Annotated in this window: 43 protein-coding genes and 1 tRNA gene (1 of these 44 running past the window's edge); 23 read left to right on the forward strand and 21 right to left on the reverse strand. The window is 46.0% G+C overall.

What is annotated here, in order from left to right:
* Window positions 1-508: 508 nt before the first annotated feature.
* Window positions 509-582: transfer RNA gene (locus tag DXN04_RS33125), tRNA-Asp, on the reverse strand.
* A 168-nt stretch (window positions 583-750) separates the two neighbouring features.
* Between DXN04_RS33125 and DXN04_RS33130 the strand changes: the two genes are divergently transcribed.
* Window positions 751-1,335, forward strand: a complete 585-nt coding sequence (locus DXN04_RS33130) for an RNA polymerase sigma factor (protein WP_158569287.1) — start codon at window positions 751-753, stop codon at window positions 1,333-1,335.
* Between the two features lie 57 nt (window positions 1,336-1,392).
* Here DXN04_RS33130 and DXN04_RS33135 read toward each other — a convergent pair whose 3' ends face one another.
* Window positions 1,393-1,635: a hypothetical protein gene (locus DXN04_RS33135; RefSeq protein ID WP_116857724.1), complete on the reverse strand. Its 243-nt coding sequence runs from the start codon at window positions 1,633-1,635 to the stop codon at window positions 1,393-1,395.
* Here DXN04_RS33135 and DXN04_RS33140 point away from each other — a divergent pair.
* From DXN04_RS33140 to DXN04_RS33170, 7 genes are all read left to right on the forward strand, one after another.
* Window positions 1,629-2,771: a FecR domain-containing protein gene (locus tag DXN04_RS33140; protein WP_116857725.1), complete on the forward strand. Its 1,143-nt coding sequence runs from the start codon at window positions 1,629-1,631 to the stop codon at window positions 2,769-2,771. The two genes, DXN04_RS33135 and DXN04_RS33140, sit on opposite strands and share 7 nt — an antisense overlap.
* A gap of 307 nt (window positions 2,772-3,078) precedes the next feature.
* Window positions 3,079-6,432, forward strand: coding sequence for a TonB-dependent receptor (locus DXN04_RS33145; RefSeq protein ID WP_116857726.1), 3,354 nt, complete (start codon window positions 3,079-3,081; stop codon window positions 6,430-6,432).
* Window positions 6,433-6,455: 23 nt separating this feature from the next.
* Window positions 6,456-8,009, forward strand: coding sequence for a RagB/SusD family nutrient uptake outer membrane protein (locus tag DXN04_RS33150; protein WP_116857727.1), 1,554 nt, complete (start codon window positions 6,456-6,458; stop codon window positions 8,007-8,009).
* A gap of 18 nt (window positions 8,010-8,027) precedes the next feature.
* A complete protein-coding gene (locus DXN04_RS33155) occupies window positions 8,028-8,849 on the forward strand; it encodes a PKD domain-containing protein (RefSeq protein WP_116857728.1) in 822 nt (273 codons plus the stop codon).
* A 111-nt stretch (window positions 8,850-8,960) separates the two neighbouring features.
* Window positions 8,961-9,812 (forward strand): glycoside hydrolase family 16 protein, encoded by an 852-nt coding sequence (locus DXN04_RS33160; protein WP_116857729.1) that lies wholly within the window; start codon window positions 8,961-8,963, stop codon window positions 9,810-9,812.
* The gene (locus DXN04_RS33165; protein WP_116857730.1) at window positions 9,809-11,242 is read left to right on the forward strand and encodes a glycoside hydrolase family 30 protein; all 1,434 of its coding nucleotides are present in this window, start codon (window positions 9,809-9,811) and stop codon (window positions 11,240-11,242) included. Before DXN04_RS33160 ends, DXN04_RS33165 begins: the two co-directional genes overlap by 4 nt.
* 34 nt (window positions 11,243-11,276) lie before the next feature.
* Window positions 11,277-12,725 (forward strand): glycoside hydrolase family 30 protein, encoded by a 1,449-nt coding sequence (locus DXN04_RS33170; protein ID WP_116857772.1) that lies wholly within the window; start codon window positions 11,277-11,279, stop codon window positions 12,723-12,725.
* Between the two features lie 76 nt (window positions 12,726-12,801).
* Here the strand turns inward: DXN04_RS33170 and DXN04_RS33175 are convergent, their stop codons facing one another.
* The 4 genes from DXN04_RS33175 to DXN04_RS33190 form a co-directional block, all read right to left on the reverse strand.
* A complete protein-coding gene (locus tag DXN04_RS33175; RefSeq protein WP_116857731.1) occupies window positions 12,802-14,397 on the reverse strand; it encodes a SusD/RagB family nutrient-binding outer membrane lipoprotein in 1,596 nt (531 codons plus the stop codon).
* A 22-nt stretch (window positions 14,398-14,419) separates the two neighbouring features.
* Window positions 14,420-17,713, reverse strand: a complete 3,294-nt coding sequence (locus DXN04_RS33180) for a SusC/RagA family TonB-linked outer membrane protein (RefSeq protein WP_116857732.1) — start codon at window positions 17,711-17,713, stop codon at window positions 14,420-14,422.
* 315 nt (window positions 17,714-18,028) lie between these two features.
* The gene (locus tag DXN04_RS33185; protein ID WP_116857733.1) at window positions 18,029-19,204 is read right to left on the reverse strand and encodes a FecR family protein; all 1,176 of its coding nucleotides are present in this window, start codon (window positions 19,202-19,204) and stop codon (window positions 18,029-18,031) included.
* 110 nt (window positions 19,205-19,314) lie between these two features.
* Window positions 19,315-19,866 (reverse strand): RNA polymerase sigma factor, encoded by a 552-nt coding sequence (locus tag DXN04_RS33190; protein ID WP_158569289.1) that lies wholly within the window; start codon window positions 19,864-19,866, stop codon window positions 19,315-19,317.
* A gap of 380 nt (window positions 19,867-20,246) precedes the next feature.
* Here DXN04_RS33190 and DXN04_RS33195 point away from each other — a divergent pair, with 380 nt between their 5' ends.
* The 5 genes from DXN04_RS33195 (at window position 20,247) to DXN04_RS33215 (ending at window position 31,665) form a co-directional block, all read left to right on the forward strand.
* Window positions 20,247-21,224, forward strand: a complete 978-nt coding sequence (locus DXN04_RS33195) for a glycoside hydrolase family 43 protein (protein ID WP_116857735.1) — start codon at window positions 20,247-20,249, stop codon at window positions 21,222-21,224.
* Between the two features lie 971 nt (window positions 21,225-22,195).
* Window positions 22,196-25,309, forward strand: coding sequence for a SusC/RagA family TonB-linked outer membrane protein (locus DXN04_RS33200; RefSeq protein WP_116857736.1), 3,114 nt, complete (start codon window positions 22,196-22,198; stop codon window positions 25,307-25,309).
* A gap of 8 nt (window positions 25,310-25,317) precedes the next feature.
* Window positions 25,318-26,943 carry a SusD/RagB family nutrient-binding outer membrane lipoprotein gene (locus DXN04_RS33205; protein ID WP_199415196.1) on the forward strand — a complete coding sequence of 542 codons (1,626 nt, stop codon included), beginning with the start codon at window positions 25,318-25,320 and terminating at the stop codon, window positions 26,941-26,943.
* 106 nt (window positions 26,944-27,049) lie between these two features.
* The gene (locus tag DXN04_RS33210) at window positions 27,050-30,331 is read left to right on the forward strand and encodes a VCBS repeat-containing protein (RefSeq protein ID WP_199415197.1); all 3,282 of its coding nucleotides are present in this window, start codon (window positions 27,050-27,052) and stop codon (window positions 30,329-30,331) included.
* Between the two features lie 2 nt (window positions 30,332-30,333).
* Window positions 30,334-31,665 carry a vanadium-dependent haloperoxidase gene (locus tag DXN04_RS33215; RefSeq protein ID WP_116857737.1) on the forward strand — a complete coding sequence of 444 codons (1,332 nt, stop codon included), beginning with the start codon at window positions 30,334-30,336 and terminating at the stop codon, window positions 31,663-31,665.
* 32 nt (window positions 31,666-31,697) lie between these two features.
* Here the strand turns inward: DXN04_RS33215 and DXN04_RS33220 are convergent, their stop codons facing one another.
* The 6 genes from DXN04_RS33220 to allB are packed head-to-tail and all read right to left on the reverse strand — an operon-like array spanning window position 31,698 to window position 37,115.
* Window positions 31,698-33,044: a DUF6986 family protein gene (locus tag DXN04_RS33220; protein ID WP_116857738.1), complete on the reverse strand. Its 1,347-nt coding sequence runs from the start codon at window positions 33,042-33,044 to the stop codon at window positions 31,698-31,700.
* Window positions 33,045-33,055: 11 nt separating this feature from the next.
* Window positions 33,056-33,394: a hydroxyisourate hydrolase gene (gene uraH / locus DXN04_RS33225; protein ID WP_116857739.1), complete on the reverse strand. Its 339-nt coding sequence runs from the start codon at window positions 33,392-33,394 to the stop codon at window positions 33,056-33,058.
* The gene (gene uraD / locus DXN04_RS33230) at window positions 33,391-33,861 is read right to left on the reverse strand and encodes a 2-oxo-4-hydroxy-4-carboxy-5-ureidoimidazoline decarboxylase (RefSeq protein ID WP_116857740.1); all 471 of its coding nucleotides are present in this window, start codon (window positions 33,859-33,861) and stop codon (window positions 33,391-33,393) included. The genes uraH and uraD overlap by 4 nt, the downstream gene beginning before the upstream one ends.
* Window positions 33,858-34,592, reverse strand: coding sequence for a (S)-ureidoglycine aminohydrolase (gene allE, locus DXN04_RS33235; protein WP_116857741.1), 735 nt, complete (start codon window positions 34,590-34,592; stop codon window positions 33,858-33,860). The genes uraD and allE overlap by 4 nt, the downstream gene beginning before the upstream one ends.
* A 4-nt stretch (window positions 34,593-34,596) precedes the next feature.
* Window positions 34,597-35,802: a M20 family metallo-hydrolase gene (locus DXN04_RS33240; RefSeq protein WP_116857742.1), complete on the reverse strand. Its 1,206-nt coding sequence runs from the start codon at window positions 35,800-35,802 to the stop codon at window positions 34,597-34,599.
* Entirely contained in the window at window positions 35,799-37,115 is a 1,317-nt protein-coding gene (allB, locus tag DXN04_RS33245) for an allantoinase AllB (RefSeq protein WP_116857743.1), read from the reverse strand. The genes DXN04_RS33240 and allB overlap by 4 nt, the downstream gene beginning before the upstream one ends.
* Before the next feature lie 53 nt (window positions 37,116-37,168).
* On the opposite strand from allB, the gene pucL reads away from it, so the two are divergent.
* Window positions 37,169-38,005: a factor-independent urate hydroxylase gene (gene pucL / locus DXN04_RS33250; RefSeq protein WP_116857744.1), complete on the forward strand. Its 837-nt coding sequence runs from the start codon at window positions 37,169-37,171 to the stop codon at window positions 38,003-38,005.
* 82 nt (window positions 38,006-38,087) lie between these two features.
* Here the strand turns inward: pucL and DXN04_RS33255 are convergent, their stop codons facing one another.
* The 3 genes from DXN04_RS33255 to DXN04_RS33265 are packed head-to-tail and all read right to left on the reverse strand — an operon-like array spanning window position 38,088 to window position 42,776.
* The gene (locus tag DXN04_RS33255) at window positions 38,088-39,116 is read right to left on the reverse strand and encodes an XdhC family protein (protein ID WP_116857745.1); all 1,029 of its coding nucleotides are present in this window, start codon (window positions 39,114-39,116) and stop codon (window positions 38,088-38,090) included.
* Window positions 39,079-41,373: a xanthine dehydrogenase molybdopterin binding subunit gene (locus DXN04_RS33260; RefSeq protein WP_116857746.1), complete on the reverse strand. Its 2,295-nt coding sequence runs from the start codon at window positions 41,371-41,373 to the stop codon at window positions 39,079-39,081. The genes DXN04_RS33255 and DXN04_RS33260 overlap by 38 nt, the downstream gene beginning before the upstream one ends.
* Window positions 41,370-42,776 (reverse strand): FAD binding domain-containing protein, encoded by a 1,407-nt coding sequence (locus DXN04_RS33265; RefSeq protein WP_233525743.1) that lies wholly within the window; start codon window positions 42,774-42,776, stop codon window positions 41,370-41,372. Before DXN04_RS33265 ends, DXN04_RS33260 begins: the two co-directional genes overlap by 4 nt.
* A 319-nt stretch (window positions 42,777-43,095) precedes the next feature.
* Here DXN04_RS33265 and DXN04_RS33270 point away from each other — a divergent pair, with 319 nt between their 5' ends.
* The 3 genes from DXN04_RS33270 (at window position 43,096) to DXN04_RS33280 (ending at window position 44,841) form a co-directional block, all read left to right on the forward strand.
* Window positions 43,096-43,908 carry a ThuA domain-containing protein gene (locus DXN04_RS33270; RefSeq protein ID WP_116857748.1) on the forward strand — a complete coding sequence of 271 codons (813 nt, stop codon included), beginning with the start codon at window positions 43,096-43,098 and terminating at the stop codon, window positions 43,906-43,908.
* A 145-nt stretch (window positions 43,909-44,053) separates the two neighbouring features.
* Entirely contained in the window at window positions 44,054-44,578 is a 525-nt protein-coding gene (locus DXN04_RS33275) for a class I SAM-dependent methyltransferase (protein WP_158569291.1), read from the forward strand.
* A gap of 8 nt (window positions 44,579-44,586) precedes the next feature.
* Window positions 44,587-44,841: a hypothetical protein gene (locus DXN04_RS33280; protein WP_147320140.1), complete on the forward strand. Its 255-nt coding sequence runs from the start codon at window positions 44,587-44,589 to the stop codon at window positions 44,839-44,841.
* An 83-nt stretch (window positions 44,842-44,924) separates the two neighbouring features.
* On the opposite strand, the gene DXN04_RS35015 is transcribed toward DXN04_RS33280, so the two are convergent.
* The gene (locus DXN04_RS35015; RefSeq protein WP_158569292.1) at window positions 44,925-45,614 is read right to left on the reverse strand and encodes a hypothetical protein; all 690 of its coding nucleotides are present in this window, start codon (window positions 45,612-45,614) and stop codon (window positions 44,925-44,927) included.
* A 272-nt stretch (window positions 45,615-45,886) separates the two neighbouring features.
* Here DXN04_RS35015 and DXN04_RS33285 point away from each other — a divergent pair, with 272 nt between their 5' ends.
* Window positions 45,887-46,543, forward strand: a complete 657-nt coding sequence (locus tag DXN04_RS33285; RefSeq protein ID WP_116857751.1) for a class I SAM-dependent methyltransferase — start codon at window positions 45,887-45,889, stop codon at window positions 46,541-46,543.
* 82 nt (window positions 46,544-46,625) lie between these two features.
* Window positions 46,626-47,048: an OsmC family protein gene (locus DXN04_RS33290; RefSeq protein ID WP_116857752.1), complete on the forward strand. Its 423-nt coding sequence runs from the start codon at window positions 46,626-46,628 to the stop codon at window positions 47,046-47,048.
* A gap of 46 nt (window positions 47,049-47,094) precedes the next feature.
* Here DXN04_RS33290 and DXN04_RS33295 read toward each other — a convergent pair whose 3' ends face one another.
* The gene (locus DXN04_RS33295) at window positions 47,095-47,871 is read right to left on the reverse strand and encodes a hypothetical protein (protein ID WP_116857753.1); all 777 of its coding nucleotides are present in this window, start codon (window positions 47,869-47,871) and stop codon (window positions 47,095-47,097) included.
* A gap of 110 nt (window positions 47,872-47,981) precedes the next feature.
* Between DXN04_RS33295 and DXN04_RS33300 the strand changes: the two genes are divergently transcribed.
* Window positions 47,982-48,941, forward strand: a complete 960-nt coding sequence (locus DXN04_RS33300) for a bifunctional helix-turn-helix transcriptional regulator/GNAT family N-acetyltransferase (RefSeq protein WP_233525744.1) — start codon at window positions 47,982-47,984, stop codon at window positions 48,939-48,941.
* A gap of 38 nt (window positions 48,942-48,979) precedes the next feature.
* Here the strand turns inward: DXN04_RS33300 and DXN04_RS33305 are convergent, their stop codons facing one another.
* The 3 genes from DXN04_RS33305 to DXN04_RS33315 form a co-directional block, all read right to left on the reverse strand.
* Complete coding sequence (locus DXN04_RS33305) at window positions 48,980-49,552, reverse strand: DUF2272 domain-containing protein (protein ID WP_116857755.1); 573 nt, start codon at window positions 49,550-49,552, stop codon at window positions 48,980-48,982.
* Between the two features lie 279 nt (window positions 49,553-49,831).
* Complete coding sequence (locus DXN04_RS33310) at window positions 49,832-50,830, reverse strand: aldo/keto reductase (protein WP_116857756.1); 999 nt, start codon at window positions 50,828-50,830, stop codon at window positions 49,832-49,834.
* Between the two features lie 136 nt (window positions 50,831-50,966).
* Window positions 50,967-51,863, reverse strand: a complete 897-nt coding sequence (locus DXN04_RS33315) for a helix-turn-helix domain-containing protein (RefSeq protein ID WP_116857757.1) — start codon at window positions 51,861-51,863, stop codon at window positions 50,967-50,969.
* A 165-nt stretch (window positions 51,864-52,028) separates the two neighbouring features.
* Here DXN04_RS33315 and DXN04_RS33320 point away from each other — a divergent pair, with 165 nt between their 5' ends.
* Together DXN04_RS33320 and DXN04_RS33325 are read left to right on the forward strand one after the other, a co-directional pair.
* On the forward strand, window positions 52,029-54,014 hold the full coding sequence (locus tag DXN04_RS33320; protein ID WP_116857758.1) for a beta-L-arabinofuranosidase domain-containing protein: 1,986 nt from the start codon (window positions 52,029-52,031) through the stop codon (window positions 54,012-54,014).
* Between the two features lie 87 nt (window positions 54,015-54,101).
* Window positions 54,102-54,512, forward strand: a complete 411-nt coding sequence (locus DXN04_RS33325; protein ID WP_116857759.1) for an SRPBCC family protein — start codon at window positions 54,102-54,104, stop codon at window positions 54,510-54,512.
* A gap of 23 nt (window positions 54,513-54,535) precedes the next feature.
* On the opposite strand, the gene DXN04_RS33330 is transcribed toward DXN04_RS33325, so the two are convergent.
* Window positions 54,536-55,123 carry a phosphatase PAP2 family protein gene (locus DXN04_RS33330; RefSeq protein ID WP_116857760.1) on the reverse strand — a complete coding sequence of 196 codons (588 nt, stop codon included), beginning with the start codon at window positions 55,121-55,123 and terminating at the stop codon, window positions 54,536-54,538.
* 383 nt (window positions 55,124-55,506) lie between these two features.
* Between DXN04_RS33330 and DXN04_RS33335 the strand changes: the two genes are divergently transcribed.
* Window positions 55,507-57,671, forward strand: the 5' portion of a protein-coding gene (locus DXN04_RS33335; protein ID WP_116857761.1) for a DUF5686 and carboxypeptidase-like regulatory domain-containing protein. It continues 322 nt past the right edge of the window; the window shows 2,165 of its 2,487 coding nt (coding positions 1-2,165); the start codon lies at window positions 55,507-55,509; its stop codon lies beyond the right edge, outside the window.

The raw sequence follows: 57,671 nt of genomic DNA on the forward strand, positions 1-57,671 counted from the left end.
GATGTAGAATTCTTTCTGTTCAGGTTATCTAAAATCTATGCTTAACGAACAAATCCCCCAAGAATTCAACTTGATCCGCTTTTTGTCCAAAAGAGACGACGGATAAAATCAATGAAGCAATGATCAAGAATAATTTTTTCATAGTATAGGAGTGGATTTATTTCGCAAGTGTATTATAAATATGGGAAGATTTAGTTAATACAATGTTAAGCAACAGCTGGAATGCATTTGGGCCATTTTCCCATTTAGAAATATAATTCGCTTTTTGTAATGCAGTATTGGTAAAACCTACCCAAAAGCTTTCAGGTCCTTACGCTTTTGTTTGCGGAGATTCAAAAATTCAACTTCACCCCCAAAATTTTCGGATTAAGTTGAATTCTTGGGGGAAGGCTAAAACTTTTCCAAGTTATTATTGGCAAAATCCAATCTCAAATCCCCAAACGCAAAAAGCCTCCAGAATTTACATCTGAAGGCTTTTAAAATTTTACTAAAATATTAATTTATTTTGCGGACCAGACGGGACTCGAACCCGCGACCTCCGCCGTGACAGGGCGGCATTCTAACCAACTGAACTACTGATCCTTACACCCCGTTTCTCTGTGTCGGGGGTGCAAATATATGCACTTTTATTTCAAATGTGCAAATAATTTATATAAAAATCTTTCCCCTCCCGTAATCTCCATCTTTTCTTTAGCTTTACAGCCTCCGGGGGCAAGGAGCCAAAACGCTTTGATTTTAACTATGGATCGTATGCCATCAGAAGAAGAAGTGCTGATCAAAATGAAGCAGGGTGATGAAACCGCTTTCTCAACGATCTACCGTCATTATCACGCTTCTCTTTACATATACCTCTTACGGTTTTGCAAAATTCCTTCGCTGGCAGAAGACCTCGTCCACGACGTATTTCTGAAAATCTGGGAAATCAGAGACCGTATAAATCCTCAATTATCTTTTTCAGGATACCTGTACCGTATTGCCCGTAATCATGTAATTAAAACAATTGATAAACTGGCTACGGACCAGGCGATGCGTGAGCAACTATTCTCTCAACTCAATGAGCCGGTCTCCGCTACACCCGAACAAATGGTGCGCGCCAAGGAATACGACAGGCTTTTCCAGGAAGCATTGGCCAAAATGCCGCCACAACGGTTACGGGTATTCCAACTTTGCCGCCAGGAAGGAAGGAGCTATGATGAAACCGCAGCATTACTAGGCATTTCACGGAATGCCGTTAAGAAGCATATGGTGCTCGGAATGCGGTTTATTTATGAATATGTGCATCGATATGGGGATATTATGGTGGCTTTGTATGTAGCACAGCAAATAATGCCGTGATTTGGTTTTTCCGTGAACGAAGATACCCACTAAACCATCCCTCAGAAATCCCCCCTCTTAAAATCCTCCTCCAGGAATCCCCTCAAAAAATCCTTTCCTCAAAAAATCCTCCCTCTCAAGAATCCCCTCAAAAATCCCCCTCTCAAAAACCTCCTCCAGGAATTCCCTCTCAAAATCCCCCTCCAAAAATCCCCCCTCACCCCCCCAAAAAAAAATCTTTAAAAAAAATCTCCCCCCAAGGTACCCTAAACAATTATTTCCGGATAATATATACAGACACCTATAACAACTATATGTCATCAACCACGGAACATTACGAAAAACTGCTCACCAAATACCTTGACGGTCAATGTAATGCAGCTGAAACAGCTGAGCTGTACTCCTGGCTCCAAGCCTCCGGCTCCCACCGTGCGCTGTTAAAAACCATGCAGCAGGAATTTCAAAACGCCTTCAACACCCAGCAGGAAATTCCCGTTGAAATCTCCGACCGCATAGAAACCAAACTCCTGCAGTCCATCACCGAAACAAAACCTAAAACTAAAATCCACACCCTCTGGTATTACGCCGCCGCCTCCGTCGCCGCCGCCATCATACTCCTGCTTATTTTAAAACAACCAACTCCCGAGTTAGCCAATAAACCTATTACCGTCGCAGCATCCATCACCCCAGGCACCAACAAAGCCGTCCTTACCCTGTCCAACGGATCCACCGTTTTCCTGGACAGCGCCGGCAACCAGGTCATCTCTCAGGGTGCCACCACCGTATTACAAAAGAACGGCCAGCTGCAATACGATTCCAAAGCAAGCAGCGAAGCCACCGTATATAATACACTCACCGTTCCCAGGGGCGGTCAGTTCAACATTATCCTGCCCGATGGCAGCCATGTATGGCTCAATGCAGCCAGCAGCCTCCGTTATCCCACCTCCTTCAATGGAAAGGATAGAAGAGTCGACATCACCGGCCAGGGGTACTTCGAAGTCGCCCCCAACGCTAAACAACCTTTCATCGTTCAGGTCAATAACATGGAAATCCAGGTACTCGGTACCGCCTTTGACGTAATGGCCTACTCCGACGAAAAAAGCGTAAACACCACCCTCATCCAGGGGGCCGTAAAGGTCAATGACAAACGCCTCTTACCCGGCCAGCAGGCCCTTATGGACCCAGCCACCGGCGACATCACCATCCGCAATGCAGACGTAGAACAAGTCATTGCCTGGAAAACCGGCTTCTTTGAATTCGACAATGCCCGCCTGTCAGACATCCTGAGACAGCTCTCCAGGTGGTATGATATAGATATTAATTACAAGCAAACAACAAACGAAAGACTGCTCGGCGGCCGTATCAGCCGAAGCCTTCCGCTGTCTGATATCCTCCATATGCTGGAAGCAAATGGACCTGTATTCGAACTGGTTGGACGAAAATTAACTGTGAAATAAGGCTGGTATTCCACGTATAAGACCAGTCATTTTAAAACCTAAAACAACGTTATGAATGTAGCTGAGACAAATTAAAACAAGCGTGCCCGTTCATAAAAAAACCGGAAGCGCTTGCAACACTCCCGGTAAATAATGTCTGGGCCCAAAAAGAAAACAACATCCCGTTACGAATTATTGATTTCAAATTCCCAAACACTACAAAAGTATGGAATTAAACTTATGTGGTAGGGCTTCCTATTCCCGGAAGCGCTCATCAACCAAAAAAATTTTCGGAATTCACGTTTTCCGAAAACAAATATTACTCGTTATGAAACTGACTACCTTTTTGTTGCTCGTAGCTTGCCTGCAGATCAGCGCAAAAGGATTATCCCAGCAAATATCCCTGTCGGAAACAAAAGCACCCCTCAAAAAGGTGTTGAAATCAGTTGCTCGCCAGGCAGGTATCTCCATCATTTATGATGAAGATTTGCTGGCTACGGCACATCCTGTCACTATAGAGGTTAAAAACGTACCGGTACGTCAGGTGCTGGATATGGCCCTCGAAAATCAGCCTTTCTCCTATGTGGTAGACGGCTCCCGCATTATTGTAAAAAGTCTGCCCGAAACAAAACCTGCTGCCGATACTACCATCACTGTCACTGGCCGTGTCACGGACGAAAAAGGAGACCCTGTACCCGGCACCAGTATCCGCATCAAAGACAGTAAAAGTGGTACCGTTACCGATGGAACAGGTTTCTATTCTCTCAAAGTGCCTGCAGGTGCTACCCTCATCGTGAGTGCCGTAGGCTTTGAGCCCTTTACCTGGGCAGTGACCAAACAATCTATGAACTTTTCGCTGAAAATATCACAGACTGCCCTGACCGAAACTGTTGTAGTAGGTTATGGCGTGCAAAAGAAAAGCGTAGTTACCGGGGCTATCTCCAGCGTGAGAGCTTCTGACCTGGAAAGCCAGCCAGTGACCCGCCTTGAAGGTGCTCTCCAGGGCCGCACTTCCGGCGTTACTATCGCCGCAGGTTCTGGTCAGCCAGGTTCCAGTGCTACCGTTCGTGTGAGAGGCCTGACCACCTTCAACAACAATGACCCGCTTTGGGTAGTAGATGGAGTAGTGGTGGACAATGGAGGTATCGGTTACCTGAACCAATATGACATCGAATCTATCGAAGTACTGAAAGATGCCGCTTCCCAGGCTATCTATGGTGCCCGTGCTGCTGCCGGTGTAATCCTCGTAACCACTAAGAAAGGTAAAGCCGGTACCCTGCAGGTGAACTACAATGGTTACTATGGTACCTCTGCACCTGCGCGCAAACTGAAACTGCTCGATGCCACCCAATATGCTACCCTGCGCAATGAAGCATCTGTAGCTGCCGGCAATGGTATCGTGTATGCTGATCCTAAATCTTTAGGCAAAGGTACCGACTGGCAATCACTCATTTTCAACAACAGCGCTGCCCGCCAGAACCATGAAGTGAGTGTGAGCGGTGGTAATGACAAGTCTACTTTCTACTCCTCTTTCGGTTACCTGAAACAGGATGGTATCGTAGCTACCGACATCTCAAAATACGAACGCATCAACCTGCGTCTGAACTCAACTCATAAACTTTCCAAATTCGTTACCTTCGGCGAGAACGTAGGTTATGCTTACGACAAAGCCCTGGGTGTCGGTAATACCAACAGCGAATTCGGTGGTCCGCTCAGCTCCGCTATCAATCTGGATCCAACCACACCTGCTGTGATCACTGATCCTGCTGTAGCTGCTGCCGCACCTTATACCAATGCTGGTATCCGCCGCGATAAAAACGGTAATCCTTATGGGATCTCCAGCGCTGTAGGCCAGGAAATCACAAACCCATTGGCTTATATCTCTACACGCCTGGGTAACTATAGCTGGTCTCACAACATCGTTGGTAATACATACCTGGAAATCGCTCCGATCAAAGGTCTGAAAATCCGCTCCACACTCGGTTCTAAAATCGCGTTCTGGGGATCTGAGACCTTCACTCCAATCTCTTACCTGAACTCATCTACCATCTCTTCCCGTACTTCTTTTTCACGTAATCAGAATTCAGGATTTGCATGGAACATCGAGAACACCGCTTCTTATACAAAAGAGATCCGGAAAAACTCCTTCACCATTCTCTTAGGCCAGGGTGCGTATATGGATAACCGTACAAGAGCAACGACTGTTACTTTCTACGACGTGCCTGCAAACACTTTTGAAGATGCAAGCATGAACTTTAAAGTCGCTTCTGACAACCGTACTTCTGACGGTAGTGAAGGTGCTGACCACAGAATATCTTCCCTCTTTGCCCGTGTGAATTACGCTTATGACGAAAAGTACCTGATCGAAGGTATCGTACGTCGTGATGGATCTTCCCGCTTCGGTGCGAACAACAAATATGGTACTTTCCCATCCTTCTCACTGGGTTGGAATATCTCTAAAGAAGATTTCTGGCCTCAGCAAAACCTCGTCAACTTCCTCAAACTGAGAGGTGGTTACGGTGTGGTTGGTAATGATAACATTGGTGACTTCGCTTACCTCTCTACCATCGGTAGCGGCAGAAACTATGCCTTCGGTAATTCCGGTAGTTACCTGATCGGTTACAGCCCGAATGCTCCTTCTAACCCTGATCTGAAATGGGAACAAACCAGCCAGACCAACGTAGGTTTTGAAGCCACTGTTTACAATGACTTCAGAGTGGCATTCGACTGGTACAAGAAAGTTACTAAAGACATCCTTCAGAACCCACGCATTCCTTCCTACGTAGGTGCAATTTCTAACCCTGCCGCAAACGTAGCTGATATGCAGAATACCGGTGTCGAACTGGAACTGGGTTATCACAAAAAACTGGGTGAAGTAGAGCTGAATGTAAATGCGAACGTCTCTTATACTACCAACAAAGTGACCAACCTGGGTAAAGGTATCAATTACCTCTCCGGTGGCCAGACATTCCAGTCTTCCAGCTATCCTATCACCCGCACTGCTCTTGGTCAGCCGCTCAATAGCTTCTATGGCTTTAAGACTAACGGCATCTTCCAGACACAGGCAGATGTGGACAATTATGTAAGCAAAGCGGGTGGCAAAATTCAGCCGGATGCAAAACCTGGTGATTTCCGCTGGGTTGATACAAATGGTGATGGTGCTATTACTGAAACTGACCGTCAGTTCCTCGGTAATCCTACACCTACCTGGACATATGGTGGTACGATCAATGCAGCTTACAAAGGAATAGATGTAGTAGTATTCATACAGGGTTCTGCCGGTAACAAGATCTTCCAGGGCCTTCGCCGTCTGGATATCCTCAATGCCAACTGGCAGACAAAAGCCCTGGGTCGCTGGACCGGCGAGGGTTCTACCAATGATTATCCAAGGCTGATATCTACAGATCCTAACAGGAACTTTACCAATCCTTCCGATTTCTATCTGGAAAATGGTAGCTATTGCAGGATCAAATCCTTACAGCTGGGTTACTCTATCCCTACTTCCATTACTAAAAGAGCGGGTATTGAGAAATTCAGAATTTACGTAATGAGCGAGAACCTGCTCACATTCACCAAGTACACCGGTTACGATCCTGAAATCGGAGGTGGCGTATTCAGCATCGACAGAGGTATTTATCCTCAGGCAAGATCCTTTATGCTGGGTATTAATGCTACATTCTGATCACCTGATAAAAGCAAATTACAATGAAGAAGAAATACATTCCACATATATTGACATTCGCTATAGGCCTGCAACTGATGAGTGGCTGTAGCAGCAGTTTCCTTGAAGTTAAACCAAAAGGTACCGATCTCGAAGCTAACTATTACAAAAATCAGACAGAGGCTTTCAACGGCCTGGTGGCCTGTTACGATGTAGTAGGCTGGCAGGGTGGTAACTATGTCACCAAAGTAGGTGCGATGAATGCCGGCTCTGACGACCACTACGCTGGTGGCGGTGGTGCCAATGACGTAACCGCTTTCCAGGTGTTCTCCACATATACTCTGACACCTGACCAGGGGCCACAGGATGAACTCTGGAAGAAAGGCTTTTCCGGTATCTTCCGTGCAAACACCCTCCTGGAAAAATTGCCGGGTGTACCAATGGATGAAGCTACCAAAGCACGTTATACTGCGGAAGCAAAATTCCTTCGTGCATTCTTCTATTTCGACCTCGTACGTTTGTTTAAGAATGTACCACTCTTCACCAAACCTGTTTCCACCAGTGAAATGTACAATGTGACACAGGCTACTCCTGAAGAAGTATATAAACAAATTGAGAAAGACCTGCAGGATGCAATTGCTGAAACAAATCTGCCTGACCAGGTACCCGTAGCGACTGAAGGTGGCCGTGCTACCAAAGGTACTGCACATGCCCTCTTAGGTAAAGTATATCTCTACGAGAAAAATTATGCTGCCGCTGCAACAGAACTGGCAGAAGTAAATGGTGCAAACCCCGGTGGTACAAATACCAAGTATGGTTACAAGCTGCTGGCTAACTTCGGTGATCTCTGGAAATCAGACAACGGCAGTAAATTCAACAGTGAGTCTATCTTCGAAGTGGCGTTTACCTCTTCCTCCGCAGGTTCATGGGATTGCGTGGCCTGTACAGAAGGTAATGTGCTGAACATTATGGTGGGTCCCAGAGGCTACAAAGCCCTGAAAGCCGGCGCACCTGATTATGTAGCCGGCTGGAGTTTCCTGGTAGTGACCAAAGAACTGTTTGATGCGATTCACTACGATCCCCGTTATAACTATACCGTTGCAAACCTGGATAGCTTGCAGGCAAATGGTATTGCAAGCTATGAACCAGGTTACAAAAACACCGGTTATTTCCTGCAAAAGCTCATCGGCTTCAACTATAATAAAACTACAGGTGGTGGTAATATCGAGTTGAACTTCCCACAGGATCTGTACGAAATCCGCCTGGCCGATACTTACCTCATGGAAGCAGAAGCACTCGTAAAGGCCGGACAGGGTGGCGGTGCCGGTAGTCGTGCTTATCAATTGCTGAATGCAGTACGTGCACGTGTAGGTCTTACCGCTATTGAAGCGACTGACGACAACATCTTCAATGAAAGAAGACTGGAACTGGCAGGTGAAGGCCATCGCTGGTTTGACCTGGTTCGTACAGGCAGAGCTGCTTCAGTATTGGGTAGCCGTGGCTTCATTGCCGGCAAAAACGAGATTTTACCAATTCCATTGTTAGAGTTGGAAAATACCAAACTGGAACAGAGTAAAGAATGGGGAGGAACTAAATAACACATCAAACTGATTTACATGAAACGCTATATAGGTACTTTGGCAGTGGCAGCTATGTTGTCCTGCACTATACCGGCCTGCACGCCGGAGTCATCCACGAAGGAGCTGGGTCCTTTGCCTACTGCTTCTTTCACCGCTACACCACTCACCACAAATCCGAATAGGGTAGTGGTGTCCTCTACTACCAAAGGTGGTTTTATCTGGAACTGGACGATCAGCGACGGGACCACTGCTAAAGGGGAATTCGACACACTGCATTTCTCCAAAGCCGGAGAGTATACTGTACAACTGACAGTATTTACAAATGGTGGATATGCGACCACTGCGCAAAAAATCACGATTGCCAATGATGCACCTACCAAGGATTTGCTGAATACAACAGACTGGACAATCCTGAATACAGGTGGTACACAGACGACTATTACCAATACAAACGGGACGATCAATTTCTCCAATACAGGCAATACCAATGGTGCCATCTACCAGATGGTCATGGTAAAAGCCCATACTCCTTATACAGTTGCAGCAAATATTAAAGGTGCTGGTGCAACTAACAGCTGGCTGGAAGTATATTGTGATACCATTGCGCCGGTGCAGGGCAAAGATTATGGCGGCACCAAGTACATTGCAATGAATACCTGGTCTGGCTGCGGTAGTATTCCTTTTGATGGAAATATTGCAGAAATAGGCTGTGATGGCGGTGGTAAAGGGAAAAATGGGTATATGGAGTTTTCCAAAGCTGACACCGTTTGGGTGGTAATAAAAGGTGGTAGCTCCGGTGGTACATTGGGTACCGGTGGTATGACACTCTCTAATATTCAATTCCTGGAAGAACAATAATTCTTTACCTGCCGGTTTTAAAGCTACCAGCGGTAATTTTAAAACCGGCCCCCGGAACCTGATCGCAGCCATCGGGCTGCGATCAGGTTCCGGAAATTACAATCCACGCTTATGCTCGCAAGATATCTCCCTCTTCTCTTACTCATCTTCAGCTCCTGTTCCGGCAAAGGCAACACCGACACTACCTCCACCGGCCCTGTTACACCCACCACTCCCGTCGATAGCGGTTGGACTTTCGAAACCACCCCTGTCTGGGCAGAAGAATTTAACTACACAGGTGCGCCCGATGCTTCAAAGTGGGGCTACGACCTGGGTGGCAGTGGATGGGGAAATAACGAACTGGAATATTACACCAACAGCACCGACAATGCCAGCGTGGCAAACGGTGTTCTGAGCATCACTGCCAGAAAGGAAACCAAAGAGAACAGAAACTACACCTCCGCCAGAATGGTCACCACCAACAAAGGTGACTGGCTGTATGGCCGCTTTGAAATCAAAGCAAAACTTCCTGCCGGCAAAGGCACCTGGCCTGCCATCTGGATGTTACCTACTGACTGGGCTTATGGCGACTGGCCTAAATCAGGTGAAATCGACATCATGGAACATGTCGGTTACGACCCTGGCAATGTCCACATCAGTGCTCACACCGAAGCTTATTATTTCAAGATAAATACCCAGAAAACAAGTACAAAAAAGGTCGACAACGTCAGCTCCGAATTCCATCTCTACCGGCTTGACTGGACACCCTATGCCCTCAGGGGGTATATCGATGACATGCTGGTATTCCAGTTTGTAAACGAAGGAAAAGGATACACTGTCTGGCCATTTGACAAACGCTTCCACATCCTCCTGAACCTCGCTATTGGTGGTGACTGGGGCGGTGCTCAGGGGGTAGATGACAGCATCTTCCCTACCACCATGGAAGTAGATTATGTAAGGGTATATAAAATGAAAAATAAATGAGACTAAACCATATATTCTTCACCCTGCTCTTCTGCTTTGCCAGTTGTAAGGGAGATAGCAATGATACTACCAACGTCATCGTCCCGCCTCCCGCAGGAGACCTGCCTACCGACGTAACTTTCTGGCTCACTAAAGCTGATAAAAGTGTGCTGCTGGCAAAACAAAAAGTCAGCCTGCTCTTCAAAGATACTGTCAATGTATTCCCGACCATCAAAGTCGATGAGCAGAGCCAATACCAGTCTATAGATGGTTTTGGTTATTCCCTCACCGATGGTAGCGCTACATTGATCAATAAATTGCCAGCTGCTACCCAGGATGCACTGCTCAAAGAATTGTTTGGTGCCGACAGTACGTCCATTGGCGTTAGCTATCTCCGCGTAAGCATCGGGGCCTCTGATCTAAGTGCTACGACCTATACTTACGATGATATGCCGGCGGGCCAGACTGATGTAAACCTTGACCATTTCAGTATCGGCCAGCAACAATCTGACCTGATCCAGGTATTGAAAAAAATCGTTGCCATCGCTCCTGGTATTAAAATACTGGGCTCTCCCTGGTCAGCACCTGTATGGATGAAAGACAATGGCGGCTTTGTAGGAGGTAGCCTCAAACCAGAATATTACGCTACCTACGCACAGTACTTTGTAAAGTATATCCAGGCCATGAAAGCAGAAGGCATCACGATCAGTGCCATCACTCCGCAAAACGAGCCCTTGCATGGCGGCAACAATCCCAGTATGGTCATGCAGGCTACAGAACAGGCTGCATTTATTAAGACGGCCTTAGGGCCTGCATTTAAATCAGCTGGTATAATGACGAAAATCATCTGCTACGATCATAATGCTGACAGGCCCGACTATCCGTCTACAGTGCTGCAGGATACGGATGCCAAACAATATGTAGACGGCTCCGCATTTCACCTGTATGGTGGTGATATCAGTGCATTAACCCAGGTGCATAACGCATTTCCCGATAAAAATGTCTACTTTACGGAGCAATGGGTAGGTGCCCCCGGTGATTTTGCTTCAAATCTGCAATGGCATATTACAAATCTTATCATCGGTGCTACCCGCAACTGGAGCCGGAACGTGCTGGAGTGGAACCTGGCCTCCGATCCTGATTATAAACCACATACTGATGGCGGTTGTAATACCTGTATGGGTGCACTCACTATCAGTGCCGACGTTACGAGGAATGTATCTTATTATATTATAGCACATGCCGCAAAGTTCGTAAAGCCCGGCTCAATAAGGATTGCTACCAATGTCACCAGCCAGCTGGACAACGTGGCGTTCAAAACGCCTGAGGGGAAAAGAGTATTAATTGTGATCAACAATGCCAGCACTCCCCAATCGTTCAACATCCAGTTCAATGGCAAGGTCGTTACGCCCACGTTGACGAATGGTGCCGTAGGTACATATATCTGGTAAGATGAACACGTTTAAACTGGTAATAATTAATACAATGAAAAGAGCAATTTTGGCAGGGCTGTTGCTGGTATCTTATGCCGGCTATGCAAAAGGTCCTACCCCGGGAGATTCCCTTTCCCGCAAGACCGTAACCGTTTACACAACAGCCGCAAGTACAAAGTTAAGACTGTCAGCAACGGACAAGCTATCATTTTCACCCGCAAAGCAACCGCTTGAAACAGAAGTCTGCATTTTTGTAGACCCTGCAAAATCCTTCCAGACCATGACTGGTATTGGTGGGGCGCTGACAGATGCTTCAGCGGAAGTATTCGCAAAACTCCCGAAGGATAAGCAGGCGGAGCTTTTGAAGGCCTACTTTGATCCCGTAAATGGTATCGGTTATACATTGGCCCGTACTAATATTCATAGCTGCGATTTTTCCAGCGATAGCTATACTTACATTGAAGAAGGGGATAGTACCTTGAAAACATTCAATGTAAAGCATGATATGACTTACCGCATTCCGTTTATCAAGGCAGCGATTGCAGCAGCAGGTGGTAAGCTCACACTCTTTGCTAGTCCATGGAGCCCCCCGGCATTCATGAAGGATAATGGTAGTATGCTGCATGGCGGTAAACTCCTGCCACGTTACTACCAGGCATGGGCAAATTACTTTGTAAAATTCATCAGAACCTACGAGTCACTGGGCATTCCGGTATGGGGCTTCTCCGTACAAAATGAACCAATGGCAAAACAGATCTGGGAATCCTGCAACTTTACTGCTGAGGAAGAAAGAGACTTCATTAAGCATTATTTAGGCCCTACCTTACAGCGTGCAGGCCTGAGTACAAAAAAACTCATTGCCTGGGATCATAACCGTGACCAGATTTATCAACGCGCCAGCACAATTCTCGAAGATGCTGCTGCGGCAAAATATGTATGGGGTATCGGCTACCATTGGTACGAAACATGGACAGGCAGTACCATGGAGTTCGATAACGTTCGTAAAGTGAAAGAAGCATTTCCTGATAAAAACCTGATCTTTACAGAAGGATGTGTGGAAGCGTTTAAACTGGATAAGGTGAATGACTGGGCACTGGGTGAGCGTTATGGTAATTCATTATTGAATGATTTCAATAGTGGTACGGTAGCCTGGACTGACTGGAATGTCCTGCTGGATGACAAAGGCGGTCCAAACCATGTAGGTAATTTCTGTTTTGCACCTGTGCATGCGGATAGTAAGACCGGAGAATTGATCTATACTAATTCTTACTATTACTTAGGGCATTTCTCTAAATTCATTCGTCCCGGTGCAAAGCGTATAGTTGCTTCCTCCAACAGAACAGATCTTCAGACAACTGCTTTTGTAAATAAAGATGGCAAGATAGCGGTGATTGTGTTGAATACAAGTGATAAGGAATTAACTTATAAACTGTGGATAAAGGGGAACGGTACAGATGTAAAAAGCTTACCGCACTCAATTGAAACATTAGTTATTAACTGATAAACAGGGATTAAAAAAACAAAAAGCCCCGCCTCAAACGAGACGGGGCTTTTTCTACAGAATACATCACATGACCTTATTTCTTATCCCACCACAAATGCGTAGCCGCATCATCAGTACCGCCTAACAACGTAATCCCTTTATTCAACTCCGTCGCATTTGTATTATACTCCTGCTGTGGATAAGGTAACCGCCTTACACCTTCTGCATCACTCACCGTACCCGCACTCTCATTATGCGCTACAGGGAATAATTTAGGATACCCTGTTCTTCTATGCTCTGTCCATGCTTCCTGACCTTCAGGGAACATCGCAATCCATTTCTGGGTTGCAATACGCTCTTTCTTTACCTCAGTCAGGGCTGCATCATCCCACTTAATAGTAATAGCAGTTTGTGCCGCAATATTATTATCGCTATGCTTAGGATCTACATAATCGGCAGGCTTGCTGGTGGCATCACTCAGGTAGCTGCCAATCGCCACGTTCCACTGCTCCATAGAAGTAGTGATACCCTGGTTATACAGCTCCTCTGCACTTCCTCCTGCATTCGCCCAGCCATTCAATGCAGCTTCCGCTCTCAGGAAGTAGACTTCCGCAGCCGTCATAATCTGCACCGGAGTAGTCAGGGAGAATGCTGAACCCAACGCAGAATAGCCGATGTATTCATTCTTGGTAGCAGAAGAAGTGACTGCGCCTAAACGAATACCTACATATTGGGAACTAAAGTTTTTATCTGTTGACTTACCCAGGTAAGCAGCAATCCTCGGGTCATTGTAACCCATCAGGTAGCAGGCAATATCAGCACCGATACGGGTATCCCCCCAGTTCCTGTCGATAAACACCAGTGGGTTGGTAAAGCTACCACCTACCTGTACCACCATATTGCTGGCATTGGTCGTAATAACACCTCCATTGGAAGGATTCAGTGCTTTCTCAGCCTGTGCCTGTGCAGTAGCAGCATCTGCTTTTACGATGTGCATAGCTAAGCGCAGACGAAGAGAGTTTGCAAACTGCAGCCATTTGCTGAAGTCCCCATTATACACCAGGTCGAATTTGGCAAAGGTGAAAGGCAGTTGCTCTCCTTTGTTGATATAGTTCTGCAGATTCGCAGTCGCGGTATCCAGCTCCAGGAAGAAGCGTTTGTAAATATCTTCCTGGCTGTCATAAGGCAGATCAGTTTTTGAACTACCCGCCTTGCTGTATGGAATAGGACCATAGATATCCGTCACACGGCTCATACCAGCCACCTGTACAATCTGCGCCACCGCCCACACTGCAGGGAATGCAGTATCGATACGGTTAGTACGCAGCTTGGAAATAGGAGACATGATGTTCAGATAACCTACTTTGAATGCTTCGCCATTCCAGCCGGACATCATAAAGTAGTTTGTATTGTTCCTGCCACCATTGAACGGGTTTGGAGACATAAAGTAACCTGAAAACAGATCCGCATTCAGGTTCTGCTGTACCTGGTAAGAGTTAGGGTCACCACCACCGGAAAAGTTAATGATGGAACGCTCTGCCTGCAACAGGTAAATACCCACATCATTAAAATCAGGTTTCAGCTGACCAGTAGATACACCGGTATTATCCGTATTGTAATCCTCAAAGTTCTTCGTACAGGCAGTAGCACCCAGGAGTAGTACTGCAATGATAATATAGTAACGTTTCATTTTCGTTCGATCAGTTTTACTGTTAGAAAGTAGCATTCAGACTCAGACCATAGCTGCGCAATGCAGGCTGCATGAAAATATCCACACCAGACAAACCATTTGCAGTAGACATCGTCAACTCAGGATCAAACGGTGCTTTCTTGTAGAAGTAAATCAGGTTACGTCCTGTCAGGGAGAACTTCAGCGCTTTGATAAACACATCTTTCAATGGAACTGTATACCCCAGCGCTAACTCACGCAGGCGAACAGTAGTTGCATTGTACATATATTCTCCGGATACTGCTTCACGACCACCTACAGTAGCATACCAGGTCTGTGCATCAACAGTAGTAACAGCATTACCATTTGGATCCACCCCATTTATTTTTACACCACCTGCATCTCTTGCATCGCCGGTTGCTTTAGACACACCGTACAGGTCCATCATAGACTGGGTAACAGACATTACCTTGCCACCAAACTTACCATCAATCAGCATAGAGAGGGTGAAGTTCTTATAACCCAGGTTGTTGTTCCAGCCCAGTTGGAATTTAGTGTTGGAGTTACCGATGTATACCATATCACCAGTCTGCTTGATAGGCGTTCCTGCGCCGTCAACCATGATTCTGCCTTGTGCATCGTGCTTCAGTACAGTACCATAGATGTCACCAAATGAACCACCTACTTTAAATTTAGACGCATAGTTAGAACCTGAAGCACCAGTCAGGGTGAAGTAATCCACACCATCAGCCAGTTCTATGATCTTATTCTTGTTGGTAGCGAAGTTTAAACCGGTATTCCAGGTAAATTTACCTTCACGGAATACATCGTAACGTACCACTGCTTCCACACCCTGGTTCTGGATGTTACCGGCATTGATATAATAAGAATCATAATAAGAAGCCTGGCTTGCAGCAATCTGCAGGGTCTGGTTCTTGGTATTTGTTTTATAGTAAGTCGCATCCACGCTCAGTCTGTTATTGAAGAAGCGCCACTCTGTACCAAACTCCAGGGAATTGGTTTTCTCTGGTTTCAAATCAGTGAAAGGAGCGGTGGTATTACCCACGATGATACCGCCAGCACCAATAGTATTCAGTGCAGGGTAGGATTGATAGGCTAAAGGTGCATTACCTACCTGGGCATAAGAACCACGCACTTTTGCGAAGCTCACCCAATCAGGTAATTTGGTTACAGAACTCAGGATGACATTAAGACCGACTGAAGGATAGAAATAGGAATAGTTAGGCGTAAAGGCCAGGTTAGATGACCAGTCATTACGAGCAGTCAGATCCAGGTAGAACCAGTCTTTGTAAGAGATGTTCGCACTTCCGAATACAGACTGGAACTGGCTGTGGTTTTCAGGCAGGGTGCCGGAGTTAGCACCGTTCATAGCCACAAAGTTCTGCAGGGTGAAAATGTTTGGAATGTGCAGACCTTCTCTACCTGAGTTGAATTTCTCACCGGTAGTCTTTACATCGCGGATGGCACCACCTACCACACCTGTCACACGCCATTCTTTTCCGAAAGGCACATTGAAGTTCAACAGGAGGTCACCGTACTGCTGGTTAGTAGTCAGGTTCTGGTATACATAACCACCACTGGTGGCAGCTACGTAAGAAGCATTGTCTGCATATACTTTCTGATCATATACGTCATTGATCCTGTCAATACTTCCTCTCGCCTGTACGTTCAGGTATTTGTTGATCTCGTATTTCAGACTGGCGTTCAGCAATATACGATTCCTGTTCAGCTGGTTAGGATCGCGATACAGGATCCACCATGGGTTCTGCTGCACGTCTTCATTGAATGCCCAGTTCTGCACCATCAATCCGTTTCTGCCTGGGTCAGCAACTTCGAAATTATTCTTGTACTGAGACAGGTTGCTGCCCCGTGGGTAGAGGTATAAACCTGTCAGGGGATTGAAATAGAAACCAGAGAGTGGTGTATTGTCAATCTTCTGGGTGATGTAGTTTACATCTGCTTCAGCAGTCAGCTTATCGTTGAGGAATTTACCTGTTTCTTTAAAACTGATGTTGTTACGGCCCAGCTTATTGGTAGGCTGAATGCCTCTTGCGCTGGTATTAGCGTAAGAGAAATAAGTCTGTGTTTTATCAGTACCCCCTGCCAGGCTGATAGCGTTGGTCACGTTATTCCCGGTCTGGAAGAAGTCGTCCAGGTTATTATGTGCCTTGGTAGTCAGCTTACTGCCCCAGCTCTGTGTACTACCTTCTTTGCTCTGGCCATAAGAGTTCTGGAACTCAGGTTTGTAAGCTGCCTGGCTCAGGGTAAGACCAGAAGAGTAGTTGATGGTAGTACGACCCGCTTTACCGCTCTTGGTAGTGATCAATATCACACCGTTTGCACCCTGGCTACCATACAAAGCAGCTGCAGAAGCACCTTTCAGGATGGAGATGCTCTCGATATCCTCAGGGTTCATGTTGGAGATAGGGTCACCACCATCATAAGCGGTGCTACCACCATAGGCACTGTTTGGCTGGTTGGTGAGGGTGTTATTCATGGGCACACCATCTATTACATACAGTGCCTGGTTATTACCCAGACCTGATTTAGCACCACGCAGGATCACTTTGGCAGAACCACCCACACCTGAAGAGCTGCTGGAGATCGTCAGACCAGCTACCTTACCGTTCAGTGTATTCATCAGGTTTGGATCCTTTGCTTTGGTCAGTTCCACCCCACTTACCTGCTGGGCAGCATAGGTGATGGATTTCTCAGAACGCTTGATCCCCAATGCGGTCACTACTACAGTACCCAGCTGCTTGTTGCTTTCAGCCAGTTTAATGTTCAGTGACGTGTTGCCACCTACGGTAATTTCCTGTTTGTCGAAGCCGATATAGCTGATGACCAATACATCTGTAGGCTGAACATCCAGGGTGAAGTGACCGGTAGCATCAGTCATAGCACCCCTGGTCGTACCTTTTACCTGGATGCTTACATTCTGTAACGGATGGCCAGCAGAGTCAGTAACAGTACCAGTGACAGGAGTTGCAGCAACGGGAGTGGGAGCGACTTCCCGGGGAGCCTTTTTAGGACTGATCACAATGATCTTGTCCATAATAGAATAACTCAATGCTTTGTCATTCAGACACTTGTCCAGCACATCAGTGAGTTTTTGTCCCTGTGCATTGATATTAACAGCGCCCTTGCTTTCCAGCAATTTGGCATCGTATACAAATTCATAGCCCGTCTGCTTGCTGATCGTGTTGAACACTTCATACAGTGAAAGGTGTTTTCCGGAGATGCTGACGGTTTGGGAATAGGTTTTAGCAGAGAGCTGGATTGTAAATACCAGCGTTAAAATGGCAGTTAATTTCATAACTAACAACAATTTTCTGTGCAAAAGACTCACTCCTCCGCGGAAGGGAGTTTTGCATGAAGCGCATAGTTCCATACTTTTGTTTCCTGGCTTTTTTAGTAAATCAAATTTTTCTTGAGTCAAAGAGAAATTGGTAGCCATGTTGCCGGGTTCCGATGGCAGTCGGGCCCGGTTTTTTTTATATCAGACGTGGCAGCGTCATTTACAAATACTGGTACCTTTCTGGATTGTAGACATAAACAATAGTCTCTACGTGGTCATAACGGAATTGTTTTAAATAATTACAAAATACATCTCCCCTTTAGCCGGGATTGATTAGTGCGACGTGGCAGGTGAAACGGTCACATTGTGGCCATTTACCTCAAAATGAACCCTTTGGGTGGCTTCGAGTGCTTTGAGCAGTTTACCGGCATCTTCCCTGCGGGAGATTACTCCTGTCAGGTCAATATCGGATACATCGCCATTATAAGCTACCTCCATATCATACCACCTGGATAGCTGACGCATGATGGTTTTGATATTGGTGCTCCTGAAGCGGAACTTGCCATCTTTCCAGGCAAGGGTCTGTTCCAGGTCAGCGGGAGCAATGGCGAAGGTATTGTCTGTCAGACTCGCTTCCAGTCCGGGCTTCAGTACGTTTTTCTGGCTGCCGTGCTCTACTTGTACAGCGCCTTCTATAAGGGCGGTTTTTACAGCTTTTTCATCGGCATACGCCATGATGTTGAAACTGGTCCCTAATACTTTTACGGTCATATCCTTTTCAGCAGCTTTCACCTGTACTGAAAAGGGTTGGTTGGATTGTTGGACGATTTCAAAATAGGCTTCGCCTGTAATGCTTACCTGCCTTTCCTTTCCGGTGAATGCGGTTGGGAAACGGATACTGCTGGCGGCATTGAGCCATACCTTGCTTCCATCGGCAAGGGTCAGCTGGTATTGGCCACCGTGAGGAGTAGTGACGGTATTGTACATCACCTCATTCCCTCCGTTTGCCTGGTAACTTAACTTACCATTCTTATTGCTGATCTGCGTGTTTCCCTGTTGAGCCAGGGTGCCATTTGCGGCGCTGTCGAGAGGGATCTGAGTACCATCAGCGAGGGTAAGCATAGCTTTGGTGGAACCTGGAGCCAATACCTGTGTTTTGACAAGGGTAGGGGCCTGCTCCGGATCTTTCCTGTACAAAAGACTGGTAGTCAAAATAATACCGGCAGTTACAGCGGCTGCGGCATACAGGTAGAAACGGCGTTTGTTTTTGACAACTGTCAGTATCTCAGGCTGATCCGCCTGGAAAATGGCATCAAGTATAGCACTATGGTCTTCATTTTCCCAGCCGGCGGAAGGAACGTCACTCCGGAGGGATTGAAGAATGTCGGCACTCAGCAGCTCATCATGTTCCCCACTATCAATAGCGTCGAACAGACGATTTTTATCATCTGGTGTGATGGTATTCTGCTTATACTTATCAAGCAAGAATTTTAATTCTTGTGCTGTCATAATGGTAAAGACGTGTTTGGAGAATAAAAGGAGTATGCTAAGAGAAAAAAAATTTAACTTTTTTTTGAGAGGGGGTTCAGGATCCCGGGAGAGGGCTTCCCAGGCGCATTTTAGATGCTTTTCCTCACAAAATTCCGCACTGTCTGCACAGCAATCTGCATCTGTTTTTTCACGGTATGGATGGATATATTGAACTTATTGGATATTTCTTCATTGCTAAATCCTTCCTTCCTGGCTATATATACCTTCTTCCGCTCCGGGGGCAAGGCAGCAATCGCCTTTTCCACAATGACGGCATATTCCCTGTCCTTGACCCGGTAATCCGTATCATTCACTATCGCTACCTGCTGGTGATATAATTGCTCATACGCCTTCATTCTCACGGCCTGCTTCTTAAAGCCGTCAAAGACATGATTGCGGGTCAGAATAAATAAATAGTCAGAAAAATCTTTGATTTCAGGCAATACCTCCCTCTTTAGCCAGATCTTTAGAAAAACCTCCTGCACGACTTCCCGTGCCGCCAGATCGTCTTTTAGATAAAGCATGGCCACATCAAACACCTGTTTACTGTATATATTGAAGACAAGTGTAAAAGCAGACTGGCTTCCTTCTCCTATCTGCTGCAATAGTTCCCGTTCCTCCTGTATGAATGAATCTTGCAAAATTCAATCGTTTGAATGCTGTAAATCCTCGCTAAAATTAGGAAGATACCCTGTATATGCCCAAATATTTATTTTGGATGTATTGGCAAGTCGCAGCTGTCAGGACAGATATTAAAACCTGGATGTAATTGCATAATAACCGGAACCGGCAAATAAATAAAACAGTTAGAAGATCTGAAACTAGTTATGCGGGCTGTTGCGGAACAATAGAATGATGATGAAAATGCAAATTAGTACAAATGCTGCAAAGCGATCTGTTTAAGTACCCGCCGCTTATTAACATGGTGTCTTAAAGCCTTGCTGTGCAACCCCATGGGTAGGGTACAGGAAAAGATAAAACATCTATATTGTGTTTTATTTCAAACAGGAATCAACTCACTATGAGAAAGGCAATCACGTTATTACTCGGGGCCATCGCCCTCGGAAACCCGCTATCTGCTCAAAAAAAGCAAAGCTCCGGCAACCCAATTGTTCAGGGTTGGTATGCCGACCCGGAAGCTGTGGTATTCGGCAAAGAATACTGGGTCTTCCCAACCTATTCTGACAAATACGAGAAACAGGTGTTCTTTGATGCATTTTCGTCCACAGACCTGGTCAACTGGAAGAAACATCCTAAAGTCCTGGATTCCTCCAATGTAAAATGGGCTAACCGTGCCATGTGGGCACCAGCTATCGTAAAAAAAGACGGAAAGTATTACTTCTTTTTCGGTGCCAACGATATCCAGAACGATAACCAGAAAGGGGGAATCGGTGTGGCTGTCGCCAGCAAGCCCGGTGGTCCTTACAAAGACTATCTCGGCAAGCCGCTCATCGATAAGTTTTACAATGGCGCTCAGCCCATCGATCAGTTTGTATTTCACGATAAAGATGGCCAGTACTACATTATATACGGTGGATGGCAGCACTGCAATATTGCCCGCTTAAAATCTGATTTCACAGGCATCGAACCATTTGCCGATGGTCAGACCTTCAAAGAAATTACCCCCAAAGGGTATGTAGAAGGTCCCTTCATGTTTATCCGCAATGGCAAGTACTATTTTATGTGGTCTGAAGGTGGTTGGGGCAGCCCGGACTATAGCGTTGCCTATGCGATTGCTGATAGTCCCATGGGTCCATGGCAGCGCATCGGCAAGATCTTACAGTCAGATCCCGCTATTGCTACCAGCGCAGGACACCATTCTGTCATCAATGTACCCGGTACAGACAGATGGTATATCGTCTACCACCGTCGTCCGCTTACAGAAACAGCTGCTAATAACCGCGTTACCTGCATTGACGAAATGCATTTCGATGATAAAGGGTACATTTTACCCGTAAAGATTACAAAAGAAGGTGTAAAGGAGGATAAGATAAAATAACATAGTCCGAAAGGAAAAGTAATACTCAGTAAACATTGCCATTACTTTTATTGTTAGTATATCAAAGTAAACGTTTACAAAGAGTTACACTATAAAAAAGGGGGTACTTTTTGTATCCCCTTTTCGTTACACGGCCTTCCATTTTTTGGAATATTTATAGGATGGAAACAATAAATAATGCTTGTTTTCACCGGGTTTTGCTAAAACGGTTTACATTCAGCCAGAACTTGGTAAAATAGTATTTGTTTAAGCGCGTAAATGGTGATAATTATGTACAACTTCTTGGTGATTGTAGAAAATGTTAAAATTTCTGTACTTTGGAAGTGAAATTACACAGTGAGTAAATGAAAATCTACAACGCGAAATGAGAAACTCCCGTCGTGTGAACTTGGTGGATAGAATGGTGAAAAACGGTCATTATATATTTGGTGAAAAAATAGAATCAGTGTTGTCATTTTAATACTTGTCATTTTAAAATGTACGGCAACAGTAACAGTGAAACTTTAAAATTTTCCAGAAAAACGTAACAACAACCAAAAAATGCCCTCTACAACTATTGACTGAAAAGACTATTGAACGAGGGCCAGTTTAAGAAGTATTCAAGGGGAGAACATGTAGCTGCTGAAGATCTAACATTGTACCAATGAACAAGCATTCTTAATCAAAAAATTTCTTTTGTGGTATTTAACTACCAGCCTTGCTGTGCACGTATGTGAAGCAAAAAATGCTGTCATGCACACTAGCCTGTAGTCACAACATTACATACTGTAATCTGCAATTCCTATCCATGTGGTAGATGAAATTCTCTTGCCTTAAAAGAAGGCGGGCCGACCACGTATTTTCTAAAAACGAAAATTTTATACAGAAACCAAAATGAAATGTAGAACCAATGCGGAGCCGCTAGCCCGTTGTCAATCTGAGAAAGGAGTGCACACCACTCATTTATTACCTAACCAAAAACTAATTCGATAATGAGACAACTTCGTTTGCTGATCATCGCAATGTTGCTTTCAACGGCAGCATTTGCACAAACTAGGCAGATCACCGGGAGTGTTAAGGATAGCAAATCCGGAGCTGGTCTTCCCACTGTAACCGTACTGGTTAAAGGAAAGAGTGTAGCGACAGTTTCCGGTGCAGATGGATCTTTCACACTAAAAGGAGCACCGGAAAGCGCTTTTCAATTACAATTCTCACTTGTAGGTTATACTACCAGGACAATCGAAGTAGCTGCAGGACAAAATTCTGTGTCTACTACGCTCGAAGAATCTGCCACACAGTTGGGTGAACTGGTTGTAACAGCTCTGGGTATCGCAAAAGATAACTCAAAGTTAGGTTACTCAGTTGCCAAGGTAGGCGGTGAGCTCATGACCAAAGCACGTGAAACAAACGTTGCACTCTCCCTGGGTGGCCGCGTTTCCGGTGTGAATGTACACGGTTCCGGTGGTGGTCCTGGTTCTTCTGCACGTATCCTGCTGCGTGGTATGCCAAGTATGAACTCCGGTGGATCTCCACTGTTCGTAATCAACGGTGTTCCTATGGACAACACTCAGCGTGGTAGCGCAGGTGAGTGGGGTGGTGCTGATGCCGGTGATGGTATCGGAAACCTGAACCCTGATGATATCGAAGATATGACCGTCCTGAAAGGCCAGGCTGCATCTGCATTATATGGTGCACGTGCTGCAAACGGCGTAATCCTCATTACCACCAAATCTGGTAAGAAAGGTACTTTCTCTGTTGATTATAACATGAACTACGCTGTAGATAAGGCGATCGACTTCACCGACTGGCAGTATACCTACGGTCAGGGTACCGGTGGGGTTAAACCTGCAAACGCTTCCGGCGCACAGGGTACTACCCGCTTAAGCTGGGGTGGTAAACTGGATGGTTCTTCTTTCACTCAGTTCGATGGTAAATCTTATGCATACTCTGCATACAAAGACAATATCAAGAACTTCTACCGCCCAGGTCCAACCTTCACCAACACTGTGTCTATGTCTTCCGGTGGTGATAAAGGAACTTTCCGCCTGTCACTGTCTAACCTGGACAACCAGTCAATCGTTCGTAACTCTGGTCTGAATAGAAAATCTATCAACCTGAACGTTGATCAGAATATCACACCAAAATTGAACGTGAAGGTAATGGCGAACTACATCGATGAGCTGCAGAAAAACAAACCGCAGCTGTCTGATGGTCCGCTGAACGTGAACAACGGTCTGTTCATCGCTAACAACATCAATGAAAAAATCCTCGATCCGGGTTATGATGCAAATGGTGCTGAAATCCTCTGGACAGATGATAACTACGTAACTAACCCATGGTTCGTTATCAACCGTTACATCAACAACATCGGTCGTAAACGCCTGATCTCCGCTGTAACTGTTAAATACAACCTGACTGACTGGTTATACGCCAGTGGCCGTGTTGGTTACGATTATGAGAATGACCGCATTCTGAAGATCGAGCCTACCGGTACTGACTATACCAAGAACCAGAACTACAGTAACCAGACTGGTAGCTACAACCTGCAGACTCCATTCTCCGGTCAGCTCAATGGCGATGTGTTCGTAGGCGTTAGCAACAAGAACATTACCAAAGACCTGGTGGTGAGCGCTGTAGTAGGTGCTAACATGCTGAAAAATAACACTGAAAACATCACCATCAGCGGTGGTCCTTTCATTGTAAACTACCTGTATACACCTACTAACGTTTATACCTTTAACAGATCTTACGCTTATACTAAAAAGGAATCTCACTCAGGTTACTATTCAGTTGACTTAAACTGGAAATCATACCTGAACTTAAGTACCACCGGTCGTTACGATGCGTTCTCTACACTGGCAGGTACCGGTATTCCTAACAGCCAGGTAGGTATCTTCACACCATCAGTATCCGGTAGCTTCGTGTTCTCCGAACTGACCAAGATGCCTAAGATGAGCTACGGTAAGATCCGCGCAAGCTACGCACAGACTTCCGGCGAGCCGGTTAAACCTTACCAGACAATGGTTTACTACGGCCTGGAAAGCACCATCAATGGTATTCCAACCGGTCGTTTCAGCAATACACTGCCTTCCGGTCTGCTGAAACCATTCACCGTAACAGAGTTTGAAGTTGGTGCGGAACTGAAATGGTTTGACAACAGATTAGGCCTGGACGTTGCTTACTTCCACCGCAAGACCAAGAACGAAATCATGAGTGCTAACTTCAGCTTGTCTACCGGTTACAACGCTGGTTATGTACCAACTGGTAGCACTATGAACAAAGGTCTGGAAGTACTGATCAATGGTACTCCAATCACTAACAAAGATTTCAACTGGAACGTATCATTCAACTTAACTTCAGTTAAGAACGAAATTCTCCATACTGACAATAACAACAACACCATCACTCTGGGTACTGACCGTCCTAACCACGGTTCTATCTATACCGCTTACCAGGTTGGTAAAGCAGGTCCTCAGATCCTGGGTTATGACTACAAAATGGATGGTAAAGGTAACATCGTAGTAGATGATGCTGGCCTTCCTTTACAGGGTGATCTGAAATCATGGGGTACTGTACTGCCTACACTGTATGGTGGTCTGAACAACGATTTCAGCTATAAGAACATTACCTTCTCATTCCTGATTGACTATAACTATGGTAACAAAGTACTCTCTGCTACCAAAGCATATAGCATCTACCGTGGTCTGAACAAAGAAACCCTGAATGGCCGTGAAACTGGTATCACTACCGGTGTATACGAAAGCGGTGCAACCAATACCAAATCTGTAACATCTCAGGCTTACTACCAGGCTATCTTTAACAGAAACATCACTGGTCCGCTGAGCGTACTGAATGGTGACTATATCAAATTACGTCAGCTCACCCTGGGTTATACCCTGAGCGAGAAACTGTTCGGCAGTGTTCCGCTGATCCGTTCAATCAACGTTTCTCTGGTAGGTCGTAACCTCTGGACTATCATGAGAAGATCCGGTATCATCGATCCTGAATCCGGTTTCTCTACACTGGTTACCTATGCAGGTATTGAAGGTACAAGCGTTCCTTCTGCAAGGACTTATGGTGTGAACGTTAATGTCAAATTCAAATAAGATAAGTCATGAAAAGATACTTCATTTATATAGGTCTGGCTGGTTTGTTGATGCAATCAGCTTCATGTACCAAGAACTTCAACGATATCAATACAGACCCGACGCAAACAAGTGCTGATCTGTATAATCCAAACTACCTGCTCACAAGTGCGCAGCATGCTTTCAGCTCCCAGGGGTACAACATGTTCCTGTTCGAGGGTTTCTGGACGCAGATTATGGCATCTACCTCCTCGCTGACTTCCAACTACCTGTCTAACGGTGACAAGTATGTAGCTACCAGTGGTACCTCCGACTACCAGGGTCGTATCTGGAATACCGATTACGGTTCTACAGACCTCTACTACACCGGTGCCGGTAACCTGGTGTCTGAAGCGATTACCCTGACCAAGGATGATCCGAGCAAAGCAAACCTGACCGCAACCTGTATGATCATGAAAGCCATGATTCTCCAGCAGGTAACGGATGTATATGGTGATGTGCCTTATTCTCAGGCATTCCAGGGTAAGACAGGCGTTACACAGCCTGCTTACGACAAACAGGAAGAGATCTATAACTCTATCTTTAATGATCTGACTACTGCTATCGGTATGTTCGATGCCAGCAAAACACTGGTAACCGGCGACCTGTACTATGGCGGTGATATCACTAAATGGAAAAAGTTCGCTTACTCCCTGATGCTGCGTGCAGCAATGCGCCTCACCAAAGTAGCACCTGCTACCGCCCAGACATGGGCTGAGAAAGCAGTGGCAGGTGGCGTATTCACCAGCACCGCTGATGATGCGTATATCAACGTTCAAAGTACCAATGGTCACGATAACGCACAGGCCAGAGTATATGGTACTGACCTGTATCAGACAAGATGGAGCAAAACCCTCATCGACTATCTGAGAGATAACAATGACCCAAGATTAGGTGTGGTATCCGAAGTACCGCAGGCTGGCCTGGCTGCTAATAAAGTAACCACTGCCGGTAACACAACTCCTTCTGCTCAGTTAGGTTTACCAAATGGTTATGACCTGAACGGTGGTCCTACCGATGTAACCAAAGCACCAAACTATGCTGGTTCTACCGGTACCGGTGATGATGAAACACCACTCGGTAAATACTCCCGCCCCGTGGCTTCCGTATATACCAACCTTAACTCTCCAATCTTTGTGCTCACTTATGCACAAACTGAATTACTGCTGGCTGAAGCTGCTGTAAGAGGTTGGAACGTAGGTGGTACTGCTGCTACTCACTATGCTGCTGGTACCGTGGCTGGTCTGACTTCCCTGGCTACCCTGGGTTCCGCGCTGACCATCTCTTCTACCACAGCTACTGCCTGGGTAGCTTTACATCCGCTGGATATAACATCTACCACCGCTTCCCTGAAGCAGATCAACGAGCAGTACTGGGCTACTACCGGTATTCAGTTCAACTATATCGAAACATGGTTCAACTGGCGCCGTTCCGGCTATCCTGTACTCACTCCTGTTGTGTACGATGCTAACTTCACCGGTGGTCAGATTCCAAGAAGACAACTGTACCCTGTTACAGAAGCTACACTGAATAGTACAAACTATAAATCAGGTGTAAGCGGTCTTTCTGCAGGTGATACCTGGGTATCCCGTGTATGGTGGGATCCGGCTTCTTAATAATGTTTGGTTCATGACTAGTTAGATATAAGAAGAGTTAATGCGGCATAATACCGCATTAACTCTTCAACTTTAAGAATGGGAACACTTGAAAAACTATTTATCCATGCGTTATTCCACCTCCTTGCTGGCCCTCATGATGGCATCCTGCATCTCCACTGCCATCCATGCACAGCAAAAGCTCTTCCAGCAGCTTCCTTCCAAATCTACCGGCATTAAGTTCTCCAATCCCCTCAATGAAACAGAGGGCCTGAACGTATTGCAATACGAATACTTTTACAATGGTGCCGGTGTAGCCGTAGGTGACCTGAACAATGATGGATTACAGGATCTGTACTTCACTGCAAACATGCAACCCGGTGCACTCTACCAGAACCTGGGCAACATGCAGTTCAAAGACATTACCAAAGATGCCGGCAAAGGCATCGGCGGCAAAGCTGATAGCTGGAAAACAGGGGTCACCATGGCCGATGTAAATGGCGACGGACTACTTGATATCTACATCTGCTACTCCGGTAAGCGCGATGATGCTGCCCGCCGCAACCAGCTCTTTATCAACCAGGGCAACATGAAATTCGTGGAGAAGGCAAAGGAATATGGCCTGGACGATCCTGATTATAGCACCAACGCAGTCTTCTTTGATATAGACAACGATGGGGACCTGGATATGTTCCTCCTCAACCACAGCACCAACAAAATCGATAACATGGAGTTTGCCAGGTACAAGGCACTGACCGACTCTCTCGCCGGCAATAAACTCTATCGCAATGACAACAATCACTTCACTGATATCACACTCAAAGCCGGCATCATTCAGAACCCACTTACCTTCGGACTGGGGATAGCTGTAGCTGATATTAATAAAGATGGTTGGGAAGATATTTATGTAACGAACGACTACAACGAACCAGATTATCTATACATCAACAACCATGACGGTACGTTCAGCGAACGTACAAAAGAAACTTTTAAGCACCTGTCGCACTTCTCCATGGGAGTAGACATTGCTGATTATAACAACGACGGTTTACCGGATGTGCTGACACTCGATATGCTCCCTGAAGATAACAAACGCCAGAAACTGCTACAGATGGAAGAGAGCTACGAGATGCACGACCTGATGAAGTCACAGGACCTTTATGAGCAGTATATGCGCAATATGCTGCAACTGAACAATGGCGATGGTACCTTCAGCGAAATCGGTCAGCTGGCCGGTGTCTCTAACACTGACTGGAGCTGGTGCCCGCTGCTGGCGGACTTTGATAACGATGGTTATAAAGACCTCTTTGTCACCAATGGCTACCTGCGTGATTATACCAACAAAGACTTCCTGCGCTACTGGGGTGATTACAAAGTGAAGAAAGCGATGGAGCGCGAACCCATCAGGTTCATGGACCTGATCACCGCCATGCCGGTTACACCTCTGAAAAATTATATCTTCCGCAATAACCATGACCTCACTTTTTCCAACAAACAACAGGAGTGGGGCATTGATCAACCCGGGGTTTCCAGTGGTGCTGTATATGCTGACCTGGACAACGATGGGGACCTGGACCTCGTGATCAACCGGATCAATGATCCGGCTGGTATTTATCAGAACATGAGCAGGGAGCAGGATAAGACCGCTTACCTCTCTTTCAAACTGCACGGCGAAGGAAAGAATACACAGGCCATCGGTGCCAAGGTATATGTATATGCCAATGGTATCCAACAATACCAGGAAGTAAATCCAGGCAAAGGTTACCTGGGTGCCGTTTCTACCCAATTATTATTTGGTCTGGGCAAGGCAGCAAAAGCAGATTCTGTACTGATCGTATGGCCCGGTAATAAAGAGCAACGTATGAAAGATGTAGCTGCCAACCAGCTACTGAAAGTGGACTTTGCACCAAACGCTGCTTTACCACCTGCTACAATGCTGAAACCTGTCTTTACAAAAACGGATGGCCTCATCGACTACAAGCATGAAGAAATGCAGGCAAACGACTTCAAACGCCAGTTGCTCATGTTGTTCATGTATTCCAAAACAGGACCGGTCATTGCAAAGGCCGATGTAGATAAAGATGGTAAAGAAGACCTCTATGTAAGTGGCAATGGAGAACTGCCCGGTCGCATCTACAACCAGCTTGGGAATGGCAGCTTCGAAATGAATAAAGGCATGAAGCTGGAAGACCCGGCTGAAAACTGTGTGTCCGATGCGACCTTCTTTGATGCTAACGGAGATGGTTACGCTGACCTGTATCTCGCCATGGGTGGTTACTTCAATTGCGATCCGAATACACCTATGTTGCAGGACGAACTGTTTATTAACAATGGGAAAGGGATACTTGTGAAAATGAGTGAAAACCTGCCTGATGTAAGCGCAAACAGTAAGTCCTGTGTACGCCCCTGCGACTTTGATAATGACGGGGACATCGATCTCTTTGTAGGTGGTCGCGTAATACCCGGCCAATACCCGCTGTCACCGCTATCTTACCTGCTGGTAAATAACGGCAAAGGTAAGTTCACAGTAGCTGATGTACCGTTTGCCAAAACCGGTATGATCACAGATGCACAATGGATAGACCTGGACAAAGATGGCCGTAAAGACCTGGTAGTATGTGGTGAAATGATGCCATTGTCAGTATACATCAATAAAGGAGATGGCTTCAAAGATAAAACGAACGATTACTTCGATCAGCCGCAAAACGGTTTCTGGTTTAGCCTGGCTGTGAAAGATGTGGATGGTGATGGCAATGATGACCTCATAGCCGGCAACCTGGGACTAAACACCCAAATCAAGGCTTCTCCGAAAGAGCCTGCTGAATTGTATTATGCTGACTTCGATAAGAATGGAAATATTGATCCCTTCCTGAACTACTATATACAAGGTGTAAGTTATCCTTACGTGAGCAGAGATGAGTTAAATGACCAGATCTACCCCATGCGTAAGAAATTTACTTCTTATAAGCACTATTCAGATGCCACTATGAAAGACATTGTTGCACCGGATGATCTGGCGAAAGCAGGTAAGCTGACCGTGACTGAAACCCGCAGCCTGTGCCTGCTGAATAAGAACGGCAAACTGGTCGTATCACCTTTACCAATGGAAGCACAGTTCTCAGTAGTTACCAAAATCCTGACAGGTGATTTCAATGAGGATGGTAAGCCAGACCTCTTATTGCTTGGTAACCATTGCGACAACCGGCTGAAGCTGGGTAGTTTTGATGCCAGCTATGGTTGCCTGCTCAAAGGCGATGGCAAAGGCGGATTTACTTATGTGGATCAGTCAGAAGCGGGTATTTGCATCAAAGGCGATGTAAAGTCCGCCAGCGAAATCGCCATCAATGGAAAGAACTTTGTGGCAGTTGGTGTAAACAATGAAGGTATCTCACTTTATAAAGAAAAATAAGTATGAAGAAACTCATCTTTGGATTGTTACTCGTTAGTCAGCTGGGGCATGCGCAACAGCAGTACGACAAGGCACCTTTTACCGATTATATACAACCGGCAGTATTTTCTCTTTCCATGGTGATGATGCACGATGTAGTAAATCCGCCGGCAGCTACACGTTTCTATAGTTATGCAACGCTGGCAGCTTACCAGATCATTGTAAAGCATAATCCTTCCATACCAGGTGCAGCTTCATTTATAAAATCCTATCCTGCCATTGCCATACAGGATAGTGGCAGAACCTACGATTATAAGGTGGCATCTGTATATGCTATCTTAGAAGCAGGTAAGCAGTTATTACCTTCCGGCTATATGCTCACAGAGGATGAGAAGAAACTGATCGATCTCTTTAAGAAAGACCAGGTACCTGATAGTATCATTAAGAACTCTGTGATGGTGGCAGAAGGTGTGGTAAAGCAAATCGTAGCATGGTCCAAAGGAGATGGCTATGGTAAGCTCAGTACCCTTCGCAGGTATACACCGCTGAAAGGAGAGGGGTACTGGTATCCTACACCACCTGCTTATATGGACGCTGTGGAGCCTAACTGGCGTACCATCCGTCCGATGGTGATTGATAGCTGTTCACAGTTTAAACCAAAACCGATGACAGCTTTCAGTAAAGATACCAGCAGTGATTTTTATAGGCTGAATATGGAAGTGTACAAGTATGGGGTAAATCCTACAAAAGAGGAAATGACCATTGCCGGTTTCTGGGATTGTAATCCATTTGCAGTAAGTACTTATGGACACATGGCAATCGGGTTTAAGAAAATCACCCCTGGTGGTCACTGGATGAATATCACCGGTATTGCCTGCCGCAAAGCAAAATTAGATTTTGACCAGACTTTGCAGGCACATATGCTGGCTGCCAACGTGATGATGGATGCTTTTATTACCTGCTGGGATGCAAAATATAGTACTAACAGGATTCGTCCAGAAGCCTTTATCAATAAGTATATTGATGTAAAATGGAAGCCGAATTTACAGACCCCTCCATTCCCTGAATATACAAGCGGACATAGCGTGGTATCTTCTGCAGTGGCCACAATGCTCACCTATCTGTTCGGAGATAATTTCGAATACACAGATAATTCAGAGGAATTCTGGGAGCTGACACCCCGGCATTTTACTTCGTTCTGGAATGCAGCAAAAGAGGCCGCAGTGTCACGTATTTATGGTGGCATTCACTATCGTGATTCTGTGGATAATGGAGTGGATCAGGGAACGCGTGTGGGTACCTTTGTTGTGGAGAAAATTAAAAAAGCAGGGATAGGGCCCCTGGCAAAGAACTAATTTTTTGCCATCCGCCGCCCTGGCCACCCATATCAAATAGACAGTTTCCTTCTACCTTCCAATATTCTGAAAAACGACCTCGTCCTGATCTCCTCCATCGTCAGGCCCGTCGCCAAAACTTCTTCCTCAGAGACTGCACCACAATTAATGGCTTTGAGGAAGAAGTTTAACAATCCCTGCCCCGTAGCCGCATCATCAAAAATATCCTTCGTCAAAGTAGAAATCGCCGCCCGCTCCACGAACGTTTTCAACCTATACACCGCATCTTCATAATTACTCAAAAAGAAATGATAAGTCGCCGCATAACGCATGGGCAACTGTGCCGGGTTCAGATCCCATCCCTGGTAAAACCCGTTAATCAGTGAATGCATCGTATGGTGATACCCCGTTCTCCAGGCCCTATGCACATGCTCCCTGTTCTCTTCCAGTTGTGCATAAGACAAATGATCTCCTTTATGCAAGGCTACAGGGATCACATTCGTTGCTCCATCAGAAAGAAAAATTCCCGTTCCGCCCAATGCTACCTTCGTCATATGATGTGCAAAATCACATACCGGGTGCGCCATCGTCTGGTACTTCGCGGTAATCCCGCAGGAAGCTGTATAATCATAAGTGCCAAAATGCGCTGCAATACATCGCCCTTCGCTCGCCCTGATTATGCGCATCAATGGATTTCGTCCCTCATCATCCATAATGATCTGTGTCGCTTCTACCATCGTCTCCATCTGCAAGGTACCGGGTTCCAGCGCATGCACTTTCTCTAATACTTCAAAGAAGCGAACCAAAGTACTCACCTGTTCAGGAATCGTCACCTTTGGCAGCATTACCACGAAATTAGCTGGCAATACCCCGTTCGTATGTTGCAATAATGTACTGATAAACAGGTCCAGCGTACGCACACTCCGGTGTTTCAGGTCCTCCGTAAACGGCTTGATCCTGATCCCGATAAACGGGGAAATGGTGCCGGCCTCCATACCTTTCGCCAGTTCAATAGCCGCTGCTACAGCCGTAGCATCTTCCTCCTCATCAGGCCTGTTCCCAAATCCATCTTCAAAATCAATTCGAAAATCTTCCACAGGCTCTGTCTGTAATTTGTGAATGATCTGCTTGTAAATGATCTCTGCCAGCCGGTCATTTTTCCATTCCAGTGCCATGGCCAGTACACCGCTATCCGGTGCATAAGTATGAAAATGGTGCAGGGCAATTTCACCCATTTTAATACAGGTATCTGCCTTGAACAGATTGGCACCTCCATACACAGTATGTACGGGTTGCCGCTCAGGCCTGTCGCCGGGGTAAGTTTGCTGAAAGGCAAGGTTTGCTATTTTCAAAGTGTCCAGCAGGGCATGTTTGTCCGATTCGGGGATGGATAGTTGCATAGTAGATTAGTTTAAGAACCACGGTAAGTGGAATAACCAAAGGGTGATAACAAAAGCGGCACATGATAGTGCTCATGGCTGTTGATATAAAAAGCAATTTCTACAAATGGGAAGAATGAAGTGGTAAAATTGCGTTCAAAATATTCCTGTGTATCGAAATGTAATTTATACAGGCCATGAGGCATGGTGGCACCTGCTTCCCACAGGTCGGTCACACGCCCATCATTGTTAGTGATGCCGCTTGCAAGTTGCAGCCATTCTTTTTCGTGCAATACGTACAGGGTAACGGCGACTTCACGGGCGGGGGCACCCAGCGAAGTATCCAATATATGGGTGCTTAACTGGCTCATGAAAGTAATTTTTCAAGTCGTAAGTGTGTAATCTTACCTTGCTCTGCCATGGCGATCTTAATTTCTTCTGCGGGGCTGTTATTCATTCTTGCTTTTAGCAGGGCTAACATGTCGGTAGCGGATTTTCCGCTGGCGAATACGATGAAGATGTAACCAAATTTCTCTTCATAACGCGTATTCAAACTGGCTAATTCCTCCAGGATGGCTGTGGATGCATTCGCAACACCAGCCTGCTCTTTATGCAAAGCAGGCCGGTCACCAATGCGGGGATGATGACTGAATGCTTCCAGCCCATCGGCAGGTGTACATGCCGCCCAATGCCTGGTAGCAGCATCCAGTAATGCCGTTTCACTTGCCATGGGGAAATCAGCCATCATCTTTTCCACCCATTTATGCGCGCCGCAGCATTGTTGTAATGTAGTATACAACTCGGGCTGGGCCAACTGATTGAGTGCATCCAGTGTCATATAGTACTTGGAAACCTGTTTACATTTTTGTAATAGATATACACTGCCGGTTCTTTTCCCATCGCTGTAAACCATTGCTGGCAATAAGGTGCCATCCAGATCGCATCTCCTTTTTTGACAGGGTACCATTCATGATTCAACATATACACACCCTGTCCCTGGAGGTAGAGTAATCCATGTTCCATAACATGCGTTTCTACAAATGGCAGGTGAGCTCCCGGATCATAAGTAAAGATATTCACCGCCATATCAAAAGAGAGGTCTTCCGGTAGCAATACCTGGAGCCTTAAAGCCGGATCACCCAGGAAAGCAGGTCCGGGTATATTGGCGCTGTCACCAAAGAGCAAAGAGGGTGTAGGATGTCCTTCCAGTGGTTCATAGACCTTGTGGAAACTGAGCACCTGTGTTCCTGCACTAGCACTTTTCAGCAGGTATTCTTCTCCCGGAGGGAAATATACGAACTGGCCGGCGTTGAGTAAGGTATCATTCACCGTGCAAATACCCTGTATGACATAGAAGAAAATCTGCGAAGCAGCAGTTTTGCCACTTATTACACCTTCCGCCTCCATGGTGACGAGTGTCTGACATAGCCCTGCACCCATCTGTTCATTGATGAGTACATTGATTTTACAATTAGTCCATCCGGGTATCACGCTATTCACATGGCCATCCGGGCAAATGAGTGCGTGATTACTTTTTACAACGGAACGTGTGAGTGCTGAAATCTCCATATGTTTATCTGATAAGTTGCTGAATAAATGTGCGTGCTACCTGCAGGGCTACCTCAATATCAGCCGCTTCCACATCTTCCAGCGGATGATGACTGATCCCTTTAAAGCAGCGTACAAAGAGCATACAAACAGGTGCGATGGCTGATACGGCTACGGCATCATGACCTGCACCACTGACGAGTTTTACTATTTCGGCAGATGGAATGGATTTTTCAAGCAACCCGGATAACTCCCGGTCACAAATCACCGGAGCTGTCTCCTGCACAACATGCCATTCAAAACTGATTTTTCTTTTGACGCAGACAGCATTTAGCTGCGCCAGGAGTTCCACATGTGCTTCCCTTATCATATCTATATCAGCACTTCTCAAATCAAGACTACACAATACTTCTCCCGGAATCACATTCGATGCCCCATGCACTACCTGCAAGGTTCCTACAGTCGCTACTACCCGATCGCAGTGTTGCAGCGCCCATTGTTCAATTATCAAAATGCATTCCGAAGCACAACAAAGAGCGTCCTGCCGCATATCCATTGGCACAGTTCCCGCATGGCCTGCCATCCCCTTAAATACCAGCTGACTACGCTGTTGTCCTGCTATAGCAGTAACAATTGCCACGGGAATATGTTTTTCATACAATACCGGTCCCTGCTCAATGTGTATTTCAAAATACCCCAGCCAGTCGGCAGCATCTATTTTATCATGCAATAACTGGTCCGTACATCCTCCCATCATTTGAATCGCATCACCCAGTGAAATTCCTGCCGCATCTTGTAGTGCCAGTTGTGTCATATCAAAGGCGGCGCTTAGCACCTTACTCCCCAGGTAGGTCGTATGATAGCGCACGCCTTCTTCATCACTAAAAGCAACTACCTCAATATGAAAAGGTAATTCAACGTCCAGGGAACTCACCACATCCAGTGCCATCAACACCCCCAATGGACCATCGAACTTTCCTGCATTCACCACAGTATCAAAGTGTGAACCAAATACCAGTGTACGCGCCGAAGGATTTTTGGATACCAGTCTGCCCCGTACATTCCCGATATTATCGATCCGGGTCTCCAGGCCCGCTTCCTGCATCCAGCCTGATATCAGCTGACTGGCCCGGATAAAAGCCGGTGAACCAAAAGTGCGGGTCAGGCAATCGCTGTCTTCACTGATTGCCGCCAGTTCTTCTATCCTTGCAAGTATGGTGGCTGTACTCATAATCTTAAAATGTTTTCGCCCTGGGGTGTAGCAGTATATAAGCCTTCATCATAAACTTTCACTCCTTTGAGGTAGGTTTGTAGTGCTACACCATACAGGGTTTCATGGGCATATGGGGTGATGGGGTGTTTATGTTGTAATTGTTCAGGGATGACTGTAAATGACTGATCAGGATTCCAGATCACCAGGTCAGCATCATATCCCTTCGCTATTTTACCTTTGTATGTGTGGGTACCCGCTAAGAGAGTAGGGGCGCTGCATAACCACTGCGCCAGCTGTGTAAGGGGCACCTGTCTTTGGCGGGCAGCCGTCCACAAAGCAGGCAATGCCAGTTGTAAAGATGAAATACCTCCCCAGGATGCCGGATAACCGCCCTCTTTCAGATGGGAGGGACTGGGCGAATGATCTGTAGCCACCAGGTCAATAATCCCCGATTTAAGGGCCAGCCAGAGCAGTTCGTTGTTTTCCCGCTCACGGATAGGCGGCGCACATTTAAAAGCCATATTCCCATCAGGAATATCCTCAGCGTTGAAGTATAAATAATGCTGGGCCGTCTCCACGGTCAGTGGCAGCCCTTCTGCCTTTGCTTTTACGATCTGTGGCAATGCCGAAGCAGCCGAAAGATGTACAATATGCACCCTGCAATTGAATTCGCCGCACAACCTGATCATCAGTGAAATTGCATTTTCCTCCCATACAGCGGGGCGTGAATCGAGGTAAGCGGAATAAGTGCCCACCAGGGATGCCGGCATGGGAGTGGATAACTCACAATGAACTAACAGGGGTAAACCATGTTTGGCGATTACAGGCATCGCCTTCCTCAGGTCATCTTCCGTCACATTGGGGAAATCATCAATTCCTGAATGTGTCAGAAACGCCTTGAACCCTAACACGCCTTTTTCAATCAATGGTTCCAGTTCCGCAACATTACCGGGTACAACGCCACCCCAATAGCCACAGTTGGTGAACAGGTTTGCTGACCTGATCTTAGCTTCCAGGGCAGCTACGGTCGTAGTAACCGGGTGGGCATTCAATGGCATATCTACCAGGGTGGTAATACCACTGGCCAGCGCGGCACGGGTAGCCGTGGTAAATCCTTCCCACTCCGTCCTGCCGGGTTCATTGATATGTACATGGGGATCCGTGATGCCAGGCATCAATACATAATCATGTATATCGAGTATTTTTTTAACAGCTTCGCCGGGTATAACAGTGACAACATCTGCAATCAATCCATCTTTAATCAGTACCACGGCCGGTTGCATACCATCGGGAGTAATAATGCGGTTCCCTTTTATAGCCAGGTCAAACATATATGAGTTCTTATTTAAAAATAGGCATTTAATTTTTTAAATTAGAGAAGTAAATGTTAACCATCATGATCAAACTCGGCGAAAATTCATACGGTAAAAATGCCGTACAGTTATCCAAAATCATCCGTCACCAGGATCACCATGAATTCAGACAGATCACTGTCAATGTATCCCTGAAAGGCGATTTCGAAACCGCCCATACCCTTGGTGACAATACGAAGATCCTGCCAACAGACACACAAAAGAACACAGTGTACGCCCTTGCCAAAGAACATTTTACCAGCAGCATTGAAGCTTTTGCATTACGCCTGGCAGAGCATTTTGTTCATACCCAGCAACAAGTGTCAACTGCTACAATCGAAATCGCGGAAGCTGCCTGGTCCAGGATTACCCCTCATGCTTACATCAGCGGCGGTACTGAAAAAAGAACTGCAAAGATCATCTACAATGCTGCCAGCACCACTATCATCAGTGGTATCAGCGACCTGCTCATTCTCAAAACTACGGACTCCGGCTTTGAGCACTTTATCAAAGATCCTTATACTACCCTGAAGGAGACCAGCGACCGGATCTTTGCCACCCAGTGTGAAGCCAGCTGGGTCTACAAAGGCACCCTGAGCGATTATACTGCCATGTTTGATAATATCCGTGCGACCCTGCTGGGTACCTTTGCGGGGCATAAAAGTCTGTCCGTACAGCAAACCCTCTATGCTATGGGCGAAGCGGTGCTGGAAGCTTACCCTGCCGTAAAGGAGATCACGCTGAAAATGCCTAATAAGCATCACATTCTTTTCAACCTGGAGCAATTTGGGATGAGCAATCAGAATGAAGTGTTCATAGCTACGGATGAACCTTATGGTTACATCGTAGGTACCGTCATTAGGGAGTAATTGTGCGGCTTCACCCCTTAAGGCCATCATGAGGAATTAGCCACGCCGCTATACACCAGCTTCCTTCTCTTAGTCATAATTATCAGGGTCCGGGCATATTCCGCTCCCTGATGATCTCTGCTGCAATACTAACCGCAATCTCTTCCGGGGTCTTGCTTTTTATAGGCATACCGATAGGTGCATGTATGCTGTGCAGGACCTGCGCAGGAATGCCTGCTGCCTTATACTCTCCGAATAGCTGCGTTATTTTCGCCTGACTCCCCAGCACTCCCAGGTACCTGAACTGCTTGTGCAGCAAAGCCCTGATCACAATATCATCGCTACGGTAGCCCATTGTCATCACCACCACATAATGATTGACTCCTTCAGGAATCATATCCTTTAACACACTATAATCTTCCACAATTATTTTTTCATGCGCCCATTCATTTTCCAGGAAAGTATTTAGCTGAGGCCTGTTATCATATACGTGGATATAAAATTCCAACATAGACATGATTTTGGAAAAAGCCAGGGAACAATGCCCGCCACCCACCAGGAATAAATGATCTCTATAGCCCAGCACTTCCCTGTAACACCAGTCTTCTGCAGACTGCATCACAAATCCCGGGCTGCCTGTATCATCTGGCAACTGTAAACCCTCCGGAAAAAATTGTAAACCCTCCGGAGAAAGCTGCAAACCCGCCAGTGAAAACTGTAAACCCACCGGAGAAAGCTGCAATACCCCCGTTTTAAATTGAGTGAGGCAATCCATCATCTCCTGAATCAAAGGTGCATCACACGATCGGACACGGTACAACAAAATTGTTTGCTCTCCTGAACAGATCATCCCACTCTGATCCTTCGCACTATGTTTATCATGCACCTGTCTGCGTACTGCCATGAACTCCGCATCCTGCACCAACTGTTCCCGCGCCATTTCAACAAATTTATGTTCCATGATGCCGCCTCCGATAGACCCCGCCATTTCACCCACAGCATTTACAGCCATGAAAAATCCTTGTCTGCCGGGACTACTGCCCTCACTCTGCAATACATACAGCAGCATGACAGCAATACCCTGTTCCAGACTATCACGAATCAATTCCCAGGTGACTAACTTTTTCTTCATAAGCAGGAACGGACTGTTTTGAATACAATGCCATCAATACTTTTTCCGGTGTCATAGGCGCAACAAAAGGAATAACCGCATCCGGGCGAAAAGCCAGGATCGCATCCCGCAATGCAAACCAGGCACCTATCCCATACATCAGAGGCGGCTCTCCCACAGCTTTTGAGCGGAAGATGGCCAGGTTGTCATTGTCAGTATGTAAATGGTCAATGAGGATTTCTTTGGGCACTGCATATATATCAGGTACTTTGTAAGTGGACAGCGCATTGGATAACAATTTTCCCTGTTCATTATAGATCACTTCCTCCAGTGTCATCCAGCCTATTCCCTGCACTATCCCGCCTTCAATCTGTCCCCGGTCAATATCCGGGTTCATACTCACGCCAAAATCATGCACTACTTTCACACTATCTGTTTCATAGGTACCACGCAGGCAATCGACTGTCACTTCAATGATCGCAGTACCGTATACATGGTAGGCAAAAGGATGCCCCTTGCCGGTTTCACTATCATAATGAATAGTAGGAGTAGCGTAGTGCCCGTTTTCAGAAAGGGATACTCTTTGCACAAAAGCAGTGTTTACAAGGCGTAACCAGTTCCAGTCAGTAGCAACGCCATCCAGTAATACGATTTCATTTTGAATAGATAAACGCTCCCGGCTAACGTTTAAATCAGTCACAGCCAGCAATCTTTCCAGCAAGGCATTGCAGGCAATCCAGGTTGCTTTCCCATTCAGGTCTGCCGTGGCACTCGCTGCAGAAGGAGAGGTATTGGCGACCGTATAAGTACTGGTAGCATTGATCTTGACCCGGTCATATGAAATACCCAGTGTCTGAGCCGCTACCTGCAATATTTTTGTATTCACACCCTGTCCCATCTCTACAGCACCAGTACTGATCCCTACGCTGCCATCGCTATAGATATGCACAAGGGAGCGTGCATTGTTCATCAAAGTATTGGTAAATGAAATACCAAAACAAATGGGCATCAATGCCAGTCCTTTCTTCAGCAATAGATGTTCAGCATTAAAGGCATTGATAGCAGCGCGTATATTCTCTAAATCATACAAGGCGACTGCCTTATCCCAGCAGGCGCTGGCTTCGCTTTCGGCAATCTGGCCATAGGGGAAAGCCTCACCTGTCCGGATTAAATTCGCGCTTTGAATCAGGGATTTGTCAACCTGCAAACCTGCTGCTGCAGCAGCAATGGCGGCTTCTATTACATACATGCCCTGTGGTCCGCCAAATCCCCTGAAAGCAGTATTCGGTGGTAAATTGGTACGACAGCTATAAGCAGTCGCACTTACATTGGGTATAAAGTAAGCATTGGTACAATGAAATAAAGTTCTTTGCAGAACGGCCGGAGAAAGGTCTGCGCTGGCACCTGCATTTTGGAAAAAGGTCACCTCGTAGGCGAGTATTTTCAAGGCAGCGTCCAATCCTATTTTAAAATCAGCCATATAAGGATGCCGCTTGCCAGTCATGGCCATATCTTCCATTCTATGCAAGGCATATTTCACCGGTTTCTTCAGCAGGTGTGCGGCTAGCGCACATAGGGCGGCCCAGGTATTTGCCTGGTCTTCCTTGCCACCAAAGCCTCCGCCAAGGCGGGTTACCACGACTTCTAAACGATGCATGGGAATTCCCAATACCCGCATAATGGTTCTTTGCACAGCAGTGGGTCCCTGTGTAGAGGAATATACTTTCAGCGAACCATGTTCCTGTGGAATGGCATAGGCTCCCTGAGTTTCTATATAGAGATGCTCCTGTCCGTTGATGTCGATAGCCCCTTCAAAGATGTGTGTACACTGTGGCCAGGCTGCATTTGTATCTCCCTGTATCACAGATTTGGCAGGCATGATGAGCTCACCTTTTGCCTGTGCGATTCTAGGATTGGTGATCACTTCCAGGGGATCGATGATGGCCTGGATCTTTTTCACGGCAGTCCTGGCAGCATCACGGTTTTGGGCCACAACCAATGCCAGTGGCATGCCTGCAAAGTGAATATGATGATCAGCAAAGAGTGGTTCATCCGGAATAATACCGCCAATCTGGTTTTCACCGGGTATATCCTTTGCCGTGAGGATCCGTACTACTCCCGGTATCTGCAGTGCTTCGGTGATTTCCAGTCTGCGCAGGATGCCATGTGCCACGGGAGAGCCGTAGGCCGCGGCAAAGAGCGTACCCTGAAGTATTGGTAAATCGTCCAGGTATACAGAAGTACCTGTGACGTGCGTATGGGAGTCTATATTTTTCATCGGATCAGGATGGCTGTTTCCAGCTGTGGAAACAGGGTAATAAAATGAGCCTTGAACAATTGTGCTAATAATAATCGCTTGTAATCGGCAGTACCTCTCGCATCAGAGATGGGGCTGACTTCCGTTTGTAAGAGAAACCCGGCTTCCCTGATCAGTGATTCAGTGAGCAATTTTCCTGTCATGAAGGCGGCTGTTTCCTTTAGCAGTAGTGGTACAGGGCCGACCCCGCCGGCAGCAATGCGGATGTCGTCAATAAGATCGTATTGCATGGTGATGCTGATAGCAGTATTCACGCTGGCAATATCCAGGTGAGTGCGCTTGCTCACCTTTTCAAAATTGAATAAAGTATGTTGGGAAGGCAGGTAAAACCAGAGTCGCACGATGTATTCATCGGCTGACTTGTTCAGTAGTTTATAGCCTTTGAAAAAATGCCTGAGGGGCAGTTCTCTTTCCTTTTGTCCGTCGCTGAGTACGAGAGTAGCATCCAGGGCCAGGAAGAAAATGGAGAGATCGCCAATGGGAGAGGCGTTTACAAAATTGCCTGCGATGGTGGCCATGTTCCTGATCTGGGTAGAACTGACTTTCTTCAGGTACCTGCTCAGGTAGGGGAAGTAGGCCTGCAGGAGGGGAGAAGCCACCAGGTCGGCAACTGTTGTTGCGGCCCCCAGGATACATTTGTCGCCTTCCTGCCTGATTCCTTTGAGTGCAGGTTGGTCATATAAGAACCTCAGTGCCTTTTGCCTGAGGGCATCGTGTTGTTGTACATAGAGGTCAGTGCCTCCGCCGATGGGTTTGGCGGCTACATCATTTGCAGATTCCAGGGTGCTATGCAGGGCCTCCAGGCGGCCCGGAATATGAACAAAATATGCAGGCAATATGTGGGCACCCGCAGCATATTGAGCCGGGGTGGAACCATTGCGGGGTTCTAATAATTGTGCGACCCTGGCAGCGGCTCTTTCAATTGATTTATAACCGGTGCAGCGGCAGATATTTCCATCTATGGCGGCAATGGCATTGGTCAATGTAGGTGCTTTGTGGCTCAGGCAGAATCCTGTGAGGGACATAACAAAGCCGGGGGTACAGAATCCGCATTGGGTGGCGGCACAATCCTGCATGGCATGCTGTACGGCGGTGAGGGAATTGGGAAGGTTAATCCCTTCTATGGTCACTACGTGTTTACCTCTTACGTTCCCCAGGGGGGTGAGGCAGGAGGTAAAGGACTGGTAGTGCATCGTCCCGTTTTGAAGTTCGCCTATTAATACGGTGCAGGCACCGCAATCACCTTCATTGCAACCTGTTTTGGTGCCGGGCAGGTGCTGGTGATAGCGGATAAAATCCAGCAGCAGCATACCGGGGGGAAGAGCGGTACCAATGTCGTCGTTATTGAGAATAAAGCGTAGCAATGGGGAATGCGGGTTTATTGGAAGATAATGAAAAAATCCCAGAAAAGCAATTGTTGGCACATGCTCGATGCTTGTTCGATGCTTGTTCGACTCTTCTTCGACTCTTCTTCGACTCTTCTTCGACTCTTCTTCGACTCTTCTTCGACTCTTCTTCGACTCTTCTTCGATGCTTCTTCGATGCTTCTTCGACGCTTCTTCGACGCTTCTTCGACACCAAAAGGTCACCTCATTATCCCCGGGATATTGAGGTGACCTTTTGGTGCCCTTATAGTGACGATTTGGAGTACTATTAATTTCGAATTTTCACTATACTTGGACTATGAAATCAGTCACCTTATTCATAGCATTCCTCCTTTGGTCCCTTTCTGGTTTCTCCCAGAAAATCCTTGCCTTTTACACGGCCAAAGAAGACCAGGCCCATATCAGCTTTGTCCACGAAGCCAATAAATGGTTCCCTGCCAACCTGGCCAGGTATCACTGGACCTACGATTCCACCAATGACTGGAGTAAATGCAACCCTGATACCCTGGCCAAATACAACGTGATCCTCTTCCTGGACACCCGTCCGGAAGCCCCTGCCCAAAGAGCCGCTTTTCAAAAATATATGGAACATGGCGGTGCCTGGATGGGATTTCACTTTTCCGCCTTTGCGCTGACTCCCTCTGCTTACAACCAGGACTGGGACTGGTACCACAATACCTTCCTGGGTTCCGGATCTTACGGGAGCAACACCTGGCGGCCTGTTTCCGCTGTATTAAGGGTAGAAAACAAACAACATACAATCGTTAAGGAGTTGCCGGATACCTTCCGCTCAGCACCAAATGAGTGGTATAGATGGTCGAACGACCTCCGGGAAAATAAGGATATCACCATCTTATTATCGATCGATCCGGCCAGTTTTCCCCTGGGTACGGGGCCTAAACCAAATGAAATCTGGCATAGCGGGTACTACCCCGTCGCCTGGACCAATAAGCGCTATAAAATGGTTTATGTGAATATGGGGCACAATGATATTGATTACGAGCATGGTACCAATAAGGAATTATCTTATACATTCTCAAGTCCCGAACAGAACCGCTTCATCCTCAACTCTCTTTTTTACTTAATAAATTCAAGTAGAATATTACCCTAATTCTGACAATTTTTTGCCCTGTTTATATAATTTTTCCTGAAAGAATCAGGTTAACTTTGACACCGGAATGTTTATGAGTGATTCGCGTTTTAATACGCAAATGTTTACTTCTGATGATTCCTTTGACCAAATCTATCCGCAAGGGATGCAACAATTGTCAAAGAGGCATTGGACACCGCTTCAGATTGCTACCGCATCTGCGGCATTTCTGGCTCACAAGCCTGGTACCCGGATCCTGGATATAGGTAGTGGAGTAGGTAAATTCTGCCTGATAGGGGCACATTTTCATCCAGATTCTTATTTTTACGGAATAGAACAACGAAAAGAGCTGTATCTGTACGCCAGAAATGCTAAAGAAGTCTTGAAGATGGATAATGCCGACTTCATATGCGGCAACTTCACTCGTTTTAACGCAGGCCAGTACGATAGTTTTTACTTTTACAATTCATTTTTTGAACATCTGAAACCGGAAGACGGTATCGACCAGCAGATTGATTATTCACCAGATCTTTATGACTATTATACCTGCTACCTGCAGGATATAATGGACCAAAGGGTGTCAGGTACCCGTTTTGTCACCTATTATAGTATGGGAGATGAGGTACCGGATAGTTATCAGCTGGTAGACGCTTCCGATGATATGCTTCTTAAAATGTGGATAAAACGTTAACGGAAAAATTGATTAATGACATGAAAACAGAAGAATTAGCGTCGAAGATAATCGTCCAACTTAAAGATGCAAAAGACGACGACGCAGTTGAAGCATTATTGGATGCTTCTCTGAAAGAACTGGAAGCCAGCAAGATTTCCATCAGACAACTGGAAGAGAGACTGGAAGGAGTGTCACCTCTGGATGTAGATAGTGTACAATGGATGAACCTGCGATACACCCGTATCTACCTCCGCAAACAAGAGGAACTACAAGAAGCTTAATAAATAAGGCCCCGGCAGATGTCGGGGCCTTTTTATTTCCTTTGATTTATAGTGATTAGTGAGAATACGCTCTATTTGACTAATTAGCGGCCATGTCTGCCATTGCCTCCACCATGTCCACCTTCGTGTCCATGACCATTTCCTCCTCCATTGCCACGTCCGCCACCATTGTTCCAACCAGGTCCACCGCCCTCATGGCCTCTGCCGCCACCATTATTCCAACCGGGTCCACCGCCTTCATGACCACGACCACCACCGTTGTACCAACCAGGTCCACCGCCTTCATGACCACGACCACCACCATGGTTCCAACCGGGCCCACCTTCATGACCATGTCCGCCATAATATCCGCCTCCATGAGGCTGAGCAGCAAAGTAACGGGGATTACGTGAATCCCTGATGATTGGCTGACGCCCCCAGGCACCTCTGTAACCTGCATACCTGTTCCTGTAAACAACAGGGTGCAGGTAAGGACGAGGTTCATTTACCACTACCTTATAACCACGATACAGGTCATAATGGAAGCGTGGAGGCAAAGCAGGTGCAAACACCCATCGGCTGCCTTCCAGGTATATGAACTGGCGTTCAGGTACGTAATAATATGCGTCGATATCCGGCATGTAGTAATATTCAGCATAGTCATAACCCACAGGGCCCCACGCTGGCTGGCTGCCAATATTCACGTTCACATTAAACCTCACCTGTGCGTCAGCCTTAAAACCGTATATTGAACCAATGGCTACTAAACAGGTAATAAGAACTATCTTTTTCATAACAAGTGTTTTATACTTATCAATAGCCAAATAGAATGCCAAACTTATAAATTCCGATAAAACCCTTTACTGGTAAGGGTTTGTATGTTGATGCCAAAATGAATCCTGCAAGATGCAGCGGCATTTTAAACAGGAGAGGGCTTTCAAAATGAATGGATGAATAAGGAGCATGATTTGAACTCAAAAATGCCTATATTCAGTACCGGAATTGAAATACAGCCACGTTTAATGACCCAACAGACTACCCCATTTTTAAACCTTGTAAACGCTCAATGAAATACCTGTCCTACTTTTTTTATATCGGTTGGCACTGGGGTATCAGCATGGCTTTTTTTATCATCTGGTATGAGATTCGCGGGGAAAAGCATTTCGGTGTAAAGACAATCGGCACAGATGACCTGGCGACGCATGTACCGGCTGAAGAACTGGAGCATGCATCCATGTACGAGCCAGTGAATTATTATACAGGTAGCTGGTTATTTGATCATGTGGAAAAGCATGAACTGGTTTCAGCATTCCTGGATGTAGGTTGCGGTAAAGGGAGAGTGCTGGCTATTGCAGCTGCCTATGGTTTTAAACATATCATAGGAATTGATTTCTCACCCAGGCTCTATGGCGATGCGCTGGAAACGGCGACCGCACTGGAGAAGAGGTATAGCGATTGTAAGGTAGATGTTGTATGTGCCGATGCCAGGAAATATAATATTCCTGACCAGGTAGGCGTCATCTTCCTGTTCAACCCTTTTGACGAGGTGATCATGAATGATTTCATTGACCAGGTGATGGAAAGTCTGATCCGGAACCCCCGTCCGCTCAAGATCCTGTATGCAAACCCACAGTGCAAACAACTCTTTTTAAATGCCGGGTTTAAGGAGCAGTATGCCTTTCAGAAATTGAAATACCTGAAAGGCTCTGTGCTGACATTTTAACCTGGGTTAAAATTATTGCGTTAAGAAAAGTCCAATTTTACATCAACAAACAAATACACAAAACACCTAAAAACCAGATATTATGAAAAGAACAGCAAATGCACATTGGAATGGTAATTTAAAAGAAGGTAAAGGCAATATTTCTGTCCAGAGCACCGTGCTGACAAATACACAGTATTCTTTTAACGCACGTTTTGCAGATGGCGTAGGTACAAACCCTGAAGAACTGCTGGGTGCTTCCCATGCAGGTTGTTTCACCATGGCACTGAGTGCCGCACTGACCAAAGCTGGTTTTACAGCGAATGACCTGGATACCAAAGCGACAGTAGAACTGGATCCGGCTATTGGTGCTATCACAGGTATTACACTGGACCTGGTTGCTGCTGCTATTGAAGGAGTGAGTGAAGAGCAGTTCAACGAGATAGCAAAAGGAGCGAAGGAAGGTTGCCCTATTTCTAAGGCGCTGGCAGCTACGCCGATTACTTTGAATGTGACTTATAAATAACAAATAAAAAAAGAAGTTGTATCAATTTTTGATACAACTTCTTCTTTTAATTTTTTGCAGGTGTGATCTCGTCTGCCTCAGGAGTAGGATTCAGCACATATTGCTTTTTCTTCGGGTCATACATAATATACAGGTACCCGCCTCTCTTTCCCACATCATTCCACACGGTAATATCTTTGTTGCCATCGTTGTTAATATCATCTACAATGGTATTGCCATAAATAATGGTCCACACATTTCCACTGGCCGTTTTCACTTTTTCAAAGTCGATCTCCTGCGTCACCTTGTTCGTCACCTTGTCTACAATCTTCAGCTTACGCATAATGGCTTGCTTACCAACCGTTTTCTTGCTATACACGCCTACCAGGTATTTATCTTTCAGGCTCGCACTCTGGATAATATCAATCGGATCGATCTTCGCACTTGCCACCGTATCAATCAGTTCCCCGGTCTTTTCCAGTTCAAGGGTTTCGGGTGTCATGTTGTTCTTCAATGACATCCAGGTACCTTTCATCTTATTGCCGTAAAACAGGAAGTCCATCATGGCATTCGGCTGGTTATTAATGGTTTCTTTCAAAACCATATGGGTACGCTCGTTGAGAATACCGTGGATCGGAATAGGTTCGTTCAGGTTATCGTACATGTAAACCCCTTTCACAGTAATGGCTTCCGGGTCATCTCCATAACCACGCAGCAGCTGAATAGAAAGATGAATTGGACGGTCTCCGATCTTCCCCTTGAAATTATAGCAAACATACCAGCCTGCATGACTGGTGCCGGCCAATAGCAGGCATAGGAGCAGGGATAGGATAGATTTTTTCATAGGTATTGGGTTTGGAATAGGACAAAGATACCCCAACTTATTGAGATTTTTCATATATGATGGTAATTCAGGAAATACTTATTACATTTACGTAACCAATTACGTAAATTATGTCAACAATGGAATTCTTCAAAGAAGCCGGCAAAATGGCATTAGGGAGCAGGCTCCGCTTACTTACGGAAAAGATCACTGAAGATGCAGCACAGGTATATCATCTCTACGGTATAGATATGCAGCCGAAATGGTTCCCGGTATTCTACGTACTTTCCAAAGGAGAAGGCAAAACCATCACGGCCATTGCCAAAGAAATAGGTCATTCTCATCCATCCGTGAGCAAGATCACGACAGAGATGGCAAAGGCCGGGTACCTGCTGGAAAAAAAAGATAAGGCGGACGGCCGGCGAAATGTAGTCCAATTGTCTAAGAAAGGAAAAGAGACTGCCCTGCTGATTGAGGATCAATATAAAGATGTGGAACAGGCGGTGAATGAAATCTCTGCACAAACGAGGAATGATCTGTGGAAGGCGATTGAAGAATGGGAATACCTGCTGGAAGAGAAAAGCCTGCTCCGCCGGGTGCTGGAAACGAAGAAGCAGCGGGAAGGCAATACGATTCGTATTGTAGAGTATACACCTGCATATCAGCAGGCATTTCGTGAGCTGAATGAAGAATGGATCACCACCTATTTTAAGATGGAAGCTGCGGATTATAAAGCCCTGGATCATCCTAATGAATACATCCTGGATAAGGGGGGATATATTTTGGTCGCGCTGGATGGTGATACCCCCGTAGGGGTATGTGCATTGATTAAGATGGAGGATCCTGTATATGAATATGAACTGGCGAAGATGGCAGTATCTCCCAAAGCACAGGGGAAGAGTGTGGGATATAAATTAGGAACTGCCATTGTGGAAAAAGCCCGTTCATTAGGTGCAAAGAATGTATACCTGGAGAGTAATACGATTCTTAAACCAGCTATTGGATTGTATCAGAAATTAGGGTTTAAAAAAGTGGCGGGTAGGGCTACGCCGTATGAGAGATGTAATATTCAGATGGAACTGATTTTATAAAAAAACATGGTCGGCATTGACACCGGCCATGTTGATTGTTATTTCAGATCGCGGATCACCGAAATATAAGGTGAACTGGATCTTTGAATAATTTTCATCCCGTCATTCAGTCTTACTTTCTTTTTCCTGATTGAATCACTTTCATTGCCGCCTATTGTCATTACATAATGCCCATTTGCATCTGTACCTTTTTCAACTACAATGGCAGAATGTGAAGGGTAATCTTTGTGTTTTTGGGCGTAAGTAAAATCGTATTTATTGCCTCCTCTGTTATTTTGAATAATATCCCCGAGTTCTGGTGTTACATCAGCTATATCAAAACCCCTGAAAACGCCTGTGTTATTTACCGTATTTTGAATGGCAAAATGTACGAACCTGGAATGCGAGGGTGCAAATAAAAATTCCTGCTTTGTAGCGCCGGCGCTCTTTACGCAGTAGGAGACAAATACAGCCGACCAGGGAGTCTCTGTGCCAGGAAAATCAAGGCCCAGGTTTTGCCAGTACTCTTTAATTTGTTGCGATAAAGGTTGGTCGTCTTCACTCTCGAAGTGGAATTGTTCATATTGATTGTTGGTGAGGTCAACCAACTTTTTTACGTAATCCGTAATCATGCTCCATGAAGTTTTTGGGGTGAATTAAAAAAAGTAAAACTAGCCCATCGTGTCTGGTTTATCAATACCAACTAGTTTGTATTTTTCGTTAAATCCAGAAGAGTGGACCTATTTAGAAGCCCTTCATCATCGAGGTAGAAAAACATTAAAATAATAACATTAAAAGAGGCTATATCAAAAAGTAATCTGAAGGCATTGAGAATTACAAAAACGAAAATTCTCTCCACCAGGAACCCGAATTAAATCCCGGGAATTTTACTTTTGATACAGCCTTTTTTCTTAATTGTTCACCAATTTCATTGCTCCCGGCAGGTATCTTTCACCCAGGTTCGGATACTTTACCACCAGTGCATCTATTGCTGCCAGATCGTCTTTTGACAGCACCAGATCCACGGCCTTTGCATTTTCTTCCAGGTACTTAATCCTCCTGGTACCAGGAATCGGAATAATATCTTCTCCCTGTGCCAGCACCCATGCCAGCGCTAACTGTGCAGGCGTACATTGCTTGCCTGCCGCCAGTGCCGCAAATTCAGCCACCAGTTTTTCATTATTCTCCAGGTTCTCTTTCTGATAGCGTGGCAGCCCTTTTCTGAAATCACCATCCGCCAGGTTTTCAGGATTGGCATTGATCACTAAGCCTCTTGACAGTGGAGAATAAGGCACCAGTGAAGTACCCAGTTCTCTTGCTGTATTGAGAATATCGCCTTCCACGTCCCTTGTCAGGATAGAGTACTCTGTCTGCAATGCAGCAATCGGGTGTACCGCATTGGCCTTTCTTAAAGAAGTGGCAGATGCTTCACTCAGTCCCAGGTATCTTACCTTACCCTCTTTCACCAGTTCCGCCATCGCAGCTACCGTTTCTTCAATAGGCACATTCGGATCCACACGATGTGCATAATACAGATCGATGGTATCTATGCCCAGTCTTTTCAAAGACTGTTCTACAGCGGTTTTGATCCATGCAGGAGAGCCGTCAAAATAAGTGTTGCTTGAGCCGCTGGGTCCAGCTTGTCCATCTCTGAAGCGAAAGCCGAATTTAGTAGCGATAAAGATCTTATCCCTGTTTGGGACCAGTACTTTTGAAATGAGGGATTCATTTGCACCAGCGCCATACATATCAGCAGTATCCCAGAAGTTAATGCCCAGTTCAAGTGCCCTGTGCAGGGTGGCGATGCTTTCTGTATCATTGCTGGGGCCGTAAGCAAAGCTCATACCCATACAACCCAATCCTGTAGCGGAGAGCTTTTCGCCGGTATTACCAAGATTTCTGTACTTCATAATTGTGCGTGTTTTGTACACACAAAGTTAGGAGGCGCATGGCAGGCCGCCCTTACCGGAATCAAACAAGAACTTATAATTTTCAAACAAGGATAATATTATGCTGGTTCCCAATAACCATAGTACTCTTTCAGTTTCAAATAAGGACAGCCCCATTCCGCACCTCGCCCGGAGCTACTCCTGCATGCTTGCGGAAGAAGTTGGTAAAATAGGGTGGTGACTCAAAACCCAAGGCATACCCTATTTCCGCAATGTTCCAGTCTGTATGCTGTAGCAGGGCCGTGGCCTCGCGCGTAATGCGGGAAGCAATATGCGCAGTGGTCGTCTTGCCTGTGATTTCCTTGACAGAACGGTTCAGGTGATTCACATGAACGGAGAGGCTTTGTGCAAAGTCATTCGCTGTTTTCAGGCGTAACGCGGCTTCCGGCGTATCAATGGGAAACTGTCTTTCCAGCAGCTCCAGGAATAAACTGGAGATGCGGGCAGAGGCATTCGTATGTTTTTCGAATGAACCGGCCGGTGTGAGTTTCATACCCTCGTGAATGAGCAACTGTACACAATTGCGGAGTACGCTGAACTTATGTATATAATCTCCATTCATTTCCCTGGACATTTTTCCAAAAATGGCTGAGATCTCCCCGATCTGCGCTTCGTTTGGAAAGAACACAGGGTGCGGGGTACCGATGCTAAAGAGGGGCGAATCCTGCAATTTCTCTATCTGAGACAGGAAGGCCTCTGTGAAAATGCAGTACGAGCCCCGCTGATCCGGGTCCTCCGTTTCCCATGAATAGGGCACCATGGGATTGGAGAAGAGGAGTGCCGGCCTGTCAATATTGATCCAGGTATCGGCATAGTGAATCTTGCCAGTGCCTATGATCAGTGAGATTTTGTAGAAGTCCCGGCGGCTGTAAGGGCTGTTGGTTACACACGTCTGCCGCATGAAGATATTAAAATGCCCGGGGCCGTTTTCGCTCATGGGTGTCGCCTCGGGGTGACGATTGTAAAAGTCCTGGATACTTTCGGAGCGTTTCATACCTTAAAGTTATAAAATTCAAACATAATGTTGCCAGTCGGCCTCGGTAATTTCATTTCCCTACCCCAAAACGCCTGCCCTGGGGCAAGGGTATATTGTCTGCCTAATTAAATTTGAAAGGATATATTGATTTTTTATCTTACCGGCAAAATAATACCCACGTAAATGAAATCTCAGGTCTTAATTTGCCTATTATTCTGTATTTCCGTACAGGCACAGGTTACGCCTGTCTTTAACCGGGCACCACTCCGCGAAAATCCTTACACGGCGCTGCCCATCGGCGCTATCAAACCACAAGGCTGGTTAAAAGAAATGCTGCTGCGCCAGAAGAATGGAGCTACCGGTCAGCTGGATAAATTGTATCCCTTAGTAATGGGTCCCCGCAATGGCTGGCTGGGTGGCGATGGCGATCAGTGGGAACGAGGCCCTTACTGGATAGATGGCCTGCTGCCATTGGCTTACATCCTGCAGGACACGGCCCTCATCCGCAAGGTAAAACCATGGGTGGAATGGAGTATTCAAAGTCAGCAACCTGATGGTTACTTTGGCCCTTCAAAGGATTATGGTCCTGAGCCGGGTGTGCAAAGAGATAACAGTCATGACTGGTGGCCGAAGATGGTGATGCTCAAAATTCTACAGCAATACTACATGGCTACCGGCGATCAGAGAGTAGTGAAACTCATGACCAGCTATTTCAGGTACCAGCTAAAGGAGTTGCCGGCCCATCCCCTGGACCACTGGTCATTCTGGGCCCGGTACAGAGCCGGCGATAACCTGAAGGAAGTGTACTGGTTGTACAACATTACCGGCGATAAATTCCTGCTGGATCTGGCTGATCTGCTGCACAAACAGACCTTCGATTTTACCAATGCATTCCTGCATACGTCTTTACTTTCCCAGGTAGGCAGTATCCACGGTGTAAACCTCGCGCAGGGTATGAAGGAGCCAATCCTTTATTACCAGCAGCATCCGGAACAGCAATACCTGGATGCTACCGTAAAAGCTTACACGGATCTGCGTCATTACGACGATATGGTGATGGGGCTCTATGGTGGTGATGAGGACCTGCATGGTAATAATCCTACTGGTGGTTCAGAATTGTGTACGGCTGTAGAGATGATGTACACGCTGGAAACAACCCTCCCTATCACCGGCGATGTCGCTTATGCTGACAAGCTGGAAAGAATTGCATTCAATGCCATGCCCACGCAGATTACAGCTGACTTCATGGACAGGCAGTATTTTCAGCAGGCCAATCAGGTAATGCTCACCCGCCAGACCAGGGGCTTTCATGTAAATCACAGTGGTACTGATGTGTGCTATGGTTTGCTCACAGGTTATGCCTGCTGTACATCAAATATGCACCAGGGTTGGCCCAAGTTTACACAGAACCTCTGGTATGCTGCCGCAGATAAAGGAGTCGCAGCATTGGTCTATGCGCCCAGCGAACTGAAGACGACGATCAATGGTAAGCAGATTGGCTTTACAGAAACCACCAATTATCCATTCGAAGAGCAGATCACATTTACCTATACAGGAGCTTCTACTTCTTTTCCCCTGACCCTGCGCATACCTGCATGGTGTAAACAGGCGAAGATCGTAGTGAACGGAAAAACAGAGCAGGAGCCGGCAGGCAACCAGGTTGTAAAAGTAAACAGGTCCTGGAAGAAGGGAGATATAGTGATTTTACAGTTGCCCATGCACCTGAATAATCAACGTTGGTACGAAAACAGTATCTCCGTGGAAAGAGGTCCGCTGGCTTATGCCCTGAAAATAGGAGAGGAGAAAAAGATGGTGCGTATTACAGCAGCAGACAGCATTGATTATGGCAACAGTTACTATGAGATCAGACCTGCTACGCCATGGAATTATGCATTGTATGCAACACCGGAGAATGAACTTTCTGCACATTACAATGTTGTTAAGAGCAGTACAATAGCCGCCTATCCATGGGAGCCTGAAAAAGCACCGATCACGATCAAAACGAAAGGCAGGATTATTCCCAGTTGGCAACTGTACCAGGAGATGGCAGGACCAGTACCATTCAGTACAATCTTCCAGCTGGAATTGGGCCAGGAGCAGGACATAGAACTGATACCTTATGGTTGTACACATCTGCGCATAGCACAATTTCCGGTAGTGAACAGATAGCTGTCGTATTGTACCCGGCAATTGTCGGATTTACCCATAATTGGAATAAATGACTTAACTTAAGTTTGTAGTATAAAATCAAACACCATGAGCGCGATCACCATCAAAACCACGGTTAATGCACCTGTAGAAAAAGTGTGGAAAATCTGGAGTAGTCCGGAACACATTGTTAAATGGAGCACAGCATCTGAGGACTGGCATACTCCCAGTGCACAAAATGACCTGCGTCCGGGAGGTCGTTTTTCTTCAAGAATGGAAGCTAAAGATGGCAGTATGGGCTTTGATTTTTTTGGTACCTACGATGTGGTAAAGCTGCATGAAAAAATTGGCTATACCCTCGGCGATGGCCGTAAAGTAGATATCTATTTCCACAGTCATGGAGACTCAACTGATATCAACGAGACTTTCGAAACTGAGAAGCAAAACCCCGAAGAGATGCAACAAGCGGGATGGCAGGCTATTCTTGACAATTTCAAGAAGTACACAGAGTCCATCTGAGCGAATTAAAAAAGCCTCCTGAATCAGGAGGCTTTTTTAATATTATATGTAAACTGGAATCTTAATGAAAGTTGAAAAACTGCTACGCCAACGATAGAACCGATGATTGCCCCACCTAACACGTCAGAAGGGAAATGTTTACCGACATATACCTGTGCATAACAAACAGCAGCCGCCCAGATCCACAACCAGTTCCATTTTTTATCCAGGTAATGCCTGATGGCATAGAACCAGTAAGTGGCCAATACAAAATGATTAGCCGCATGATTGGAAGGGAAGGAGTAAGCACCTCCGCAACCGACCAGGCTTCTGACCATTCCATTCAGTTCAGGATCATAGCAGGGGCGTAATCTGCCTACAAAGGGTTTTACGAGTTGTGCACACATCATGTCCGTAACGGCGAAGGCCACCAGGGTCGTGATGATAAACACCAGTGCATTGTGCTTTAATTTGGCAAAGCTGAACCACAACATAAATGCATAGAGGGGAATCCAGTTGAGTGGTTCTCTTATAGCCATCATAACAGGGTCCAGAAATTTACTATCTGAATCGTGATTAATAAGCATAAAGAGGGCCTTATCCAGTTCCCTGAACGAATGTAAAATGTCCATAAATAAAGTCGTTTACACTGAGTTTCAATTGGCAATGCCTGGGTTCCGGCGCAACAATGTAGGTATTGTTCGCTGGCGGCAGCACCCGCTTATATCAATCGTTTTTAAGTTGTAGGTATCCTATCCAATCTATTCAGACTGTAAGGTAGTTATTTATTCAAATGTCCTCTTTTTGTTCATAATCATTTAATATTAGCGACAAGTGCCGGAAGTTTGTCGATATAAATATTTGGGCATGGTTGTGTTCGTTTGCAGCTCATATCGCATGATTCTTCGGGCTGGTCGCTACAATTCCGGAATATGCCTATAAGCCCGCCTGATTTATCGGATTCAGTTGTAGTATTGAAGCGCAGGCTTCCTGTATGCGAACGAACTTAGCGCTTATGAAGTGTACGATACTATCGTATTTTTTATTGATTGCCTTTCCCATTTCCCTTGTTGCCCAGACGGTAGTGTCAGGAACAGTAACGGATGCCGGCACCAAAGCTCCACTTGAAATGGCGGGTATCGTCATCAGTGGTAAAACAATCGGTACACATACTGACGAAAAAGGTCATTTTACTTTGTCGGCCAGCGAACCATTTACACAGATCTCCGTATATGCGATGGGGTATAAGACGGTAAAATTAACCGTAGTACCCGAAAAGCAGCAGGTGATCAACGTAAAACTGATGCAGAATACCTATGGCCTCAGTGAGGTCGTGGTCAGATCAGGAAAGAAACAGAAGTACTCAAATAAGAACAATCCTGCAGTAGACCTGATCAGAGAGGTGATTGCACATAAATCAAAGAACCGTCCGGAAAATTATGACTATGCAGAGTATCATAAATATGAAAGGATGTTACTCTCGCTCAGTCATTTATCAGATACCTTTCGTAACAGGCGCATCTTTAAAAATTACCAGTACCTTTTTACAGAGCAGGATTCCGATGCCATTGGCGGCAGATTAATGCTGCCTGTCTATATGGAAGAAAAAATGTCCGACAATTATTACCGTCGCAATCCTTATACCAAAAAGCAGATCATTCGTGCCAGCAAACAGGTGAAATACGATGAAAACCTCATTGACAACAAAGGCTGGTCTTCCACACTCAATTTCTTTTACCAGGACATAGATATTTACCAGAATAATATCATGTTGATGACTAATCAGTTGCTGAGTCCTGTGGCAGGCGGGGCCCCTGGCTTCTATAAATATTTCATAACTGATACGGTGGATCACCAGGTAGTATTGGATTTTAGTCCAAGGAGTAAAACAGACCTGCTCTTTGAAGGTCGCTTGTATATCAGGCTGGACAGTACCTATGCTATATCGCGGGCCGAACTCAGGGTTGATAAACGCATTAATCTCAACTTCGTACGGCGGATGGAAGCCAACATTACATTTGATGAGCGGAACCAGTTGAAAGAAAGTACCCTGAAAATGGATTTTGGTCTGAGCAAAGAGAAAGGAAAGGGCATGTATGGAGAGCGCATTGTACAGATTGATAGTTTTTTCCTGGATAAAAAAAGGCCGAATGCAGATTATGGCGGATCTGCGGTAGAAACGCTTGCAGATGCGGAGAAAAAAGATACCGCCTACTGGGCATTGAACAGGCCCTATGCCTTGTCTGGACCAGCAGCAGGTGTATACAAAAATATGGACAGCCTGCAGCATACTCCTTCCTTTAAAAGGGCGGTGAACTGGGCCACTTTTTTATTGATCGGCTTTAAAAACTTTGGGCCTTTCGAAATAGGACCGGTGAATACTTTCTACAGTTTTAATGCGGTGGAAGGTTTCAGGCCACGGTTCGGGGGCAGAACAACGGAACAACTAAGTAAGCGTATATATTTCGAAGGCTATATGGCCTATGGTGTGAAAGATGAGCGTTTTAAATATTTCGTGAGTGCTACCTATTCATTGAATAACAAATCTATTTATACTTTTCCTCAACATTATATCAGGGCCAGTTTTCAGCACGATACCAAGATTCCCGGGCAGGAACTACAGTTTGTGCAGGAGAACAACGTGTTGTTATCTTTCAAGCGGGGCACGAGCAACCAGATGCTGTACAATGATTTTTTTAAGTTGGAATACCTGCATGAGTTGCAGAATCATTTCTCGTATTCATTTGGCTTGAAGTACTGGGATCAGCATCCGGCAGGAGGACTGTCGTTTCAGAAGCTGGTAAATGAAGAAGTAGTGAATGTAACAGGTGTGAAGACAACTGAGTTGAATATGACCTTACGCTATGCACCGCACGAGCAGTTTTACCAGAGTAAATTGTATCGTACACCCATTACTGATAAGTATCCCATCTTTACCCTGCGCTATAACCAGGGCATCAAAGGATTGCTGAATGGAGAATACAATTATCAGCATGTGGCATTGAATATTACGAAACGATTTTATTTATCACAACTGGGGTATACGGATGTGAATGCAGAGGGCTCTTATTTATTCGGGCAGCTGCCTTTTCCATTGCTGGATATCCACAGGGCGAACCAGACTTATTCCTTTCAGTTGCAGTCGTACAACCTGATGAACTTTTTGGAATTCGTGAGTGA

The organism is Chitinophaga silvisoli (assembly GCF_003412465.1).
GTDB classification, from domain to species: Bacteria; Bacteroidota; Bacteroidia; order Chitinophagales; family Chitinophagaceae; genus Chitinophaga; species Chitinophaga silvisoli.

Excerpts from the sequence above, each read along its gene's own strand:
- uraD (WP_116857740.1), bottom strand. The coding sequence starts at position 33,861 with ATGACACTGGATGCACTCAATCAGTTGGCCCAGCCCGAGTTGTATACT.
- DXN04_RS33295 (WP_116857753.1), bottom strand. The coding sequence starts at position 47,871 with ATGAAAAAATCTATCCTATCCCTGCTCCTATGCCTGCTATTGGCCGGC.
- DXN04_RS33320 (WP_116857758.1), top strand. The coding sequence starts at position 52,029 with ATGAAATCTCAGGTCTTAATTTGCCTATTATTCTGTATTTCCGTACAG.
- allB (WP_116857743.1), bottom strand. The coding sequence starts at position 37,115 with ATGTTTGACCTGGCTATAAAAGGGAACCGCATTATTACTCCCGATGGT.
- DXN04_RS33220 (WP_116857738.1), bottom strand. The coding sequence starts at position 33,044 with ATGCAACTATCCATCCCCGAATCGGACAAACATGCCCTGCTGGACACT.
- DXN04_RS33150 (WP_116857727.1), top strand. The coding sequence starts at position 6,456 with ATGAAGAAGAAATACATTCCACATATATTGACATTCGCTATAGGCCTG.
- DXN04_RS33210 (WP_199415197.1), top strand. The coding sequence starts at position 27,050 with ATGCGTTATTCCACCTCCTTGCTGGCCCTCATGATGGCATCCTGCATC.
- uraH (WP_116857739.1), bottom strand. The coding sequence starts at position 33,394 with ATGAGCCAGTTAAGCACCCATATATTGGATACTTCGCTGGGTGCCCCC.
- DXN04_RS33205 (WP_199415196.1), top strand. The coding sequence starts at position 25,318 with ATGAAAAGATACTTCATTTATATAGGTCTGGCTGGTTTGTTGATGCAA.
- DXN04_RS33270 (WP_116857748.1), top strand. The coding sequence starts at position 43,096 with ATGAAATCAGTCACCTTATTCATAGCATTCCTCCTTTGGTCCCTTTCT.
- DXN04_RS33255 (WP_116857745.1), bottom strand. The coding sequence starts at position 39,116 with ATGAAGAAAAAGTTAGTCACCTGGGAATTGATTCGTGATAGTCTGGAA.
- DXN04_RS33290 (WP_116857752.1), top strand. The coding sequence starts at position 46,626 with ATGAAAAGAACAGCAAATGCACATTGGAATGGTAATTTAAAAGAAGGT.
- DXN04_RS33155 (WP_116857728.1), top strand. The coding sequence starts at position 8,028 with ATGAAACGCTATATAGGTACTTTGGCAGTGGCAGCTATGTTGTCCTGC.
- DXN04_RS35015 (WP_158569292.1), bottom strand. The coding sequence starts at position 45,614 with ATGAAAAAGATAGTTCTTATTACCTGTTTAGTAGCCATTGGTTCAATA.
- DXN04_RS33275 (WP_158569291.1), top strand. The coding sequence starts at position 44,054 with ATGCAACAATTGTCAAAGAGGCATTGGACACCGCTTCAGATTGCTACC.
- DXN04_RS33310 (WP_116857756.1), bottom strand. The coding sequence starts at position 50,830 with ATGAAGTACAGAAATCTTGGTAATACCGGCGAAAAGCTCTCCGCTACA.
- DXN04_RS33305 (WP_116857755.1), bottom strand. The coding sequence starts at position 49,552 with ATGATTACGGATTACGTAAAAAAGTTGGTTGACCTCACCAACAATCAA.
- DXN04_RS33140 (WP_116857725.1), top strand. The coding sequence starts at position 1,629 with ATGTCATCAACCACGGAACATTACGAAAAACTGCTCACCAAATACCTT.
- DXN04_RS33130 (WP_158569287.1), top strand. The coding sequence starts at position 751 with ATGCCATCAGAAGAAGAAGTGCTGATCAAAATGAAGCAGGGTGATGAA.
- DXN04_RS33160 (WP_116857729.1), top strand. The coding sequence starts at position 8,961 with ATGCTCGCAAGATATCTCCCTCTTCTCTTACTCATCTTCAGCTCCTGT.
- DXN04_RS33285 (WP_116857751.1), top strand. The coding sequence starts at position 45,887 with ATGAAATACCTGTCCTACTTTTTTTATATCGGTTGGCACTGGGGTATC.
- DXN04_RS33200 (WP_116857736.1), top strand. The coding sequence starts at position 22,196 with ATGAGACAACTTCGTTTGCTGATCATCGCAATGTTGCTTTCAACGGCA.
- DXN04_RS33300 (WP_233525744.1), top strand. The coding sequence starts at position 47,982 with ATGTCAACAATGGAATTCTTCAAAGAAGCCGGCAAAATGGCATTAGGG.
- allE (WP_116857741.1), bottom strand. The coding sequence starts at position 34,592 with ATGGAGATTTCAGCACTCACACGTTCCGTTGTAAAAAGTAATCACGCA.
- DXN04_RS33240 (WP_116857742.1), bottom strand. The coding sequence starts at position 35,802 with ATGAGTACAGCCACCATACTTGCAAGGATAGAAGAACTGGCGGCAATC.
- DXN04_RS33135 (WP_116857724.1), bottom strand. The coding sequence starts at position 1,635 with ATGACATATAGTTGTTATAGGTGTCTGTATATATTATCCGGAAATAAT.
- DXN04_RS33145 (WP_116857726.1), top strand. The coding sequence starts at position 3,079 with ATGAAACTGACTACCTTTTTGTTGCTCGTAGCTTGCCTGCAGATCAGC.
- DXN04_RS33175 (WP_116857731.1), bottom strand. The coding sequence starts at position 14,397 with ATGAAACGTTACTATATTATCATTGCAGTACTACTCCTGGGTGCTACT.
- DXN04_RS33180 (WP_116857732.1), bottom strand. The coding sequence starts at position 17,713 with ATGAAATTAACTGCCATTTTAACGCTGGTATTTACAATCCAGCTCTCT.
- DXN04_RS33260 (WP_116857746.1), bottom strand. The coding sequence starts at position 41,373 with ATGAAAAATATAGACTCCCATACGCACGTCACAGGTACTTCTGTATAC.
- DXN04_RS33170 (WP_116857772.1), top strand. The coding sequence starts at position 11,277 with ATGAAAAGAGCAATTTTGGCAGGGCTGTTGCTGGTATCTTATGCCGGC.
- DXN04_RS33165 (WP_116857730.1), top strand. The coding sequence starts at position 9,809 with ATGAGACTAAACCATATATTCTTCACCCTGCTCTTCTGCTTTGCCAGT.
- DXN04_RS33325 (WP_116857759.1), top strand. The coding sequence starts at position 54,102 with ATGAGCGCGATCACCATCAAAACCACGGTTAATGCACCTGTAGAAAAA.
- pucL (WP_116857744.1), top strand. The coding sequence starts at position 37,169 with ATGTTAACCATCATGATCAAACTCGGCGAAAATTCATACGGTAAAAAT.
- DXN04_RS33195 (WP_116857735.1), top strand. The coding sequence starts at position 20,247 with ATGAGAAAGGCAATCACGTTATTACTCGGGGCCATCGCCCTCGGAAAC.
- DXN04_RS33185 (WP_116857733.1), bottom strand. The coding sequence starts at position 19,204 with ATGACAGCACAAGAATTAAAATTCTTGCTTGATAAGTATAAGCAGAAT.
- DXN04_RS33330 (WP_116857760.1), bottom strand. The coding sequence starts at position 55,123 with ATGGACATTTTACATTCGTTCAGGGAACTGGATAAGGCCCTCTTTATG.
- DXN04_RS33315 (WP_116857757.1), bottom strand. The coding sequence starts at position 51,863 with ATGAAACGCTCCGAAAGTATCCAGGACTTTTACAATCGTCACCCCGAG.
- DXN04_RS33215 (WP_116857737.1), top strand. The coding sequence starts at position 30,334 with ATGAAGAAACTCATCTTTGGATTGTTACTCGTTAGTCAGCTGGGGCAT.